63 protein-coding genes and 1 tRNA gene (2 of these 64 cut by a window edge) are annotated in these 55,901 nt (G+C 45.8%); 43 read left to right on the top strand and 21 right to left on the bottom strand.

Annotation, left to right across the window (positions count from 1 at the left end):
• The 14 genes from ACTNE6_RS10660 to thrC all read left to right on the top strand — a co-directional run.
• A protein-coding gene (locus ACTNE6_RS10660) for a class I SAM-dependent methyltransferase (protein ID WP_442496671.1) crosses the window boundary here: on the top strand, positions 1-646 show its 3' portion. It extends 101 nt beyond the left edge of the window; 646 of the gene's 747 nt are visible here — the last part of the coding sequence; its start codon lies beyond the left edge, outside the window; its stop codon occupies positions 644-646.
• A gap of 615 nt (positions 647-1,261) precedes the next feature.
• Complete coding sequence (locus ACTNE6_RS10655; RefSeq protein ID WP_442499690.1) at positions 1,262-2,623, top strand: MFS transporter; 1,362 nt, start codon at positions 1,262-1,264, stop codon at positions 2,621-2,623.
• A gap of 511 nt (positions 2,624-3,134) precedes the next feature.
• Positions 3,135-3,581 (top strand): tetratricopeptide repeat protein, encoded by a 447-nt coding sequence (locus tag ACTNE6_RS10650; RefSeq protein ID WP_442496670.1) that lies wholly within the window; start codon positions 3,135-3,137, stop codon positions 3,579-3,581.
• Positions 3,582-3,728: 147 nt separating this feature from the next.
• Positions 3,729-4,661: a 50S ribosomal protein L3 N(5)-glutamine methyltransferase gene (prmB, locus tag ACTNE6_RS10645; protein ID WP_442496669.1), complete on the top strand. Its 933-nt coding sequence runs from the start codon at positions 3,729-3,731 to the stop codon at positions 4,659-4,661.
• Positions 4,661-5,749 (top strand): chorismate synthase, encoded by a 1,089-nt coding sequence (aroC, locus tag ACTNE6_RS10640; RefSeq protein ID WP_442496668.1) that lies wholly within the window; start codon positions 4,661-4,663, stop codon positions 5,747-5,749. The genes prmB and aroC overlap by 1 nt, the downstream gene beginning before the upstream one ends.
• Before the next feature lie 73 nt (positions 5,750-5,822).
• Positions 5,823-6,980, top strand: a complete 1,158-nt coding sequence (locus ACTNE6_RS10635; protein ID WP_442496667.1) for an MFS transporter — start codon at positions 5,823-5,825, stop codon at positions 6,978-6,980.
• 81 nt (positions 6,981-7,061) lie between these two features.
• On the top strand, positions 7,062-7,682 hold the full coding sequence (locus ACTNE6_RS10630) for a MotA/TolQ/ExbB proton channel family protein (RefSeq protein ID WP_442496666.1): 621 nt from the start codon (positions 7,062-7,064) through the stop codon (positions 7,680-7,682).
• Positions 7,679-8,116, top strand: a complete 438-nt coding sequence (locus ACTNE6_RS10625) for an ExbD/TolR family protein (protein WP_442496665.1) — start codon at positions 7,679-7,681, stop codon at positions 8,114-8,116. Before ACTNE6_RS10630 ends, ACTNE6_RS10625 begins: the two co-directional genes overlap by 4 nt.
• Positions 8,113-9,111 (top strand): tetraacyldisaccharide 4'-kinase, encoded by a 999-nt coding sequence (gene lpxK / locus ACTNE6_RS10620; protein ID WP_442496664.1) that lies wholly within the window; start codon positions 8,113-8,115, stop codon positions 9,109-9,111. Before ACTNE6_RS10625 ends, lpxK begins: the two co-directional genes overlap by 4 nt.
• Positions 9,104-9,295, top strand: coding sequence for a Trm112 family protein (locus ACTNE6_RS10615; protein ID WP_442496663.1), 192 nt, complete (start codon positions 9,104-9,106; stop codon positions 9,293-9,295). The genes lpxK and ACTNE6_RS10615 overlap by 8 nt, the downstream gene beginning before the upstream one ends.
• Entirely contained in the window at positions 9,292-10,062 is a 771-nt protein-coding gene (kdsB, locus tag ACTNE6_RS10610) for a 3-deoxy-manno-octulosonate cytidylyltransferase (RefSeq protein WP_194968778.1), read from the top strand. The genes ACTNE6_RS10615 and kdsB overlap by 4 nt, the downstream gene beginning before the upstream one ends.
• A 125-nt stretch (positions 10,063-10,187) precedes the next feature.
• Positions 10,188-11,372, top strand: coding sequence for an alanine transaminase (alaC, locus tag ACTNE6_RS10605; protein ID WP_194968777.1), 1,185 nt, complete (start codon positions 10,188-10,190; stop codon positions 11,370-11,372).
• A gap of 40 nt (positions 11,373-11,412) precedes the next feature.
• Positions 11,413-12,723, top strand: coding sequence for a homoserine dehydrogenase (locus tag ACTNE6_RS10600; RefSeq protein WP_442496662.1), 1,311 nt, complete (start codon positions 11,413-11,415; stop codon positions 12,721-12,723).
• A gap of 10 nt (positions 12,724-12,733) precedes the next feature.
• Entirely contained in the window at positions 12,734-13,828 is a 1,095-nt protein-coding gene (gene thrC / locus ACTNE6_RS10595) for a threonine synthase (RefSeq protein ID WP_442496661.1), read from the top strand.
• A 136-nt stretch (positions 13,829-13,964) separates the two neighbouring features.
• Here the strand turns inward: thrC and ACTNE6_RS10590 are convergent, their stop codons facing one another.
• Genes ACTNE6_RS10590 through ACTNE6_RS10575 form a run of 4 tightly spaced genes read right to left on the bottom strand, consistent with a single transcriptional unit; the run spans position 13,965 to position 17,359 of the window.
• Positions 13,965-14,099: a chromate resistance protein ChrB domain-containing protein gene (locus ACTNE6_RS10590; RefSeq protein WP_442496660.1), complete on the bottom strand. Its 135-nt coding sequence runs from the start codon at positions 14,097-14,099 to the stop codon at positions 13,965-13,967.
• Position 14,100: 1 nt separating this feature from the next.
• A complete protein-coding gene (locus ACTNE6_RS10585; RefSeq protein ID WP_442496659.1) occupies positions 14,101-15,039 on the bottom strand; it encodes a DUF1259 domain-containing protein in 939 nt (312 codons plus the stop codon).
• Positions 15,036-16,409: a chromate efflux transporter gene (gene chrA, locus ACTNE6_RS10580; protein ID WP_442496658.1), complete on the bottom strand. Its 1,374-nt coding sequence runs from the start codon at positions 16,407-16,409 to the stop codon at positions 15,036-15,038. The genes ACTNE6_RS10585 and chrA overlap by 4 nt, the downstream gene beginning before the upstream one ends.
• Positions 16,406-17,359: a chromate resistance protein ChrB domain-containing protein gene (locus ACTNE6_RS10575; protein ID WP_442496657.1), complete on the bottom strand. Its 954-nt coding sequence runs from the start codon at positions 17,357-17,359 to the stop codon at positions 16,406-16,408. The genes chrA and ACTNE6_RS10575 overlap by 4 nt, the downstream gene beginning before the upstream one ends.
• Before the next feature lie 361 nt (positions 17,360-17,720).
• On the opposite strand from ACTNE6_RS10575, the gene ACTNE6_RS10570 reads away from it, so the two are divergent.
• Positions 17,721-17,969, top strand: a complete 249-nt coding sequence (locus tag ACTNE6_RS10570; protein WP_442496656.1) for a PepSY-like domain-containing protein — start codon at positions 17,721-17,723, stop codon at positions 17,967-17,969.
• 240 nt (positions 17,970-18,209) lie between these two features.
• Positions 18,210-18,283, top strand: a tRNA-Gln gene (locus tag ACTNE6_RS10565).
• A gap of 17 nt (positions 18,284-18,300) precedes the next feature.
• On the opposite strand, the gene ACTNE6_RS10560 is transcribed toward ACTNE6_RS10565, so the two are convergent.
• Positions 18,301-18,525, bottom strand: a complete 225-nt coding sequence (locus ACTNE6_RS10560; RefSeq protein ID WP_442496655.1) for a hypothetical protein — start codon at positions 18,523-18,525, stop codon at positions 18,301-18,303.
• A gap of 45 nt (positions 18,526-18,570) precedes the next feature.
• Here ACTNE6_RS10560 and dusA point away from each other — a divergent pair, with 45 nt between their 5' ends.
• The 5 genes from dusA to ACTNE6_RS10535 all read left to right on the top strand — a co-directional run bounded on the left by dusA (position 18,571) and on the right by ACTNE6_RS10535 (position 23,673).
• On the top strand, positions 18,571-19,572 hold the full coding sequence (gene dusA / locus ACTNE6_RS10555; RefSeq protein ID WP_442496654.1) for a tRNA dihydrouridine(20/20a) synthase DusA: 1,002 nt from the start codon (positions 18,571-18,573) through the stop codon (positions 19,570-19,572).
• Positions 19,572-20,153: a GTP cyclohydrolase I FolE gene (folE, locus tag ACTNE6_RS10550; protein WP_194968827.1), complete on the top strand. Its 582-nt coding sequence runs from the start codon at positions 19,572-19,574 to the stop codon at positions 20,151-20,153. The genes dusA and folE overlap by 1 nt, the downstream gene beginning before the upstream one ends.
• Before the next feature lie 9 nt (positions 20,154-20,162).
• Complete coding sequence (hemH, locus tag ACTNE6_RS10545; protein WP_442496653.1) at positions 20,163-21,146, top strand: ferrochelatase; 984 nt, start codon at positions 20,163-20,165, stop codon at positions 21,144-21,146.
• A gap of 185 nt (positions 21,147-21,331) precedes the next feature.
• Complete coding sequence (locus ACTNE6_RS10540; protein WP_442496652.1) at positions 21,332-22,930, top strand: MutS-related protein; 1,599 nt, start codon at positions 21,332-21,334, stop codon at positions 22,928-22,930.
• 170 nt (positions 22,931-23,100) lie between these two features.
• Entirely contained in the window at positions 23,101-23,673 is a 573-nt protein-coding gene (locus ACTNE6_RS10535) for a lytic transglycosylase domain-containing protein (RefSeq protein ID WP_194968767.1), read from the top strand.
• 68 nt (positions 23,674-23,741) lie between these two features.
• Here the strand turns inward: ACTNE6_RS10535 and ACTNE6_RS10530 are convergent, their stop codons facing one another.
• Positions 23,742-24,326, bottom strand: coding sequence for a Maf family protein (locus ACTNE6_RS10530; RefSeq protein ID WP_442496651.1), 585 nt, complete (start codon positions 24,324-24,326; stop codon positions 23,742-23,744).
• Positions 24,327-24,377: 51 nt separating this feature from the next.
• On the opposite strand from ACTNE6_RS10530, the gene ACTNE6_RS10525 reads away from it, so the two are divergent.
• The 14 genes from ACTNE6_RS10525 (at position 24,378) to ACTNE6_RS10460 (ending at position 35,201) form a co-directional block, all read left to right on the top strand.
• On the top strand, positions 24,378-24,911 hold the full coding sequence (locus tag ACTNE6_RS10525) for a YceD family protein (protein ID WP_228778889.1): 534 nt from the start codon (positions 24,378-24,380) through the stop codon (positions 24,909-24,911).
• Positions 24,911-25,093, top strand: coding sequence for a 50S ribosomal protein L32 (rpmF, locus tag ACTNE6_RS10520; protein WP_081679042.1), 183 nt, complete (start codon positions 24,911-24,913; stop codon positions 25,091-25,093). Before ACTNE6_RS10525 ends, rpmF begins: the two co-directional genes overlap by 1 nt.
• 85 nt (positions 25,094-25,178) lie before the next feature.
• Complete coding sequence (gene plsX / locus ACTNE6_RS10515; RefSeq protein ID WP_194968765.1) at positions 25,179-26,207, top strand: phosphate acyltransferase PlsX; 1,029 nt, start codon at positions 25,179-25,181, stop codon at positions 26,205-26,207.
• Positions 26,204-27,172, top strand: coding sequence for a beta-ketoacyl-ACP synthase III (locus tag ACTNE6_RS10510; protein ID WP_442496650.1), 969 nt, complete (start codon positions 26,204-26,206; stop codon positions 27,170-27,172). Before plsX ends, ACTNE6_RS10510 begins: the two co-directional genes overlap by 4 nt.
• Before the next feature lie 21 nt (positions 27,173-27,193).
• Positions 27,194-28,144: an ACP S-malonyltransferase gene (gene fabD, locus ACTNE6_RS10505; protein WP_442496649.1), complete on the top strand. Its 951-nt coding sequence runs from the start codon at positions 27,194-27,196 to the stop codon at positions 28,142-28,144.
• Positions 28,137-28,865, top strand: a complete 729-nt coding sequence (fabG, locus tag ACTNE6_RS10500) for a 3-oxoacyl-ACP reductase FabG (RefSeq protein WP_194968762.1) — start codon at positions 28,137-28,139, stop codon at positions 28,863-28,865. Before fabD ends, fabG begins: the two co-directional genes overlap by 8 nt.
• Positions 28,866-29,010: 145 nt before the next feature.
• Complete coding sequence (gene acpP, locus ACTNE6_RS10495; protein ID WP_194968761.1) at positions 29,011-29,247, top strand: acyl carrier protein; 237 nt, start codon at positions 29,011-29,013, stop codon at positions 29,245-29,247.
• 91 nt (positions 29,248-29,338) lie between these two features.
• Positions 29,339-30,583: a beta-ketoacyl-ACP synthase II gene (fabF, locus tag ACTNE6_RS10490; RefSeq protein WP_442496648.1), complete on the top strand. Its 1,245-nt coding sequence runs from the start codon at positions 29,339-29,341 to the stop codon at positions 30,581-30,583.
• 39 nt (positions 30,584-30,622) lie between these two features.
• Positions 30,623-31,456, top strand: coding sequence for an aminodeoxychorismate lyase (pabC, locus tag ACTNE6_RS10485; RefSeq protein WP_442496647.1), 834 nt, complete (start codon positions 30,623-30,625; stop codon positions 31,454-31,456).
• Entirely contained in the window at positions 31,453-32,451 is a 999-nt protein-coding gene (mltG, locus tag ACTNE6_RS10480; RefSeq protein ID WP_442496646.1) for an endolytic transglycosylase MltG, read from the top strand. Before pabC ends, mltG begins: the two co-directional genes overlap by 4 nt.
• Positions 32,448-33,071 carry a dTMP kinase gene (gene tmk, locus ACTNE6_RS10475; RefSeq protein ID WP_442496645.1) on the top strand — a complete coding sequence of 208 codons (624 nt, stop codon included), beginning with the start codon at positions 32,448-32,450 and terminating at the stop codon, positions 33,069-33,071. The genes mltG and tmk overlap by 4 nt, the downstream gene beginning before the upstream one ends.
• A 2-nt stretch (positions 33,072-33,073) precedes the next feature.
• Positions 33,074-34,060, top strand: coding sequence for a DNA polymerase III subunit delta' (locus ACTNE6_RS10470; protein ID WP_442496644.1), 987 nt, complete (start codon positions 33,074-33,076; stop codon positions 34,058-34,060).
• A 4-nt stretch (positions 34,061-34,064) separates the two neighbouring features.
• Positions 34,065-34,415, top strand: coding sequence for a PilZ domain-containing protein (locus ACTNE6_RS10465; RefSeq protein ID WP_194968755.1), 351 nt, complete (start codon positions 34,065-34,067; stop codon positions 34,413-34,415).
• A 9-nt stretch (positions 34,416-34,424) separates the two neighbouring features.
• Positions 34,425-35,201, top strand: a complete 777-nt coding sequence (locus ACTNE6_RS10460; RefSeq protein ID WP_442496643.1) for a TatD family hydrolase — start codon at positions 34,425-34,427, stop codon at positions 35,199-35,201.
• An 8-nt stretch (positions 35,202-35,209) separates the two neighbouring features.
• Here ACTNE6_RS10460 and ACTNE6_RS10455 read toward each other — a convergent pair whose 3' ends face one another.
• Positions 35,210-35,998 (bottom strand): methyltransferase domain-containing protein, encoded by a 789-nt coding sequence (locus tag ACTNE6_RS10455; RefSeq protein WP_442496642.1) that lies wholly within the window; start codon positions 35,996-35,998, stop codon positions 35,210-35,212.
• 167 nt (positions 35,999-36,165) lie between these two features.
• On the opposite strand from ACTNE6_RS10455, the gene ACTNE6_RS10450 reads away from it, so the two are divergent.
• Both ACTNE6_RS10450 and ACTNE6_RS10445 read left to right on the top strand, forming a co-directional pair.
• A complete protein-coding gene (locus tag ACTNE6_RS10450) occupies positions 36,166-36,909 on the top strand; it encodes a PEP-CTERM/exosortase system-associated acyltransferase (RefSeq protein WP_442496641.1) in 744 nt (247 codons plus the stop codon).
• Positions 36,899-39,778: an EAL domain-containing protein gene (locus ACTNE6_RS10445; RefSeq protein WP_442496640.1), complete on the top strand. Its 2,880-nt coding sequence runs from the start codon at positions 36,899-36,901 to the stop codon at positions 39,776-39,778. Before ACTNE6_RS10450 ends, ACTNE6_RS10445 begins: the two co-directional genes overlap by 11 nt.
• A 6-nt stretch (positions 39,779-39,784) precedes the next feature.
• On the opposite strand, the gene ACTNE6_RS10440 is transcribed toward ACTNE6_RS10445, so the two are convergent.
• The 3 genes from ACTNE6_RS10440 to ACTNE6_RS10430 all read right to left on the bottom strand — a co-directional run bounded on the left by ACTNE6_RS10440 (position 39,785) and on the right by ACTNE6_RS10430 (position 42,684).
• Positions 39,785-41,008 carry a hypothetical protein gene (locus ACTNE6_RS10440; protein ID WP_442496639.1) on the bottom strand — a complete coding sequence of 408 codons (1,224 nt, stop codon included), beginning with the start codon at positions 41,006-41,008 and terminating at the stop codon, positions 39,785-39,787.
• A 10-nt stretch (positions 41,009-41,018) separates the two neighbouring features.
• Positions 41,019-41,459 (bottom strand): hypothetical protein, encoded by a 441-nt coding sequence (locus tag ACTNE6_RS10435; protein WP_442499658.1) that lies wholly within the window; start codon positions 41,457-41,459, stop codon positions 41,019-41,021.
• A gap of 97 nt (positions 41,460-41,556) precedes the next feature.
• A complete protein-coding gene (locus ACTNE6_RS10430; protein ID WP_442499657.1) occupies positions 41,557-42,684 on the bottom strand; it encodes an aminotransferase class V-fold PLP-dependent enzyme in 1,128 nt (375 codons plus the stop codon).
• A gap of 142 nt (positions 42,685-42,826) precedes the next feature.
• Between ACTNE6_RS10430 and ACTNE6_RS10425 the strand changes: the two genes are divergently transcribed.
• Positions 42,827-43,225, top strand: coding sequence for a hypothetical protein (locus ACTNE6_RS10425; protein WP_442499656.1), 399 nt, complete (start codon positions 42,827-42,829; stop codon positions 43,223-43,225).
• A gap of 233 nt (positions 43,226-43,458) precedes the next feature.
• Here the strand turns inward: ACTNE6_RS10425 and ACTNE6_RS10420 are convergent, their stop codons facing one another.
• The 11 genes from ACTNE6_RS10420 to ACTNE6_RS10370 form a co-directional block, all read right to left on the bottom strand.
• Positions 43,459-43,677 carry a hypothetical protein gene (locus tag ACTNE6_RS10420; protein WP_442499655.1) on the bottom strand — a complete coding sequence of 73 codons (219 nt, stop codon included), beginning with the start codon at positions 43,675-43,677 and terminating at the stop codon, positions 43,459-43,461.
• 81 nt (positions 43,678-43,758) lie between these two features.
• On the bottom strand, positions 43,759-44,187 hold the full coding sequence (locus ACTNE6_RS10415) for a DUF29 domain-containing protein (protein WP_442499654.1): 429 nt from the start codon (positions 44,185-44,187) through the stop codon (positions 43,759-43,761).
• Positions 44,188-44,297: 110 nt separating this feature from the next.
• Positions 44,298-44,621 carry a hypothetical protein gene (locus tag ACTNE6_RS10410; RefSeq protein WP_442499653.1) on the bottom strand — a complete coding sequence of 108 codons (324 nt, stop codon included), beginning with the start codon at positions 44,619-44,621 and terminating at the stop codon, positions 44,298-44,300.
• A 215-nt stretch (positions 44,622-44,836) separates the two neighbouring features.
• Positions 44,837-46,018 (bottom strand): zonular occludens toxin domain-containing protein, encoded by a 1,182-nt coding sequence (locus ACTNE6_RS10405; protein ID WP_442499652.1) that lies wholly within the window; start codon positions 46,016-46,018, stop codon positions 44,837-44,839.
• Positions 46,019-46,091: 73 nt separating this feature from the next.
• The gene (locus ACTNE6_RS10400; protein ID WP_442499651.1) at positions 46,092-46,445 is read right to left on the bottom strand and encodes a DUF2523 family protein; all 354 of its coding nucleotides are present in this window, start codon (positions 46,443-46,445) and stop codon (positions 46,092-46,094) included.
• A gap of 3 nt (positions 46,446-46,448) precedes the next feature.
• Positions 46,449-47,774, bottom strand: coding sequence for a hypothetical protein (locus ACTNE6_RS10395; RefSeq protein ID WP_442499650.1), 1,326 nt, complete (start codon positions 47,772-47,774; stop codon positions 46,449-46,451).
• A 75-nt stretch (positions 47,775-47,849) separates the two neighbouring features.
• Positions 47,850-48,056, bottom strand: coding sequence for a major capsid protein (locus ACTNE6_RS10390; protein ID WP_442499649.1), 207 nt, complete (start codon positions 48,054-48,056; stop codon positions 47,850-47,852).
• A gap of 6 nt (positions 48,057-48,062) precedes the next feature.
• Positions 48,063-48,311 carry a hypothetical protein gene (locus ACTNE6_RS10385; protein ID WP_442499648.1) on the bottom strand — a complete coding sequence of 83 codons (249 nt, stop codon included), beginning with the start codon at positions 48,309-48,311 and terminating at the stop codon, positions 48,063-48,065.
• Complete coding sequence (locus ACTNE6_RS10380; protein ID WP_442499647.1) at positions 48,311-48,616, bottom strand: hypothetical protein; 306 nt, start codon at positions 48,614-48,616, stop codon at positions 48,311-48,313. Before ACTNE6_RS10380 ends, ACTNE6_RS10385 begins: the two co-directional genes overlap by 1 nt.
• The gene (locus ACTNE6_RS10375; RefSeq protein ID WP_442499646.1) at positions 48,613-49,953 is read right to left on the bottom strand and encodes a replication initiation factor domain-containing protein; all 1,341 of its coding nucleotides are present in this window, start codon (positions 49,951-49,953) and stop codon (positions 48,613-48,615) included. Before ACTNE6_RS10375 ends, ACTNE6_RS10380 begins: the two co-directional genes overlap by 4 nt.
• Positions 49,954-50,143: 190 nt before the next feature.
• Complete coding sequence (locus ACTNE6_RS10370) at positions 50,144-50,551, bottom strand: hypothetical protein (RefSeq protein ID WP_442499645.1); 408 nt, start codon at positions 50,549-50,551, stop codon at positions 50,144-50,146.
• 122 nt (positions 50,552-50,673) lie between these two features.
• On the opposite strand from ACTNE6_RS10370, the gene ACTNE6_RS10365 reads away from it, so the two are divergent.
• The 5 genes from ACTNE6_RS10365 to ACTNE6_RS10345 all read left to right on the top strand — a co-directional run.
• Positions 50,674-51,045, top strand: a complete 372-nt coding sequence (locus ACTNE6_RS10365; protein WP_442499644.1) for a hypothetical protein — start codon at positions 50,674-50,676, stop codon at positions 51,043-51,045.
• Positions 51,046-51,184: 139 nt separating this feature from the next.
• A complete protein-coding gene (gene uvrA / locus ACTNE6_RS10360; RefSeq protein ID WP_442499643.1) occupies positions 51,185-54,001 on the top strand; it encodes an excinuclease ABC subunit UvrA in 2,817 nt (938 codons plus the stop codon).
• 119 nt (positions 54,002-54,120) lie between these two features.
• Complete coding sequence (locus ACTNE6_RS10355) at positions 54,121-54,525, top strand: hypothetical protein (RefSeq protein WP_194968746.1); 405 nt, start codon at positions 54,121-54,123, stop codon at positions 54,523-54,525.
• An 11-nt stretch (positions 54,526-54,536) separates the two neighbouring features.
• Positions 54,537-55,361 (top strand): DODA-type extradiol aromatic ring-opening family dioxygenase, encoded by an 825-nt coding sequence (locus ACTNE6_RS10350; RefSeq protein ID WP_442499642.1) that lies wholly within the window; start codon positions 54,537-54,539, stop codon positions 55,359-55,361.
• A gap of 134 nt (positions 55,362-55,495) precedes the next feature.
• Positions 55,496-55,901, top strand: partial view of a phospholipase D family protein gene (locus ACTNE6_RS10345; RefSeq protein WP_442499641.1) — the 5' end (the start) only. The gene runs 1,157 nt beyond the window's last position; only the first 406 of its 1,563 coding nucleotides appear in the window; its start codon is at positions 55,496-55,498; its stop codon lies beyond the right edge, outside the window.

Below are 55,901 nucleotides of genomic sequence, written 5' to 3'. Positions count from 1 at the left end.
GAGCTGTCTTGTAGGCGCTGCAGTTACAGAATATCCTGCTCGAAGTGCAGATAAATTGAAGATTGTCGAATTGGGCGGAGGAACTGGCATTACCACGTTATCAATATTAACTGCCAGGGAGGCGGCAATTGTAATAAGCATTGATAACGAACCCACTATGCAGAACCAAGCCAAAAACCATCTAAAAAAATGGGCTGATGAGGAAAGGCTATTTTTTTGTAGCGATGACGCATTGACCGCACTAGAAAATATGGCAACTGATAGCGTTGACATCGTGGCATCCGCCTATACTTTGCACAATTTTCAAAATACTTATCGTCAGAGAGTTATAGAGGAAATTTTCCGCGTTTTAAAGCCCGGCGGGCAACTTATTAATGGAGATCGTTATGCCCTGGACGATGTTTCCATACATACGCGGGTTGTTCAGAGAGAGGTGGAGGGGTATTTCAAGATATTGACGGAAGCCAATAAGCTTGATTTATTGGAGAGTTGGGTAATTCACATATTAAATGATGAATCCGAAGACCATATCATGCGTGAATCGCTGTCGCTAAATCAACTAAAAGAAGTCGGTTTTTCACAAGTTAGCCTGAGTCACAGAATGGAAGCCAATGCCTTGGTCACGGCTATTAAACCTGCTCAATAAGGGAGCGACTTAACAAGTATTTACAGGCACTTCAATGCCTGTCTTTGCTTTAATCCAGGCAATAAGGCTTCAATCGGTTGCCGAGGTAAAGCTTAAATCCGCGTAATGGCTCAGGCTTTGGCTGTAACCACAGCTTGTCCTAATAAGGCTGCATACACAGGAATCATCACGTTATTAATGGTTTTTGCCAGATCATGCGTGACTTTGATCTATTAAAGTCTTTTCAACGCCGAAAGACCCCCGAGTAGAACGGCATCCCTTCGCATGACTGCAGAGCGCGAGTCATTGCGCGTCTTGAGCCGGCGAAACTGAGCGAGAGCTTTATCGCCTGGGGCAGGAAACTGACGACGGGTGAAGTCGTGGCGATTGATGGCAAGACGGCCCGGCGCGCTTACAACCGTCAGGGCAAGCGGAGAGCTATCCACATGGTCAGCGCAAGCCGGGCTTTCTTTCGATCAAGTTTTTTCTTTTTGATATTTATATGCGCTTGTCCTGAGAGCCATAGCACAAATACATGAATGCGCCAGAATGATTGCTATAATGGCAGAATTTTTAAGCGTAACGATTACAAAGGAGAAATTGGTTTTGACACAAGTGCAGGACATTACGAGTCCGATGAGCCCATCGGAAAAACGCGCCACCTGGTCTTTGGCCAGCATTTATGCTTTCCGCATGCTCGGCTTGTTCCTGATTATGCCGGTATTGTCGTTATTTTCCGAGCAGCTTGAGGGAGCAACACACTCATTAGTCGGTCTGGCTATCGGCATTTACGGCATTACCCAATCGCTTCTGCAAATTCCTTTTGGTTTGATGTCGGATCGGTTTGGCCGTAAAAAGATCATAATCATCGGTTTGTTGCTGTTTTTTGCCGGCAGCGTGATTGCCGCCATGTCCACGACTATTTACGGCGTTCTGCTGGGGCGCGCCATACAGGGATCCGGCGCAGTAGCCGCCGCCGTTATGGCGTTGGTGGCCGATTTAACGCAGGAAGTGCACCGCACGAAAGCCATGGCGTTGATCGGTGCCAGTATCGGCGTATCCTTCGGCATTGCCATTACTGCAGGTCCCGTGATTGCGAGCTTTGTTGGCGTGCACGGCATATTCTGGCTGATTGCGGGACTGGCGTTGCTGGCTATATTAATTCTTCTATTTATAGTGCCCAATCCCCAGGAATCCAAGACACATCGCGATGCGGAACTCGTACCGACGCAATTTTCGCATGTGCTGAAAAATGTTGAATTACTGCGGCTGGATTACGGTATTTTTATCCTGCACGCCATTTTAACGGCCAGTTTTGTCATCGTGCCTTTGTTAATGCGCGATGCCGGCCTGCTTCCGGCACAGCACTGGCAGGTTTATCTGCCGGTATTCATTGTCTCCATGGCCGCTATTATCCCGTTTGTCATATTGGCGGAAAAAAAGCGCAAGATGAAAACCGTCTTTATAGGCGCCATTGCCGCACTAGTGCTGGCTGACATCGGTTTGATGCAGTTCAATAGTAATCTGTTTGCCATAATCGGTTTTCTCTGGCTGTTTTTCTGCGGTTTTAACCTGCTGGAAGCGACCTTGCCGTCGTTAATATCCAAGAATGCGCCGGCTGACCTGCGAGGCACAGCGATGGGGGTCTATTCAACCTGTCAGTTTCTGGGCGCAGGCATCGGCGGCGCAGCAGGCGGCTGGTGTTATGGAGAATTTGGCGCCGGCGCCGTATTTTTGTTTTGCGCGGCCGCTGCCGGCAGTTGGCTGCTTTTATCCTTCAGCATGAAGCCGCCGCGTTATTGGGCGAATCTGCTCATTTCTCTGGAAAAACTGACGGAGCAGGAAGCCAACGAATTTATGGCAGAAATGGTGAAGATTGTCGGTGTGGAAGAAGTGACCTTGCATTATGAAGAAGCAGTCGCTTACCTCAAAGTTGACAATCAGAAGCTGGACAGGGATGGCTTGCAATATCTGATTTCAAGCTATACCAGTGCCTGATCTTGTAAGGCAATGCTGTTTGCAACATTGAATTCAAAGGTCTGTCTTGATTAGTAGAAAACCCGGAATACCTTTATAATCTCAAAAAATAGAGGATTTTTCTGAGAAATATCCGGTAATACACAATGAAAGCCGGAAAGCAGAAGTTCGATGCCTTCTTATCAAGATAAACCCGTAGATGAAGAAATTCGCCGGCAAAACTAATCAAATTACAAAGAGCTGTTTTTATAAATAAATGTCAATGCCAATTAAACGACTTGTTTTAGTTTGTTCACTGCCTATCCTGGTTACAGGCTGCGCCGAGTTTTATGGCTCTCAGCCTCCAGCACCGGTATATGGAGGACAACCTCGTGTCCAACCAAACATCTATGCTAAACCTGCGCCCAAGCCGAAGCCTCCCAAAAAAGCCAAACAGGCTAAACGTTCGGCCGCTCCGACGGTTGAGACCCAACCACTTAAGGACTCCGGCCCGATAACGACAACGCCTATGGAGCCCATAGAAACAACACCTATGGAAACAGCCCCAGGGACGGACGCTATTCCGGGTTCTGCCGTACCTTCTATCCAGGCACCTGCGGCGCCTTTGCCGGAGCCCACGGAAATGATGCAGCCATTGGAACCGGTTGCGTTTGTATCATCGTCGCCGGCGGTAGGCGCTCTGGTTTCCGCGGCGGACCAAAACAGCCAGTCCGGCAACCTTGACTCGGCAGTGGCCGCTATAGAACGTGCCATCAGAATAGAACCTCGCAATGCAGCCTTGTTTTATAAGCTTGCGGAGTTAAGGCTCAAACAGTCCAAACCGCGATTAGCGGAAGACCTGGCAAAAAAATCGGCGCTGCTGGCATCCGGAAACGCGCGTTTGAAAAGGCAAAGCTGGCTATTGATCGGAAACGCCAAAGTGATGCAGCAGGATTTCGCAGGCGCCAGAGCGGCAAGAGCCAAGGCTGCAAGTTTTTAAGACGATCATTTTCAAAATCGGCGGTCATGTGCCCGCCGATATCTTTGAACTGTTCAAGGCGGGCTTTAGGCCGGAAACGGTTTGATTATTCGCTATGGGCCAAAATAGGCCGATGCTTATCTAACGAGATTGACTATTTATTGATCAATGAACACAACTCCATCTGATGTTTTAACCACACTCTCCACGATTCGCGATTACATTCGCTGGGGTGCCAGCCGATTTACCGAAGCCAGAATCGTTTTTGGCCATGGCACGGCGACAGCGCTGGACGAAGCTGCGGCGCTGGTTCTGCATACTATTTATCAGCCCTATAATCTGCCTGAGGCTTATCTGGAAACTGTTTTGACGCTGAAAGAGCGTCAGGACGTCATTGATATTATCGATAGACGCATCATCGAAAGGAAACCGGCCGCCTATTTGACTCATGAGGCCATTTTTGCAGGCCTGCCTTTTTATGTCGACGAAAGGGTTCTCGTGCCGAGATCGCCAATCGCCGAATTGATCGAGCAGCGGTTCGATCCTTGGGTAGATGAAGATCAGGTCGAACGCATCCTGGATTTGTGTACCGGTAGTGCCTGTATTGCTATTGCCTGCGCTTATGCCTTTCCCGAAGCCTATGTCGACGCGGTCGATTTGTCTGCCGACGCACTGGCCGTTGCTGAAATGAATGTGGCAAAACACCGGCTCGATGATACGGTGACGCTGTATCAGTCGGATCTGTTCAATGAATTGCCCGATCAGCGCTATGACATCATCGTCAGCAATCCGCCTTATGTCAGTCATGCCGAATGGGAACAGTTGCCTGCCGAGTTTCGCGCCGAACCCGATATGGGCTTTAAAGGCGGCGAATCAGGGCTGGATATCGTGCTGCGCATTCTGGTTGAAGCCGACCACTATTTGACGGAGCAGGGCATTTTGATCGTGGAAGTCGGCAGCAGCGCGGAAACACTGCAATATACATTTTCCGATGTGCCGTTTTACTGGCTGGATTTTGAGCGGGGAGGCGACGGCGTATTCTTGCTGACGGCCGAACAGGTTAACCAATATCACGAACTATTCTTAGCGGCTTTAGCATAATGTCTGGAAACACTATAGGAAAATTATTTACCGTCACCACGTTCGGTGAAAGTCACGGCCCTGCTTTGGGTTGCATCGTTGACGGCTGCCCGCCGGGATTATCACTGACTGAGGCCGATCTGCAACAGGATCTGGATCGCAGAAAACCCGGCACCTCCAGGCATACGACCCAACGCCGCGAAGCCGACGAAGTCAGGATTCTGTCCGGCGTGTTCGAAGGCAAAACCACAGGTACGCCTATCGGCCTGCTGATTGAAAACACCGATCAGCGCTCCAAGGATTATTCAAAAATTGCCGATAGTTTCAGGCCGGGGCATGCCGATTATACCTACCAGCATAAATACGGCATCAGGGATTATCGCGGCGGCGGGCGTTCATCAGCCCGCGAAACGGCCATGCGCGTGGCGGCCGGCGGCATTGCCAAAAAATACCTTAAAGAGCAGGCCGGCATTGAAATAAGAGGCTATTTGTCGCAGCTGGGCCCCATAGAAATAGAAAAGATCGATTGGAATATTATCGACAGCAATCCCTTTTTCTGCCCGGACGCTGACAAAATCGAGGAAATGGCGGCTTATATGGATGCTCTGCGCAAGGAAGGCGAATCGATAGGTGCCAGAGTCAATGTCGTGGCAACCCATGTCCCGCCCGGCTTGGGAGAGCCTGTTTTCGACCGCCTCGACGCTGATCTGGCGCATGCGTTGATGAGCATCAATGCCGTAAAAGGCGTGGAAATCGGTGATGGCTTTGCCTGCATCGACAGCAAAGGCACGCAGTTTCGGGATGAAATCACACCGGACGGATTCTTGAGCAATCACGCCGGCGGCATTTTGGGCGGCATTTCAAGCGGTCAGGCCATCGTCGCCAGCATCGCGTTAAAACCGACATCGAGCCTCCGTCTGCCCGGCAGAAGTATCAATCGTCAAGGCGAAGCCGTCGAAGTGGTTACGGAAGGCCGTCATGATCCGTGCGTCGGCATTCGGGCGACGCCAATCGCCGAAGCGATGGTGGCAATCGTGCTGATGGATCATTTTTTACGGCATCGGGCACAAAATGCCGATGTCCAATCCGGATTGCCGGTTTTAAGATAAGCGGTCATCAATGACCAGCACAAACACCACAAGACATGAAAGCCTGTCTTGTGGTGCCTGAATAAAGACCTTTATGTCCATTCCTTACTGGCGTCTGTCAGGGTTCTACTTTTTTTATTTTGCGACGCTGGGCGGCTTTTTGCCTTATTGGAACCTCTATCTGAAAGACAGCGGCTTCAATGCCGATCAGATCGGCGAACTGTCTGCCTTGTTGGTGGGCACCAAAATCATTGCGCCTAATCTGTGGGGATGGATTGCCGATCATACCGGCAAGAGTCTGCGCATCATCCGCATTGCCTCATTTTTCGCTGCCTTGCTCTTTGCCGGCTTTTTAATCGAGCGCAGTTACATCGGGTTTGCCTGGATCACCATCGGGTTCAGCTTTTTCTGGAATGCCGCGTTGCCACAGTTTGAGGCGGTAACGTTGTTTCATTTAAAAAGCGAGCCTCATCGTTATAGCCAGATCAGACTGTGGGGCTCAGTCGGGTTTATTGTCGCTGTGTTAGGTATTGGCTGGCTTCTGGATAAACAGCCCATATCGATGCTTCCGGCCGTCATTATCATCTTGCTGGCTTTAATCTGGGTTGTTGCCTTAGCGACGCCGGATGCTCATGCCTTAAGTTATGAAACCGAGCCAGTCGGCCTTATGCAAATCCTAAAAAGGCCGGAAGTGTTAGCTTTTTTAGTCGTTTATCTGCTGCTGCAAATGGCTCATGGACCTTATTATGTTTTTTATTCCATTTATCTTAATCAATATCATTATTCGACAACGATAACAGGAATGCTTTGGGCTTTAGGCGTCTGCGCGGAGATCGTGTTATTTGTTTACATGAGACGCTTATTAAAGCGTTATTCATTACGGCATATTCTGCTGCTCAGCATCGTGCTGGCCGCCGGCAGATGGCTGATGATCGCCTGGTATGCAGATCAGTTATGGTTGCTGATTCTTGCTCAGTTGCTGCATGCCGCTACCTTCGGCGCACCCCATGCTGCAGCTATTCATTTGGTTTATATTTATTTTGGCCAACAACATCAGGGTAAAGGCCAGGCTTTATACAGCAGCCTGAGTTATGGGGTAGGCGGCATGCTGGGCAGCCTCTACAGCGGTTATTACTGGGAGTCCATGGGCCCGGCGTTTGTTTATTCATTAGCCGCCGTCGCATGCGGATTGGCCTTTGTGGTCGCTTATCTGTGGATTGGCTTTGAAAATACTCAACACCAGGTACTTTAGGTTAAAATAGCACTTGTACAGTGTGTGACCTATACTTACGCATGTGGTTTTTAGTTAACAATACTGATTTTAGGAAATAACGTGTTTGAAGTAATTAAAAGCGGCGGCTGGATGATGCTGCCAATCATTTTATGCTCAATTGGGGCAATGGGTATCATTGCTGAACGTTTATGGTCTTTGCAAAGGAAGAAAATCGTACCTTCGGAGCTCGTTCCTCAGGTATGGAACTTATTTCGCGAAGGAAAGCTGGATAAAGCGGCTCTGCATCGTTTAAAGACCAGTTCGCCTTTAGGATATATTTTGGCGGCAGGCCTAGCTAATAGCGAGCATGGACGCGAAGTCATGAAGGAATGTATTGAAGAAGCTGGCCGGCAGGTTGTTCATAATCTGGAGCGCTTTCTTAATACCTTGGGCACTATCGCTGCCGTTAGCCCTTTATTGGGATTGCTGGGAACAGTGTTCGGTATGATTGAAATCTTTTCAGCGCTTATGCAACGCGGTACCGGAGGAGACCCGTCTGTTTTAGCGGGGGGTATTTCCGTTGCGTTAATTACAACAGCGGCCGGATTGACAGTGGCTATTCCCAGTTTAATTTTTCATCGCCATTTTGAAAGACTGGTCGATGAATACATCGTAAACATGGAAGCCGAAGCATTAAAAATGATAGAAATTCTGCACGGAGACCGTGAAGAAGCCTTATGAACTTTCACCGTAAAAAAAGAGAAAAAGTCGATATCACTCTGATATCGATGATCGATGTGCTTTTTGTATTGTTGCTGTTCTTTGTGGTATCCACTACTTTCAACCGACAAACAGAAGTCAATGTAAAGCTGCCTGAAGCCAATGGAGCTGAAGCCGAAGCGCAGGAAAAGTCGGTTACCTTAATCATCGATGCGGATGGCGTTTATTACCTGGAAGGTGAAGACGGTCTGCCGCACGAACTGGTCAATCAGAGTAAGGATACGCTAAGACAGGAATTGCAGAAAATCGCCGCGCATTCCTCACAATTGCCTTTTATTATCAATGCTGACGGCAAGACACCTCATCAGGCTGTTATTGCGGCGCTGGATAGTGCCGGTCAAGCGGGTTTTACGCATATCTCGTTTGCGACGGAAGAATCGAAGACAGAAAAATGAAAAAAACACTGGCTCGATGGGCGCAGGATATCTGGTATAAAGATCATTTTATCGGCGTATGGCTTTGCCCATTGGGCTTTCTGTTCTGCGATGCGGTCAGGTTTCGCAAATTATTGTATCGCCTGGGCGTATTGAAAAAACAAACCGTGCCCGTTCCTGTTATCGTGGTAGGCAATATTACGGTAGGCGGCACCGGTAAGACGCCGTTCGTAATAGGATTGGCTTCATTGCTTAAAGAAGCCGGCTATAAGCCCGGCATCATTAGCCGAGGCTATGGTGGACTGGCTGAATCATGGCCTCAGAGAGTTGATGAGAACAGTAATGCCGAGCTGGTCGGCGATGAAGCCCTGTTATTGGTCAGGCAGACGGCTTGCCCTGTAGCGGTAGGCCCTGTCCGTGCCGACGCCGCCAATTTGTTGCTGGCGCAGACGGACTGTAATGTCATCGTATCGGATGATGGCCTTCAGCATTATGCGCTGGTTAGAGATATCGAAATTGCCGTTATTGATGGGGAAAGGCGATTTGGCAACGGCTACTGCCTGCCTGCCGGACCGCTAAGAGAACCGATAGATAGACTGCAAAGCGTCGATTTCAGGATTGTTAACGGCGCAGAAAAGGAAGACGAAGAATATTCCATGCAACTGATCGGAGATCGTGCGATCAATCTGGCCACGGGCCAGCAAAAATCATTGGAAGATTTCAGTACTGTTGAATGTCATGCGTTGGCGGGCATTGGCAATCCTGAGCGCTTTTTCAATCTGTTGGCCACTGCCGGCATCTCATGCGCAACGCGCAGCTTTCCTGATCATTATAAGTTTGAGCGGCATGATATCGCGTTCAATGATGATAAACCGGTATTAATGACCGAAAAGGATGCTGTAAAATGCACCGCTTTTGCCGGTTCGCAGCATTGGTATGTGCCGGTAAAAGCAGTTCTGGAACAAGGTTTTTCCGAACGATTATTAAATTTATTAAAAGCAAAGAACAATGGATAAAAAACTACTCGATATTCTGGCCTGTCCTTTATGCAAAAGCCCGCTGGTTTATGATAAAGCCAAACAGGAATTAATCTGTAAAGTCGATCGTCTCGCTTTTCCTATTCGCGATGACATTCCAGTCATGCTTGAGGATGAAGCGCGCGAATTAACCCTTGATGAAGTTGACGCTTTACATCAATGAGTTTACGTTTCAAAGTCGTTATCCCTGCACGATATGCTTCCACGAGGTTGCCTGGCAAACCGTTATTGAAGATTGCCGGCAAACCCATGATTGCGCATGTCTGTGACCGCGCGCAGGAAGCCGATGCCGAAGAAATTATCGTCGCAACCGATGACGAGAGAATCTTGCAGACGGTAAACGATCTGGGCATTAAAGCCATCATGACAAATCCGGATCATCAAAGCGGCACGGAGCGCATTGCGGAAGTCGCCAGACTGCGCGGATGGCGTCATGATGAGATCATCGTTAATCTCCAGGGCGATGAACCGTTGATTCCTCCGGCTTATATTCGCGATGTCGCCTCGGCATTAGCGGGCCAGCAACAAGCGGGCATAGCCACGCTGGCTGCTGAAATTATTGATAATGAAGAGATTTTTAATCCGAACGCCGTCAAGGTTGTAGTGAATAAAGCCGGTTTGGCGCTTTATTTCAGCCGCGCTCCCATTCCATGGGAAAGAGGGCATTTTACTCATGCCGGCGGCACGCCTTCCGGGAAAATGCCTTATCTTCGGCATATCGGCATGTATGCCTATACGGTCGATTTTTTGAATCGTTACTGTCAATGGGAAGCCTCATCGCTCGAGTCTGTGGAATCTCTGGAACAACTTAGAATCCTGTGGCATGGCGAACCTGTGCAGGTAAAAGTTGTAGCTCAAACGCCGGCCGCCGGTGTCGATACGCCCGAAGATTTAATGCGCGTGGAGCAGATATTGTCCGCATACCGTTAAACTTTCAGCTCGTGTTTCAATCAAGCCTGTGGCTTGTCAAATAGTTGACACGGCTCAGTAACAACAGTACTTTAGACTGTTTTTTTAACCTTTCACTTATATACTTGAATTCTCAAGGGCTGTTAATGGAACAATTTCATAGAATAAGTCGCTTACCTCCCTATGTCTTTAACATTGTTAATGAACTAAAAGCCAAAGCCCGCGCAGCCGGAGAGGATATTATCGATTTTGGCATGGGCAACCCGGATCAGCCTACGCCAGAGCACATCGTCAAAAAGCTGATTGAAGCAACGCAAAGAGGGGATACGCACCGTTATTCCGTTTCCAGAGGCATCCCCAGACTCAGAAGAGCTATTTGTAATTGGTATAAAAACCGTTTTGACGTTGATCTGGACCCTGAAAGCGAGGCTATTGTCACGATAGGTTCGAAGGAAGGTCTCGCGCATTTGGCCCTGGCGACTTTGGGGCCCGGCGATATCGTGCTGGTGCCCAGCCCAGCTTATCCGATTCATCCTTACGGCGTTGTGATTGCCGGAGCCGATCTTCGGCACATACCCTTGGTGCCAGGCGTTGATTTCTTTGAGGAACTACAGAAAGCCATCATCGATTCCTGGCCTAAGCCGAAAATGCTGATCCTGAATTTTCCCGGCAATCCGACCAGCCAGTGCGTGGAACTGGATTTCTTTGAAAAGATTATTGCTTTGGCCAAAGAGCACAAGATCTGGGTAGTCCATGATATTGCCTATGCCGACATCGTGTTCGACGGCTATAAGGCGCCATCCATTCTTCAGATTCCTGGCGCAAAAGATATAGCGGTCGAATTTTTCTCGCTGTCGAAAAGTTATAATATGCCAGGCTGGCGTGTCGGCTTTATGTGCGGCAACAAGCAACTCGTAGCCGCTCTGGCACGTATCAAATCCTATCTGGATTACGGCACTTTTACGCCTATTCAGATCGCAGCGATCGCTGCACTGGAGGGCCCGCAGGATTGCCTGACCGAAATTGCCGAAATGTACAGAAAGCGCCGGGATGTGCTGTGTGATGGCTTAAATGCAGCAGGCTGGCCAGTTAGCAAGCCCAAAGCGACCATGTTTGTCTGGGCGCCTATTCCGGAACCCTACAAGGAAATGGGGTCGTTGGAATTCTCGAAAAAGCTGCTGGCGGAGGCCAAAGTGGCTGTTTCTCCCGGCATTGGTTTTGGCCAGCATGGCGATGATCATGTTCGGTTCGGATTAATTGAGAACGAGCATAGAACCCGTCAGGCGGTGCGCGGTATTCGCAATATGCTGAAGAAAGACAACGTTATATGACATTAAATTTAGTAAAAAATGCTTTGTGCAGGAGTTTGATTTGAAACCGGTAAAAGTGGGGGTTTTAGGATTAGGTACTGTCGGGGGCGGTACTGTCAATGTTTTGAAACGCAATGCGGCTGAAATCGCACGCAGAGCGGGCCGTGAAATCGTCATCACCCGCGCGTCGGCAAGGGATTTGAACCGCGAACGCATTTGCGATACGCAAGGTATCGTTTTAACAACGGACCCTTATGAAATCATCAATGATCCGGAAATCGACATTGTCCTGGAACTGATTGGCGGCTGTGGTCCGGTCAAGGAAATGGTTTTGACGGCCATCGCCAACGGCAAGCATGTTGTCACAGCCAACAAAGCGCTGATTGCCTTGCACGGCAATGAGATTTTCGCCAGAGCCAGCGAAAAAGGCGTCATGGTGGCGTTTGAAGCTGCAGTTGCCGGCGGCATTCCGATTATCAAGGCCATTCGTGAAGGATTGAGCGGCAATCAAATCCAGTGGCTGGCCGGTATTATCAATGGCACCGGCAATTTTATTCTGACTGAAATGCGTGATAAAGGCCGTGATTTTTCCGACGTTTTGGCCGAAGCGCAAGCGCTAGGTTATGCAGAGGCCGACCCGACTTTTGACGTGGAAGGCATCGATGCCGGCCATAAGTTGACGATTTTGGCCTCTATCGCGTTCGGCATACCGCTGCAATTTGATAAGGTTTTTACCGAAGGTATTACTAAAATCACGCGTGAAGATGTTGAGTACGCTGAAGCATTGGGTTACCGCATCAAGCATTTGGGTATCGCCCGCAAGACGCCTGAAGGGATCGAATTAAGAGTTCATCCGACACTGATACCGGCACGCCGCCTGATCGCCAATGTCGACGGTGTCATGAATGCCGTGCTGGTTAAAGGTGATGCGGTAGGTCCCACTTTATATTATGGTGCCGGCGCCGGTGCTGAACCGACTGCATCTGCCGTCGTTGCTGATGTGGTTGATGTCGTGCGGGCATTAACCGGAGATCCTGAAAACCGGGTGCCGCATCTGGCTTTCCAGGCCGATTCGTTGGCAGATATACCGGTGTTGCCGTCAGAAGAATTTAAAACCGCTTATTATCTGTGCCTGCATGCTGAGGACAAACCCGGCGTTCTCGCTGACGTAACAAGAATTCTTGCCAACCACCAGATCAGCATTGAAGCCATTATCCAGAAAGAAGCACTGGATGACAAAGGGTTCATGCCGATTATTATGCTGACTCAGATCACGCTGGAAAAAGAAATGAATGCGGCCATTGCTGAAATTGAAGCTTTACCGATGGTCAACGGCAAGGTCAATCGAATCCGCCTAGAAACTTTGGGATAAATAAAAAAACATGTCTATTCATAAACGTTATACCGGTCTCATCGAACATTACAGAGACCGTCTGCCCGTCAGTGAAACTACTCGTCTGATCAGTCTGGGCGAAGGCAATACGCCGCTCATTCAACTGCAAAACATTCCCCGTTTGATCGGCAAAGATGTTGACATTTACGTCAAGTACGAAGGCCTGAATCCTACCGGTTCGTTCAAGGACCGCGGCATGACGATGGCTGTGACTAAAGCCGTGGAAGAGGGCAGCAAGGCCATCATCTGTGCATCAACCGGAAACACATCAGCTGCTGCGGCAGCTTATGCCGTCCGCGCAGGCATTAAAGCATTCGTATTGATACCCGAAGGCAAAATTGCCTTGGGCAAACTGGCCCAGACGCTGATGTATGGCGCTGAAATCATTCAGATCAACGGCAATTTTGACAGGGGTATGGCGCTGGTTAAAGAAGTGGCCGATCACGCCCCCGTTACTATCGTGAACTCGATCAATCCGTTCAGGCTGGAAGGCCAAAAAACAGCGGCGTTTGAAATCGTTGACGAACTCGGCCGCGCTCCGGATTATCACTGTCTGCCCGTCGGAAACGCCGGCAATATCAGTGCATATTGGAAAGGCTATAAGGAATATTCAACCGATACAGCGACGCATCAAGCTGTCACCAATACGCGCCCGATCATGTGCGGTTATCAGGCGGCCGGAGCGGCTCCGTTTGTGCTCGGCAAAATGGTTGATGAACCGGAAACACTTGCTACGGCCATCCGTATCGGTCATCCTCAATCCTGGGATTTGGCCTGGGCGGCGCAAAAAGAGTCCGGCGGTTGGTTCGACAAGTTCTCAGATGAGGAGATTCTGGCAGCTCAAAAAATGCTGTCTCAATATGAAGGCGTATTCTGTGAGCCGGCATCGGCTACCTCGTTAGCGGGCGCTTTGCATGATATTAAAACCGGCAAAATACCTGAAGGCAGCAAAGTCGTGTGTACGTTAACCGGTAATGGCTTGAAAGATCCCGACAGCGCGATTAAACAATGCGCAGCAGCCCATCCAGTTACGATTGAAGCCAATCTGGATGCCGTCAAAAAGGCGATTTTGGATAATATGTAATTCGAGTAGTCTTTTGACCGATAAAAAGCCGACAATAGTCGGCTTTTTTATTTTCAAGGTTATGCATCAACTTCTCTATTGAGCCCGGATATTTCATAAAAAAGAGCAAATTCCGTAGAGTTCGGCTCCTGGGATTTCATAGGAAGGCTCCCGTCTCATAGGCAAGCCTGAGCACATCGCCCGGCGGCACGTAAACAAACTCCGCGTCTGGATCGATAAACTGGGCAATCAGCCAAGGACAGGCAATGCGGTCGATTTTAGGGCGTTCCACCTCATGTTTTCTTTCTGGCTTTGAGCTTGGCTGTTTTTTGCGTGTCCAACGCCGATTTAATAGCTTTGGCTAAATCATTGGCAGGTCCGATACCCCAATAATGCAGAAACATGATTCGGGGCGACTCCTCAACCATATGATTGTGAATGGCCGTAATGTTAATGCCGCCCGTGCGTAAGGCTTTTAATACGCCTTGCAGCTCGGGTTCCCGCATGGCAAAGTCGCCATCCACACTGGCTTGTTCATTGCTGCCGACGAATACCGCCCAGGTATTGACGCCCATGACTTTGCCAGCCTCATGCCCTGCCATTTTAGTGGTTCGGCCTATCGTGACTTTATAAACGTCACCGGCTTTCTCAACCGGGGCCTCGATAATGGCTTCAATCGCCTTGGAGTCCAATGAGGTCTTGGTGACATCCATCGAAGCAGACGGCGCGGCGGATTTGCTGCCGGCGGTGGACTGAATGGCCTGGAACACTCTGCCGATCGCGGTCGCCATCGTGTCCGAATCACCCGTGCCGCCAATGTGCATGAACATCACCTTAGGCGTATCCCAGAGGAAGTGATTATGCAGAGCGGTTACTTCGATGCCATTGTCCAACGCCGTACTCATGACCGAATTCACCTGATCTTCCTGGAGAACCAAGTCGCCCATCACCATGACCTGACGGCCCGCCGGCTTGAAAGCCGCCCAGGACGTCAGCCCCATGGCCGGAATGATCTTGGCGCCGGCCACGGTCACGCTGAGATCGGAGCGTGGCTGGCTAACCTTGAAGACATGCTCGGCTTTATCAAGCGTACCTTTCATGCCGGCCAATTGCTCGATTTTGGCGGTATCCAAGTCAACTGGATGGGCTTGTCTGGGCTTAGCGGCTACGGGGCCTATGAGGGCTGTGCACAGCACCAGTACGACAGCTTGAGAATAACGGACAGTATTCATAATAAAACTCCTACCTGGAGCAACCAGGGCTTGAAGAAAGTGAACAACAGTCCAGCCATGCCACAGGCGGCGATGGCCAGGATGACGCCAACCTTGTAGCGAAACAAGGCCAGCAATGCGCAGAAGCCGATCAGGGCGGCAGCGCCGTCAAACCGGCCGGTAAAACCTTGCGGCCAAAAGACGTGATAGGCAAAAAACACGGCCAGATTTAAAATCACGCCGACCACGGCGGCGGTAATGCCGGTTAATGGCGCCGTGAACTTCAGATTCCCGTGCGTGGATTCGACCAGAGGGCCGCCCGCCAGAATGAACAGGAAACTGGGCAAAAAGGTGAAATAGGTCACCAACGTGGCCGCTACCGCACCGGTCCAGCCTAACTGCTCAGGCCCGAATAGCGCCTGCGACCAGCCGGCCACGAAGCCGACAAACGTGACTACCATGATCAGGGGGCCGGGCGTGGTTTCTCCCAACGCCAGCCCGTCGATCATCTGCTGAGGCTGCAGCCAGTGATAATGCTCGACAGCCCCTTGATAGACATAAGGCAGCACTGCATAGGCGCCGCCAAAGGTCAGCAGCGCCGCTTTGCTGAAAAACCAACCCATCTGCGTCAAGGCATGGCTCCAGCCATGATAGACCGTGAGTATTGCCATCGGAACGGCCCAGAGCAGGCTGCCGACAGTGACAATAGCCGTCAGCCTGGACCAGCAAAACCAAGTATGTGCCGGCCGGGGGGTATCATCATCGATCAATGCCGCGCCGTAAGACTTGTTGGTTTCATTATGACCGCCTCCGATTCGGAATGTCTCCGGGGCAATGCGGCTGCCCAGGAAGCCGATCAGCGCTGCCATGACAACGATTGCTGGAAATGGCACCTGCAGCAGGAAAATGGCCAGAAAAGACAAGCCGGCGATAAACCACAAGATTTTATTTTTCAGTGCACGCGAGCCGATGCGGTGCGCCGCTTGCAGCACAATCGCCGTCACCGCCGGTTTAATGCCGTAAAACAAGCCGGCCACCCACGCCACATCGCCAAACGCGACATAGATCCAGGACAGCGCAATCAAAAGACACAGTGACGGCAGGATGAATAAAGTGCCTGCGACAATGCCGCCCCAGGTCCGATGCATCAGCCAGCCGATGTAAATGGCCAGTTGCTGGGCCTCCGGGCCCGGCAGCAACATGCAGTAGTTCAAGGCATGCAAAAAACGGCGCTCGGAAATCCAGCGTTTCTTCTCGACCAACTCCTGATGCATGATGGCGATCTGCCCGGCGGGGCCGCCAAAGCTGATGAAACCAAGCTTCAGCCAGTACCGAAAAGCTTGCCCAAACGTGACGGGTGGTGGTGTTTGCGATAAGTCGGGTTTATTCATGACTCGGTTCCTGAAAAAGCCTGATAAAAGGCGTCAAAAATCTTTTCTGCTTCGGCCAGCAGTTCATCGTCATCGGTCCAGCGCTGGCGCATCCCGCTCATGAGCATCTCCAGACCGGCTGCTTCAAGAACGGGAATTCCTCCCGCATCGAGGTAATGCACTAAAGCGCCGATGCGGTTTAAAGCCGTATCCTTTGTCAATCCAAAACTGGCCAGTAAAACTTCAAAAGTGACTTTCGTCTCTACATGCGTAAATACAGCCCCGTCGAAATCAAACCCCAGCGCTTCGGCAGGGCAATCGGCCGGTGGCTTAAGCCAGATGAAGCGCGCTTCAGGATCGATGAAGCGCCGGATAAGCCAGGCGCTGGCAAGCCGGTCTATCCACGGCCGGTGACGTGTCGCCCAGATTCTGTGACGATAATCCTGAGGATGGAGCCGCTTGATCCGATGCTGGACGGCATGGGGTTCATCCGGCACAAGGCGCTCTTGGACGGCATGTTCCAAATCTTCCAGAGCCGTTGCGGTCTGTTCCTGTGCTGCACCAGAGAAAAAATCATGGAGAGCAATGGCTTCAAATGTCTTGCGCAACCGGTGCATCTGTTTTTGCAGCTGCCCCATGTCTTCGATCTGAAGACTCAAGTCGGCGGTTTGCCGGATCTCCTCAATCAGTCTTGCGTAATCGGCCGAGCGGTCGAAGAAGCGTTCGAAGAGTGCTTGCTGTTCATCGTTTTCACTGTTCAACGCCAGGATATGGGCGCTGCCTCCGCCCGAGATGACGTCTTCGGCCTGAAGCTGAAGCGTTTGCCGGAACTCCGGGCGATAGGGCAGTAAATAGACGCCATCGCGCAACACGCCGCAGCCCAGCGCTTTTAGTGTCCGCCACACACGCATGCGGCCGGCGGAATTGCGGGTCGGCAAACTGACAACCAAAATGAGCCAGGAACAGTTCATATTTATGAGTTCTTATATAACAATATTGTTGAATATTCTACTTGATAAGCGTGTAAGAACGTCAATGAAAATTCTGATCGTGGAGGTTTTATCTTCACGATTCTCTGCAGGAACGCCGCTAATGTGTGTGAGTTAAAACATTCGTCTCTACCTAAGGAGTGTTTATGAAAAACCAATTACTGGCGGTGGCAGCCGCCCCCGCGAACGCTGGCAAAACAAATTGAGCAAAAACCAGGTACCCAAAGAGGTCATCACGGCTTTTGAAAAAGCCCATCCCATGCCAAGGGCATGAAGTACGAGGAGAAAACGTTTGAAGGCAAAGCGGCCCATGAGGTGGAATACAAGGAAAATGGCAAGGAATATGAAGCGACCTATGGTGCTGATGACCTTGTTACAGAAAGAAGAGGAAATCGATCGCGAATCGCTACCAGGGCCCGTCGCTGATGCTGTCAAAAAAGCTTATCCAGAAGCCAAGATTGAGGAAGTAGAGAAATTAATGAAGCTGGATAATACGGTGACTGGCTATGAAGTCGAGATCAAATCCGCTGGCAAGGAAATCGAACTTGAACTGGATGTTAACGGTAATATTCTAAAAACCGAAAACGAATAAACGCACGCTATTTGCCCCATAAGGTGCTGCCGTGAACAGCACCTTATGGGGCATCTCTATAATGCAACTTGACCAGATCGACAGCATTGACCAGCAACTGCGATTTTTGATTGCCGAATTAGAACGTAATGGAAGGATTAATTTCAAGAATTAAAAAATAATTACTTTGTACTAACACTTCATTCTTTAATAGTAGTAGAATATAAATAAGACAATAAATGTTGCTCCATCATTAATTACTGGCTCTTCGTCTAGCGGTAGGACTCTGGATTCTGATTCCAGCTGCCGGGGTTCGAATCCCTGAGAGCCAGCCATTTAATTCTTAAGCACCTTAGCTAATTTCAACTGTTTCCCGATTTCTTCCTTGGCTTGCAATCAATAGCAAGCTTAACAAGCGGACAATTGAGCAGCCATTTTCAATTTTGCATCCTTTTCTAGTTGCATAGAGAACTGCGCCTAAGATAATGCTCAATGATCGACACCAAGATGTAAATTCTCCAGCATCGCCATTTCGATTTCTTTTTCTTGACTTCCGTCCAACTAATACGTCAAGCATTATTTATTCCAGCGAATCTTTTTGCCATCAATCATTTTGTTGACAATGCACAATACAGATAAATACACAGAAACCAAGACAACAACGGATCATGCCTTTTGCGTCGCCCCGATGCTGGACTGGACAGATAAACACTGCCGTTTTTTCCACCGTCTGATTTCACAACATGCCTTCTTGTATACTGAAATGGTCACAACTGGCGCTCTATTACATGGTGATCATCATCGGTTTTTACAGTTTGATGTAACCGAGCATCCTGTCTCATTTCAATTGGGCGGCAGCCATCCTAAGGATCTGGCAACTTGTGCAAGGATGGTTGAAGATTATGCATATGACGAAGTTAATCTAAACGTCGGCTGCCCCAGTGATCGGGTTCAGAACGGCCGTTTCGGGGCCTGCCTGATGGCAGAGCCGGAACTTGTCGCCGAGTGTGTGGCGGCAATGCGGCAGGCGGTTTCAATTCCGGTAACGGTCAAATCGAGAATAGGCATTGACGAGCGCGATTCATACGAAGGACTGGTGCATTTTATAGCGACTGTGGCCGATGCCGGCTGCCGCACTTTTATCGTTCACGCCAGAAAAGCTTGGCTAAGCGGTCTGTCGCCCAAGCAAAACCGCGAAGTTCCACCGTTACGCTACGACATGGTCTATCAGTTAAAAAATGATTTTCCGGCACTAGAAATTATATTGAACGGCGGCATTACAACATTGGATCAGGCTGAAGAGATTCTGAAGCATGTCGATGGGGTCATGATGGGGCGGGAAGCCTATCACAATCCGTATCTTCTGGCCGACGTGGATAAGCGTTTTTTTACCGAGTCCCGTGAGCCCAAGTCACGGCAGGAAATAGTGATGCGACTAATTCCTTACATTCAACAGCAGCTTAAAACCGGTGCTCGCTTAAATAATATCTCTCGGCATATTCTGGGCCTGTTTCATGGTGAAGCCGGCGCACGAGGCTGGCGCCGGCATATCAGTGAAAATGTCACTACACCCGATGCGGATGAAAATGTCATTTTGGATGCATTAAAATTCACTGCTCAATGATGTATAATAGCAAGCCTTTTACAATTGAGACTGAAACAATGGAAGAGCATTTTTCCAAAATTATCGAAGCAGTCGGTGAAGACTTAAATCGAGAAGGCCTGATCGATACACCCAAACGCGCAGCCAAGGCCTTTAAATTTCTGAACAACGGCTACGGTAAGACGCTGGATGAAGTGCTTAACGGCGCTATTTTTACAGCAGACACCGAAGACATGGTTATCGTTAAGGATATTGAATTGTATTCCTTATGTGAGCACCATTTACTGCCGTTCATTGGTAAATGCCATGTCGGCTATTTGCCAAAAGGCAAAGTGCTCGGCTTGTCCAAAATCGCTCGTGTTGTCGATATGTATGCGCGACGCCTGCAAATTCAGGAAAAATTGACCAAGCAAATTGCTGATGCCATTGAGATTGCAACCGGTGCCAGAGGCGTTGCTGTGGTTATCGAAGCCAAGCATTTATGCATGATGATGCGCGGCATCGAAAAACAAAATTCAGTCATGACGACATCGGTAATGACAGGTGTGTTTCGCAAAGAGATCAGCACCCGTTCTGAATTCTTAAACCTGATAAACCGCTAGGCTTTTTACATGCCGCCTCAAAGCGCCACCGCCAACAAAACGGGCGTTCTATTGGTGAACCTGGGGTCGCCAGCGGCACCTACCACTTCGGCAGTCAGGCGCTTTCTCAAAGAGTTTCTTGGCGATCCTCGCGTAGTCAATCTGCCGCGTCCTCTATGGTGGGTGATACTACGTTTTTTCATTCTGCCTTTCCGTCCGCACAGGTCGACGGCTGCTTATCGTAAAATATGGGATGAAAAGGGATCGCCTTTAGTTTTTTTTACCCGCCAACTGACCGATATGGTCGCTCAACGATTAAATGCCAAAGGCGTTATAACCGATTATGCAATGCGCTATGGCAAACCTTCCATAGCCGAGCAGTTAAACGTCCTTAAAAAACAAGGCATCGACAATCTGATCATCCTGCCGCTTTATCCTCAATACTCTTCAACAACGACGGCATCCGTATATGATGATCTGATCAAGGAACTGAACCGCTGGCGGCATCTGCCCAGCTTTCAGTTTATCAGTGATTATCATCAGGATGAGCATTATATTGCCGCGGTTGCTGAGTCTATTGAGAAAATCTGGCGCAAACAAGGGAGGAATGATCTACTTTTGATGTCTTTTCATGGTTTGCCTGAGCAGTTAATCAAATGGGGCGATCCTTATTTTCATCAGTGCCATAAAACTGCCGCTTTGATTGCAGAGAAACTCGATCTCGACAAAGAAAACTGGTGTGTTGTATTTCAGTCCAGATTTGGCAAGGCACAATGGCTTAAACCTTATTGCGCGGAAACACTGCAAAATCTTGCAAGACAGGGGGTTAAAAAAATTGATGTGGTTTGCCCGGGGTTCGCCGTGGACTGCCTGGAGACTCTGGAAGAGATCGCCATGGAAAATAAAGCCCTGTTCATTAAAGCCGGCGGTGAGACCTATCGCTATATTCCTGCTCTTAACGATTCAAAGCTTCATGCTGATGCTATAGTTAAGCTAATTGAACAAAAACTTTGAAAATTATCGGCATAAAAGGGTACGATTCAATCTGTGCAATATATCGCTTAACGCGCAGCCTTTCTTTTGCCTGCATTGGCGTGAGCAAGAGATTGATGTCTCGAATAAAAAAAACATCATGCTATCCGGCGTTTTCGCGGCGATTATAGTTTTTAGAGTCCCGGTAAAAATAAAGAGCTAAAGTGATGAAAGAAACCATATTACAAAGCTGGCAGGATGTTATTTGGCCTACTGTTCAGTCCAGCAAACCGCTGAAGACCGGCGAGGGTGTCATTGATGAGCGCTCCTTCAATACGATCGAGGTCAACGAAGTGTTTGATGCCATTAATCATGCATCAACTCTGGTTGGGCAAGCAGTCCTGTTTCGCTCTTTAACACAGCCGCTGGACGTTATGGAGGATATTCAGGCAAAGCAGGAAGCCATCGAGGAACTTCGCAATAACCCGTCATTAAAAGACAACATCGAGCGCATCGTGCAAAACGCAACGGCGCATGAGAAAAACTTTTATCTTCTTTTGTTCGGCGAATTCCTCGGGTCCTTTGGTACAGCCAGGGAAGAACATGAAATCGAAGGTTACGGTTATTTGCAGTATAAAAGAGGCATTCGCCTTATGCTTGAGCTGGTTGACCAGATTCAGACCAGTGAAGCACCCAGGAGCCGCTATCTCGCAGGCATTTTTGAAAAAATAAAAGCTTTTGCAGAAACCCGGTCTTATTCATTGATGGAAGGCCCTGCCTATATTACTGAAAACGGCATTCGATCCAAACGGGAGAGAGAAGGCTCATTTTCTCCGGCCATCATATTCAGACCTCGTATCTTCAAGCCGCTCTTGCTGGCGCTAGTTTTCGGCATTATCTGGGTGCTGGCACATCTGTTTCCGACGGATATGTTCCGGATTTCAGTGGAAGTCATTCCAACCCTTTCCATCTTTTTTATCCCTTTATTACTGGTTTATTTTCCGGTAGTAGGAGGGTTCGACCGAGACAGTTGTATTATCCCGTTAAGAAATGAGTTTAAAAACTCACAGACGGTTGGCGAAACGCTGGATGCGCTGGGGCAATTAGATGAATTGCTCTCATTTGTAAAATTTGCCGATGCGTTTGGCGGCGATATGGTTTTACCCAAGCTGATTGAGGCCGACCACCATCGCATCAATCTTGTCGATGCCAGAAATCCGGTTTTGGGCAAGCAAAATCCTCAATATGTCGGTAATGATTTTGTTTTGGAAGATGACAAATTGGTCCTGGTAACAGGCCCTAATAGCGGGGGTAAAACCGCATTTTGTAAAACCGTCACTCAAATCCAATTACTGGCGCAAATAGGATGTTATGTGCCTGCCAAATCCGCAACCCTTACCGTAGCGGATAGAATTTTTTATCAGGTGCCGGAAATTAGTCATTTGGATGACGGGGAAGGGCGCTTTGGTACTGAATTGAAAAGAACTAAAGATATTTTTTTAGCAACCACGGCTAAAAGTCTGGTTGTGCTAGATGAGTTGTCCGAAGGTACGACGTTTGAGGAAAAGATGGAATCTTCTGCCAATGTGCTTAACGGATTTTATCGAAAAGGCAACAACACCGTATTAATCACTCATAATCATCAGCTTGTCGATAGTTTTGTCAGTAAAGGCATAGGTTTGCCCAAACAAGTCGAGTTTTCTAATGATGCGCCGACTTATAAACTTATCCCCGGCATTTCCCGCATCAGTCATGCTGATCGTGTTGCTAAAAAGATAGGCTTTTCAAAAGAAGATATAGACAACTATCTGTCCGATTCCAAGTAAAAAATTGTTCTGCTTCTGGCAGTGTAATCAAGTTTTTACTATCCTTATAAGGACAGTAAATCAATATCCGCTGTTCTCGCATAGCCCTATACCGATGGGGCTATGTTGGTATTGGTTTGCCAGAGATGCTGCGCATGCAGTTTTGAATCTGACTAGGAAAAATAACAAAAATGATAAGAGTCGCTGTTGTTTTATTGTTTGCCTTGTTTGTGTCCAATCAAGTTCTGGCTGATGTTTATAAATATGTTGACCCTGAAGGGCATGTCTATTATACGGATGACCCTAAAAACAGCCTCTATAAGCGCATCATTCGAACAAGACCCAAGAGTTACGCAAAAGCACTGCCTTTTGTAAGCGTCAACAGAAAAAGATATGCAGACATGATAGCTCAGGCTGCCGCCAGGCATCAGGTTGACGAGAAGTTGCTGCATGCCGTGATTCAAGCGGAGTCGGCCTATGACGCCGCCGCCGTTTCATCGGCCGGAGCAGTGGGGCTAATGCAATTAATGCCGGACACAGCAAGGCGCTATGGTGTTACGGACCGCCGCGATCCTGACCAGAATATTGATGGCGGAACACGATACTTGAAAGATTTACTGCGAATGTTTGATTCGAACCTGGACTTGGCTGTTGCAGCCTATAATGCCGGCGAAAATGCAGTTATACGGTATAACAAATCAATTCCGCCATACCCTGAAACACGCAATTATGTAAAACAGGTCTTGGCTCTCTACAATAGATAAGTGTTTTATCCCAGAGAACTTGCTGTAGATTGCATGATTCGAGGTAATACAGTTAAAAAATTCTTCCGTTAAAGCACATGCACGCCAAATTTCTCCAATAAGGAAGTCAGCTTAATCAAAGGTAAGCCCGTCAAGGAGTTCGGGTCATCGCCTTGAATTTTTTCAAACAACGCGATCCCCAGGCTTTCAGACTTAAAGCTGCCGGCACAGTCGTAAGGTTTCTCAAGGTCGACATAATGTTCAATCTGTCGGCATGACAGTGTTTTAAAATAGGCGGTACAGACATCCAAGTCAGTCAAGCAACACATTGTATTGCTGTTTATAATGCAGATGCTGGTAAAAAAAATAACGGCATTTCCTGATGCCGCCTGGAGTTGCTCTATTGCTCTGGCTCGACCGCCAGGCTTGTGCAATTGTTGGCCATTGAGCACGGCGACTTGATCTGAACCGATAATAAGATGGTCGGGGTACTTTTCACATAGCGCTTGCGCTTTTAATTTCCCTAACCGCAATGCGAGCGCTTCCGGGGCTTCGTGCTCAAGCGGTCTTTCATCGACTTCAGGGCTGATAGCTTTAAATTCCAAATGAAGTTTTTTCAATAATGCTTGTCTATAAGGTGAACTTGACGCCAGAATTAAGTTATTGATTTTCATATTGCCAATTGTTGTAAGTTTGACGCAGTTATTGATTCCAGATATTATTGTATGGTTATGTTAGATCGATTGCCTGAATATGTCGACCCTTTGCAGCTCGCAGATAAGCGAGCTGAATTGAAGGGCAAAATACCTTTAAACAGCATGGATCGTTTAGCGGAATCACTGCTGAGCGACGCCGGGACTGTTGCTGTTGATCTTTTTTTTGGACGGGAGGGAAGACTGGCCAAAATTGAGGGACACATAGAGGCGATTCTGGAACTTGAATGCCAAAACTGTTTGCAGGCTATGGAATGGCCCGTTAGTGCTGACATCAAACTGGGTATTGTTACCTCAATAGATCAAGCAGATAGATTGCCCGAAGATTATGAACCTTTATTGATTGAAGAAGAGAAAATACCTCTTAAGGATATTGTTGAAGACGAGTTGTTACTGGCTCTGCCAACTTTTCCAAAGCATCAGCACGCATGTTCAGTGCCGGATGCAGACTTTAACAAGAAAGATCAATTATCTGATGAGGAGCAGTCAGCCCCTGAAAATCCTTTTTCCATCTTAGCCAAACTTAAAAAAACTGGAGATTTATAATGGCAGTACAAAAAAGTAAAGTATCACGTTCAAGACGTGGTCAACGTCGTTCACATGATGCTTTAACCAGCAGAGCATTATCTCAAGACCCGATGACAGGTGAAACTCATTTGCGTCACCACGTCACTCCAGACGGTTTCTTCAAAGGTCGCCAAATCGTAACGACTGGCGACGAAGATTAATCAATCTTTCTCCCTTTTAGAATGATGATATGCCGAACCCGATTGGGTTCGGCTTTTTATAATAATTCCGGAGTCATTCATAAGCGTGAGTTTAACAATTTCGATTGATGCGATGGGCGGGGATCATGGTCCTGAAGTTACCATTCCAGCATCATTGGATTGTTTGAAAAGCAATCCAGACTTAAAACTGATCTTAGTGGGCGATGAAGCTGTTTTAAAACCACAGTTAACAGAAGCATTAATTGAATTCAAGGATAGACTCACTATTCATCATGCGTCGCAGTGCGTCGGCATGGATGAGTCACCATCCAAGGCGCTAAAGAACAAGAAAGATTCATCAATGCGGGTGGCTATTAACCTGGTTCGTGACGGCCAGGCCGATGCCTGCGTTAGCGCCGGCAATACCGGTGCGTTAATGGCGACCGCTCGTTTTGTTCTGAAAATGATTCCAGGCGTTGACCGCCCTGCCATTATTTCTACTTTACCGTCAATTTATGGGCATACCCACGCGCTTGACCTCGGGGGAAACGTAGACTGCAGTGCTGAACATCTTTTTCAGTTTGCTGTCATGGGCGCCGAATTGGTTAAAGCCGTAGAAAATATTGAGAACCCGAAAGTCGGCCTGCTAAATATTGGCGAGGAAGATGTAAAAGGTAATGAGCAGGTTAAAGCTGCAGCAAAATTACTGGAAAATTCATCGTTAAATTATATCGGTTATGTAGAAGGTGATTCTTTAAATGCAGGAAGTATTAAAGTTGATCTGATTGTCGCCGACGGTTTTGTAGGCAATGTTGCGCTGAAATCGATTGAAGGCGCGGCTAAAATGATCGGAACAGCGCTCAAAGAAGCCTTTAACAGAAACATTTTGACCAAGCTTGCGGGATTGCTTGTTTACCCGGTCCTCAAGTCATTCAAAAAGCGCATTGATCCGCGACTCTATAACGGCGCCAGCTTTCTGGGATTGCGCGGGCTTGTTATCAAAAGCCATGGAGGAGCCGATGTGTTGGCTTTTAAAACAGCCATACATCTTGCCGAAGTTGAAGTCAAAAAAGATATTATCAGAAAAATAAGCGAGCAAGTTGAACAAACTTTGGCAAGGAGAGAGAGCGCATGATCCGCTATTCAAGAGTAATCGGTACCGGCGGATATCTGCCAGAAGAAGTTCGCACGAATGATCATATATCGCAAACTGTAGATACATCCGATAGTTGGATTCATGAACGCACCGGCATTAAAAGCCGACGCATTGCCGGGCCGAATGAAACGGCTTCAAGCATGGCTGAAATTGCGGCGAGGCAAGCCATAGATGCGGCACAAATTGATCCTGAGGAAATTGATTTAATAATTGTCGCAACAGGGACGCCCGATCGCGTTTATCCGAGCACAGGCTGTCTGTTGCAACAGCGTTTAGGCATTAAAAACTGCGTAGCTTTCGATGTACAAGCAGCTTGCTCAGGTTCAATATTCGCCTTGAGTATTGCTGATCAATACATTAAAACAGGCGCTGCCAAAAAAGTGCTTGTCGTCGGCTCTGAAATCTGTTCACGCATTATTGACTGGACTGATCGCGGCACTTGCGTTTTATTCGGTGATGGCGCTGGCGCCCTATTGCTAGGCTCTTCAAATGAAGCCGGCATTTTGTCAACGCATATCCACTCCGACGGCGAATATGAAGATCTGCTTTACTGTCCGAATCCACAGGCGGCCGCCGAGCTTAATAAAGACGAGGCCGGTTACGTAAAAATGCGTGGCAACGAAGTGTTTAAGATCGCCGTAAACACACTAGGCCGTATTGTTGATGAAACGCTGGAAGCCAACAATATGCAGAAATCCGATGTGCATTGGCTGGTTCCTCATCAGGCTAACATACGCATCATTGCAGCAACAGCTAAAAAATTAAAAATGCCTATGGATCATGTTGTTTTAACGCTTGAAAATCAGGGCAACACATCTTCTGCTTCAGTGCTTCTCGCATTTAATGAAGCTGTGCGTGACGGCCGCATCCAGCGCGGACAAGTGGTGTTGCTTGAAGCGTTTGGCGCAGGGTTTACATGGGGTTCTGCATTAATTAAATACTAATAACTATAAACAAGCGTATTAATGAGCAAGCAAAATTATAATTTGGCTTTTGTTTTTCCGGGACAAGGTTCTCAATCCGTCGGCATGATGTCGGAGTTGGCCGAAAGCTATCCAGAAGTAAAACAGATTTTTGAACAGGCATCCGATGCATTAGGAAAAAATTTATGGTCTATTGTATCTTCAGGGCCTGAAGAAGAACTTAACCAAACACACAATACACAGCCAGCCATGTTGGCTGCTGGCGTTGCTATCTGGAAAGTTTGGTGCAAGCAGAGCAATATCCGTCCAGCCTGGATGGCGGGTCATAGCCTTGGCGAGTACACTGCGCTGGTTTGTTCGGACGCAATATCCTTTGAAGACGGAATAAAACTGGTGACAGCAAGAGGCCGGTTAATGCAGGAAGCTGTGCCTGCGGGCGTTGGCGCCATGGCGGCAATTTTGGGGCTTGAAGACCATCAGGTTGTCAAAGTGTGTGCGGAGGTGGCGGAAAATGAGGTTGTCTCAGCCGTTAATTTTAATGCCCCGGGGCAGGTCGTTATTGCCGGGAATACGGCGGCTGTCGAAAGAGCTATAGCCGCTGCAAAGGAAGCTGGCGCTAAACGCGCGGTACAGTTACCGGTCAGCGTCCCATCTCACTGTGCATTGATGCAGCCAGCGGCCGAAAAACTGGATGAACAATTGCAGAATATAGTCATCAGCGCTCCTAAAATGACATTGATTCATAATGTAGATGTTGCCGCACACAGTGCATCGGAAGTCATTCGAAGCGTACTGAAAGAGCAACTCTATAAACCCGTGCGTTGGGTTGACAGCATTAAGTTTATGCATGACCAAGGCGTTACCCATTTTGTTGAGTGCGGCCCCGGCAAGGTATTGATTGGCTTAAACAAGCGCATCGCGAAAGATGCCGAGCATATGGCTATATATAACCCGGAGACTTTAAATAAAGTATTGGAGCAGTTAAATGACTAAGCAAGTAGCATTAGTGACAGGCGCCAGTCGCGGTATCGGCAGAGCAATCGCCGAAAGATTGGCCGAGGATGGTTTTTTTGTTGTCGGCACAGCAACTTCCGATAATGGCGCCGATTTAATTTCTGCTTATCTCGGTGAAAACGGCAAAGGCTTAAAACTTGATGTGGCCGATCCTGAATCGATTGCTGAAGTTGTTAAAACAGTTACCGATGAGTATGGAACCCCCACAGTATTGGTCAACAATGCCGGCATTACGCGCGATAACCTACTCATGCGCATGAAGGACGAAGACTGGGACGATATTATCAATACGAATTTGACTTCGGTTTTTCGCATGAGCAAAGCCGTGTTGCGCGGCATGATGAAGGCAAAAACAGGGCGTATCATCAATATATCGTCCGTGGTTGGCGCTACAGGCAATGCAGGCCAGGCAAATTACGCCGCGGCAAAGGCCGGCATGATCGGTTTTGCCAAATCGATGGCTAAAGAAGTGGGTTCACGCAATATTACTATCAATACGGTAGCGCCCGGGTTTATCGATACCGACATGACCAAGGAATTGGGTGAGGACGTTAAAAATTCCTTATTAGCTTCCATTCCTTTGGCTCGACTGGGCGAAGCCAAAGAAATCGCCCATGCCGTTTCATTTTTGGCTTCAGAAGGTGCCGCTTATATCACCGGTGAAACCATTCATGTAAACGGTGGCATGTTTATGCCTTAATATTGTGAGATTTTTGCAATATAAAGTATAATCCCCCCGCCGTCTGGAATTGCCGGAGACGGGATTTCTAGTAAAGTTAATAACAATACTATTGTAAGTTTCTAACCAAATACAAACAAACTTACATTGTTTGAGGATAATAATTATGAGTAACATTGAAGAACGAGTAAAAAAAATTGTAGCTGAGCAATTGGGCGTTAAAGAAGATATCGCTACTGATGCTTCATTTGTAGATGATCTTGGTGCTGATTCTCTGGATACAGTTGAACTCGTTATGGCTCTTGAGGAAGAATTCGAATGTGAAATTCCAGACGATGAAGCTGAAAAAATTACAACTGTTCAACAAGCTATCGATTACGTAGAAAAAAACGCAGCGCAATAGCCTGTCTTTTAGTGGATGGACCTTCTCGTTCATCCACTAATCAGAATAAAATCTTTCTTACCTCCCTATACATTTCTTACGGTACATTACATTGAGCAAACGTCGAGTCGTAATAACTGGATTAGGCGCTGTCACGCCTTTAGCTAACACTGTCGCTGAAACTTGGGACGGTATTATCAACGGTAGAAGCGGCATCACTCCAATTGATTCTTTTGACATTTCTCCATTTGCCACTACGTTTGGCGGCGTCATAAGAAATTTCGACATTACTCAATATATTCCTGACAAAGATGCTAAACGAATGGATGCTTTTATTCATTATGGCATCGCTGCCGGCTGTCAGGCTATTGAAGACTCAGGCATTGAAGTCACCGAGGCTAACGCTGAGCGTATTGGCGTGGCAATTGGTGCAGGTATAGGTGGGATTACCGGAATTGAAGAATGCTACGCCACTTATGAAAAAGGTGGCCCACGTCGTATTTCGCCATTCTTTGTGCCGGGCAATATTATTAATATGATCTCAGGCAACCTTTCAATCAAATATGGATTAAAAGGCCCTAACTTTTCCATTGTTACGGCCTGCTCAACAGGTACGCACAATATTGGCGATGCTGCACGTTTAATTAAATACGGCGATGCCGATGTTATGGTCGCTGGTGGTGCTGAGCGCTGCACTACCTCGCCAACGGCCATGGGCGGCTTTGCCTCTGCAAAAGCCTTGTCACGCCGCAATGATAATCCCCAGGCAGCTAGCCGCCCTTGGGATAGAGATCGAGATGGTTTCGTATTGAGCGATGGCTCCGGGGTCGTTGTCCTGGAAGAACTGGAACATGCAAAAGCGCGCGGCGCAAAAATTTATGCTGAAGTAGTCGGCTATGGCATGAGTGGCGATGCCTATCATATTACAACCCCTTCCGTAGGGGGAGAAGGTGCGGCCCGTTGCATGCGCAATGCCTTGCGTGATGCGGGCATAAATGCGGATCAGGTTGATTATATCAATGCGCATGGTACTTCAACGCCTGCCGGCGATATCGGAGAAACCCAGGCAATGAAAGCAGCTTTAGGCGAACACGCCTATAAAGTTGCTGTCAGCTCAACTAAATCCATGATAGGACATTTGTTAGGCGCTGCCGGCGGCATTGAAGCTGTACTCACAGCCTTAAGCATCAAAAATCAGATTGCTCCGCCAACGATTAACCTGGAAAATCAAGACCCAGAATGTGATCTTGATTATGTGCCCAATACCGCCAGAGATATGAAAATTGATATAGCCATATCCAACTCATTCGGTTTTGGCGGCACTAACGGATCTATAATTTTTAAACGTTACGAGTAACGCTGCAACGTATTGCCCAATACGTAATGCTTCTTGCTGATGATTCTGGTAAATGGCGAATGCAAGCAGCATATTGAGATATCTGATCGCGGCTTTCAGTATGGCGATGGATTATTCGAAACAATAGAAGTTAGAAATGGACAACTTGTATTTCTCGATCGGCATTTAAAGCGCTTAAATACAGGTTGCCGTCGACTCCATATCCCGTGTCCGGATCCTGAACTGATTACCGCCGAAGCTCTCGATCTTTGCAAAGATTCGAGTTTAGCTGTACTCAAATTGATAGTCACTCGAGGGTCTGGCGGACGGGGCTACCGTCAGCCAGACTTAATTCAACCTACCCGCGTATTAAGCCTTCATCCTTATCCCGATTATCCTTCCTCATTCGTAGAGCATGGCATTATTGCCCGTTTCTGTACTACTCGTTTAGGGTTGAACCCATCATTGGCGGGAATTAAACACATGAATCGGCTCGAACAGATATTGGCACGGGCCGAATGGAATGATCCGGCTATTCAGGAAGGAATTATGATGGATGTCAATGATCATATTATCGAAGGGACTATGACCAATCTTTTTTATGTTAAAAATGGTTCAGTTTACACCGCATCACTGTCTCAATCGGGTATTGCCGGCATTATGCGCAGTATTATTATAGAAATATTGTCAAGTAATCATATTAAAACAGTTGAGAAGCCGTTTAAGAAAAATGAATTTTTATCGGCTGATGAAATATTTGTCAGCAATTCAATCATTGGTTTATGGCCAATCAATCAAATTGAAAACAAACATTTCTCGATAGGCCCGATAACCAGACAAATACAATTTTGCCTCGACAGACTGAAAAGCGGGGCGGAGGCGTCTTTGCCATGACCCTTAAAATTATCGGATTTACATTGGTGATCTTCATTTTTACGGGCGGATGGGCATGGACTGACTATCGAAGCGCAGTAAAAAATCCTGTAGTGCTCGATAAACAGGTTTATATAGATATTGAAAAAGGCGACTCATTAAACCGGATCACTGATAAATTGATCGATCAGAACGTGGCCATTAACCCAATCTGGTTTAAAGTTTTCGCCTACACAAGCGAATCAGCCAAAAAAATTAAAACAGGAGAGTACGAATTAGCGCCTGGTTTAAATATACCGGAAATATTAGCCTTATTCGTTCAAGGCAAAACCAAGCAATATGCGATTACCTTTCCAGAAGGGTGGAGTTTTAAGGATATATTGCAGGAAATCCAGAAAAACCCTTATCTGGAGCATACTTTAAACAGCACTGATATTGAAGCTCTAATGCTGCAAATTGGAACGGATGCGAAGCATCCTGAAGGCATGTTTTTTCCCGATACCTATTTCTTTGAAAAACATATGTCCGATGTTTCTTTGTTAAAGAGAGCTTATGACAAGATGAAACAGGTATTGCAACAGGCATGGCATAATAAAGCCGAAAATCTGCCTTTTAAAAATCCTTATGAGGCGTTGATTCTCGCTTCAATTGTAGAGAAGGAAACCGCAGTAACTGAAGAAAGGCCTTTAATTGCTGGCGTATTTATTCGCCGGCTTGAAAAAGGGATGTTGCTGCAAACCGATCCTACAGTAATTTATGGCATGGGTGAGTTCTATAAAGGCGATATTACTTACGAAGATTTAAAAAATACCACTCCTTATAATACTTATGTTGTAAAAGGCTTACCGCCTACCCCGATAGCCATGCCCGGGCAAGATGCCATTTATGCGGCCCTGCATCCTGATAACGGCGATAGCCTTTATTTTGTTTCGCGTGGTGATGGAACGCACGCCTTTTCGTCAACATTAAAAGATCACAACCGAGCGGTTGATACCTTCCAAAGGAAAAAACAGTGACTAGAGGAAAATTCATTACCTTGGAAGGCGGAGAAGGTGTAGGCAAAACCACGAACCTGTCTTTTATAAGCAGCTATTTGCAAAATCACGGTATTGATGTCATCGTTACTCGCGAACCCGGCGGTACCCGATTGGCGGAAAAGATACGCGAGTTACTACTGGATTCGAATAATGAGAGTATTTCAGAATCGGCAGAATTGCTACTTATGTTTGCAGCAAGGGCTCAACATATCAAACATGTGATAGAGCCTGCGCTGTCGCAAGGGAAATGGGTGCTTTGCGATCGTTTCACTGATGCGACCTATGCCTATCAAGGGGGCGGCCGCAACATGAATATAAATACTATAGAATGGTTGGAAAATCTTGTACAAGACACTCTGCGTCCTGACTTGACATTGTTGCTCGATGCGCCCGTCGAGGTTGGTATTGAGCGGGCAAAAGATCGGGGACAACTGGACAGATTTGAATCTGAAAAAATCGACTTTTTTGAACGCGTCAGGCAGGCTTATTTAAGACAAGCCGAGCTTTACCCTGAACGAATCAAACTTATTAAGGCGGATCAACCATTAAGCGATGTGCAAAATAAACTAATTGACATGCTCAGGCCATTAATAAGATGAGAATGTCTAATACATTATTGCCCTGGCTAAAGCCCAACTGGGAGCACCTTCACAGTTATATTACTCAGAAGCGCATTCCACAGGCTTTGCTTATTACTGGTAACAGAGGGCTTGGCAAGCAATATTTAGCTAGCCAGTTCGCTTTTTCTCTGCTTTGCGTAAATCCCCAGTCCGATGGTTTATATTGCGGTTCCTGTGACAGCTGCAAACTGCTCAATGCCGAAACGCATCCTGACCTTATTAATATTCAGCCTGAAGAAGTCGGCAAAAGCATTACCATTGCCCAAATCCGCAACTTAATCATTCAACTGACCTTAAAACCTCAATTCGAAGCTTATCGCGTCGTTATTGTCAGTCCGGCCGACCAGATGAATCATGCAGCAGCCAATGCCTTTCTAAAATGCCTGGAAGAGCCGACAGAGCGCACTCTCATTATCCTAATTACAGATAAACCGGCAAAATTACCCGCAACGATAGTCAGTCGATGCCAGAAGTTGGTAATTAATACTCCAGCTAGAGAGACAACGCTTGCATGGCTTAAGCAGCAAAATGTTCAGGAAAACGCAGAATTGCTATTCGGGCTGGCTAGAGGAGCGCCATTGTTAGCCCAGCAATATGCGGATGAAGGGTATACTGGCATGCGTCATGAGTGCTTCAAGTCGTGGATGGGCATCGCAAGACGACAGCGCAATCCTGTCATGATTGCGGAAGACTGGTATAAGCTGCCTGAATCTCCGTTATTGTTCTGGATTACATCCTGGATTATCGATTTAATTAAATGTTCTTATTCGACAAATATTGAAAATTTATATAATCCGGACTTGGCAGATTCCTTGAAAGAAATGTCACAACAGCTAGAATTAAAAAGAGTTTACAAATTGTATGACTTATTACTGGCAACTCGCCAGCGACTGGATTCTCCAATCAATAAACAATTGATGTTTGAAGAGATCTTAATAAAATGGTCTGAAATTAACTTGAGCAAATAATACCATGGCAGAATCATCCCCCAGACAAGGTATATTGTCGCTGTCAATTAAAGATAAAAACGCTTTATATGCAGCTTACATGCCTTTTGTAATCAATGGCGGCCTGTTTATTCCCACTAATCGGGAATATCAAATGGGCCAGGAAGTTTTCATGCTGTTAAATTTAATGGAAGAAACCGAACGGCTTCCTATTGCCGGGAAAATAATCTGGAAAACGCCGCCGGGTTCGGAAGGCTATCGAGCAACCGGCATTGGTGTACAGTTCAGTGACCAGGATGGCGGCATGGCTCGCAATAAAATAGAAATGTATTTAGCAGGCAGTTTAGGTTCTGACCGATCAACCCACACCATGTAATTTTATCGAATGCTTATCGACTCTCATTGCCACCTGGATCGCATCGATCTGGAACCCTACCAACACGATTTTTCCTGTTTCATGAAGGAAGCGGAGAATAATCAAATTGAACATATGCTATGCATAGCCATTGATTTAGAATCCTATCCGGCCATGCATGATCTGGTCTCAGGTTATTCTCAAATTTCCCTTACCGTTGGAGTTCATCCGAATGTTCAGGACGGCAAGGATCCTAGTGTTGATGAGCTTGTCGCTTTAGGCCAAGAGAAAAAGGTTATTGCAATAGGGGAGACAGGCCTTGACTATTTCCGCAGTAAAGGCGATCTTGATTGGCAACACCAACGTTTCAAAAAGCATATTGCCGCCGCGAAGATTCTAAAAAAACCGCTGATCATTCATACCCGCGAATCAAGGCAAGATACATTACGAATTTTAGAAGAAGAGAACGCTCGTGACATAGGCGGGGTTATTCATTGTTTTACCGAGGACTGGGATTTTGCCGAAAGAGCGCTAGATCTGGGATTTTATATTTCTTTTTCCGGTATTGTGACGTTTAACAGTGCCAAAGAAATCAAGGAGGTAGCAAAAAAAGTACCTGCTGACCGCTTTCTTATTGAAACTGATTCGCCTTACTTAGCGCCAGTTCCATTCCGTGGAAAGCCAAATTATCCTACCTACGTACGTTATGTAGCTGAACATATAGCTGAATTAAGAAACACAAGTTTTCAACAGATCGCGCAACAGAGTACAGAAAATTTTAAAAGACTTTTTAAATTTGGAGATTAGCTAGATTCTTAGCTAAAAGGTTTGATGCCACTCACCATGATCATATTGACGCTGCAATAGAAAGAGTTCTCTAATGCGGCCTGCTTCAATTCCATGCGCCATTGCTCCAATTCCTTTTGAGTAATAATATTATCTGATAAAGCTTTGTTTTCAACGCTTTCCTGTAACGACAAGGTATAAAACAATTCCAGATCATTGGTATATAGAGGAAAAACATCAATTTGAATGTCACTAAAATATGCCTTGCTGAACAATCGGTATAAACTTCGCCCTGAATAACTATTTGGAATAAGATTTTCCAAGCGATAATTTGATAACAATCGCTCTATTTTGACTGATTGACAATCGATAGACAGACTTGCCCAATCTGTATCGATGATTACCACACTTCCTCCTGGTTTTGTGACTCTACGGACTTCGCCTATTACCTGTTCTGGATTGTTTAGGTGCATAAAAAGTCGCTCACTTCGGCAGCTGTCAAAGTAATTATCTGCAAAAGCCAGAGAGCTGGCATCTCCTTGTTGAAAGCTGACAATACGACTCATCTTTGAAATTTCCACCTGTTCTAATGCCTTTGCTAACATAGCTTCATCGTAATCAACACCAATAACAAGACCAGCCGGCGATACTAATCGACCCAGTTCAATAGCATCAACACCAGGGCCACATCCCAAATCAAGAACTGTATCACCTTGCTTAATTTGCATTTTTTTATAGCTAATTTGCTTAATAGATGCAAAAATTTCGCCTGCTTTCTTGAGGTAATCAACGTCAACAGGTCCTTTGAATTTAGGCATATAATTTTTCCTGTTAGGATAAATAGCGTTTTTATTCTATGTTTATCTATAAAATAGACTATGATCTCATTAGAATCATATAAAATTATAGTGAACTAATATTAATCAAAAATCTACCATTAGCGTGTAGATTTTAAAGTGCTTATAAAAAAGAGAAATGGATAGCTATGAAGAACAAAGAAGATATAGGAAGTCATTATTCAAAATATTTTCAGATAGTCAATGCCAATACTGAAGAATTAAAAAAAATCGCTTATAAGTTACGCCATGAAGTGTATATTGAAGAATTCGGGTATCACGAATTTGATGAATATGATGAATATTCTCTGCATTGTTTGCTATTTCATAAACCAAGCAATCAAGCTATTGGTTATATCCGATTGATTCCTCAGATAGAAAAACTCAACAATCAGCTTCCCATAGAAAAGTTTTATGGAAAACCCTTTGATTTTAATACTGCCCGCGTAAACATGGCGGAGAAAACAAACATAGGTGAAGTTTCAAGAATGGCTATTATGCCATCTTTCAGGCGGAGGCTTTCTGACAATAATGATCGAGAGTCTTTTAAACAATCTGAAAAAATAGCCCATCCAGATAATCGTTACCCAATTAATTACTTACCTATGTGCCTTGTATCAGCTGCTATGCATTTTGCATTTGCGAGGAATATAGAATACTGTCTTGCCATGGTAGAGCCTAAACTTGCAATTTTATTACGTCGTCTCGGTGTTCAATTTGATCAAATAGGCCAACCTTTTGAGTTTTTTGGAACTCGAGTTCCTCATGTGTTTTATCCAGAAATTACTTATAAAAATTTAACTCCAGAGTTTCGTAGTCTGTCTGATAAAATTAGTAGTGAATTAAGCGAACAAAATGTAATAAAAAATATTGCTTATATTAATGCAAGATAAAACTAAGAAAAAAGGCAGGTTCCTGAGCCTTACATGGAAAGCAATTTTAGCCGTAAGCATAGCCATTCTGACATCTTCAGGCAGTGTTTTTATATTCGGTAATCTGACATTAGAAAAAAATTATTCACAGGAGCGAGATAGGGTTCATCGCTTTTATCAACAAGCATTCGATAGTATTCTGCAACAGTCAAAGCTTGATCAAATTGATATTACCTGGATCATTCCCGCTGTCATTAGTCTTGACCTATCATCTCAGCAGGCATTGGATCAGATAGAAAAAATTATTAACGCCAATTGGTTCAAAATAGAGCTTGAGTCTGATATCAAATCCGCTTATTTATTTTCAAAAAAAGGAGATTTGCTGAACAGTTGGGGCGATACAGTATTAAATAAGGAAGTTTTTTCACCGTGGCTCAATTATGTATTTGAAAATGAAGAGCCTTTTGAAAAAATTCTTTGTAGCATCAATTGCGTGCAATATAAGGCTTATCCTTTTTTGCATAATGGAGAGTTTATTGGGGTATTTATATTTGGAAGAGACCTAGCCGATATGGTGCTAAGGATGAAAGCCATTACCGGTAAGGAAATTGGAATTCTAGTACAGAATAATGAAAATGAAATAGTCTCGACAAAACCGACTCTTGATAAATGGTCAAAAGCGATCATTGCATTAACGGAGTATGAAAAAAGTTTTCCGCTCTTGCTGGCTGTTATGAATAAACTGCCAGATAGTTTACCCCAAAAAAAAGCACGCTTTGAATACAATAATAATGATTATGAAATAATTATTTTCCCATTCAGCAAGGACAATAATATTGCTGATCTTGTTATTATTGATAATTTAAGTGAAGAATTAATCGATATTCATAGATCATCGATGTTATATGCTCTAAGCGGCACAATAAGCCTAATCTTAGCAGGTGTGATTCTATTACTTTTACTGATTAAACCAATGAGGCGTTTAAATGCATTCATTGCTTTGCTGCCCTGGATAGCCAAGAAAAATTATTTAAAAGTAAATGAAATTATGCCCGTTTCTTCTGGGCATAAATTATTTAATGATGAAATTGATATATTAAATAATGCCACGCAAGATTTGATCCTTACGTTAAAAAACCTAGATAGAGATGTTGATCTGCGTACGCAACGACTGGCCGAACGGAGTGTTGAACTGCAACAAGAAAAAAATCTAGTATCTAATATTCTTAATACAGCTCAGGTTATTATTATAATAATTGATAATAACGGAAGAATTGTAATGAGCAATAAATATGCCGAGAAACAGATCGGTTATAGCGAAAATGAATTAAAACGGCAACTATTCGTTAACCTGGTTTTCGGTCATGAGGATATAAGAATTATTTCTAATGCAATTGAAGAAATATCCAACCAGCAGAGAAGAACATTTCGTTATGAATGCATACTATTTTCATCAAAAGGAAATGAATTATATATTTCATGGTTTTTTACTCTTATAAAAAATAATAAAAAAACTGAAATATTATCCGTTGGTCTGGATTTGACTGAGCGTAGAATAACAGAAAAAAAATTATCATGGCTAGCAGATCATGATCCATTAACCAATTTATATAACCGGCGCAGATTTGATCAGGAATTGGAGCACGCACTAACCATTGCCAATCGGTATAATCAAAAAGGAGCCCTTATTCTTTTTGATATAGACCAATTCAAAAATATTAATGATAGCAGCGGTCATAATGTGGGCGATGAATTATTGATTAAAGTCGCTGATAAACTGCTTTCAATAATTCGTGATACGGATATTGTTGCCAGATTAGGCGGAGATGAATTCGTAGTAATTTCATATTGTATTGATCAGGACCATGCCGAGAAAGTAGTACAGAAAATATGCGCCGAGATTGCCACAGTTAAAGTTACAGTTAACAATATTGATTTAGGTGTGACTATCAGTGCGGGCATGCTAATTTTTCCAGCTCCCGGTTTCTCTTCCCAAGAGTTGATGGCAACCGTAGATATCGCCATGTATAAAGCAAAACAAATGGGCAGAGGAGGGTGGTGTCTCGCTTCTATGGAGGATCTAGCTAGGGATGAAATACGGCATAGAGTAAATTGGAAGGCAAAAATTGAAAAGGCGTTAGAAGAAGACCGCTTTATTCTTTATTATCAGCCTATTATGAGAATAGCTGATAAAAGTATTTCCCACTATGAATGTCTTTTACGGATGATTGATGAAAATGGAGAAATTATCCCGCCAGGTATGTTCACCGGTATTGCCGAACACTTTGGGCTCATCACCAAAATTGATCAAAGAGTCATTGATCTCGCTTTTAAAAAACAGTCTTTATTTATTAAGCAGGGACTGGACATTCATTTATCCATTAACTTGTCCGGTGAAATGCTCTCAAATCCTAATGCATTTTCCATAATAGCTGAGCATCTTGATAGGTGGAATGTTCCTGCTCACAAATTCATTTTCGAAGTTCTGGAAACGCAGGCTGTCACGAATATACAAGCAGCTCGTGATTTCATGACTTATGTCACAAATATTGGCGGTAAATTTGCTTTGGATGATTTTGGGGTCGGTTTTTCATCTATGAGCCATCTAAAACAATTACCTGTCCAATATTTAAAAATCGATGGCGGCTTTATTAAGAATCTTGCCAATAATAGAGAAGATCAGCTTTTCGTAAAAGCAATTAATGATGTCGGGCAGGGAATGGGGATAAAAACAATTGCTGAGTTTGTTGAGAATGAAATGATATTGAAAGAATTATCAGAAATGGGGGTAAACTACGCTCAAGGTTATGGTATAGGCAAACCTATGCCTGAACCACAATTCGACTTACATAGTAAATTTCAGCTTCAGTCTGAAATGGAAATAATCTGATTTAAATCAAAAATCATATGACAACATTATTGCATACAGATCCCAATGTTGCTTTGTAGCTCCAGGAGGATTTTCTAATCTGGATATTGTTCCTGTCCCGTTTATACGATGATATTCGGTACTGAGAAGCAAACCAGGAATTAATTTAAATCGCAAACCAACAGTCCAATCTTTAGCAAATCGTGAATAGGCTGGTGCACCAAATTTAGCAGAAAACTTATCTCCGTGTTTATCATCTTTATCCCAGATAAGCTGATCATATCGAACCATACCTTCCAGATAAGATGTAAATTTGTAAATTCCTTGCAGATAATAACCTTCACCTGTCGTATCAGAATCAGGAAATAGGCCAAAGTTATTCAATCGTTGGCCACGGAATTCATATTCTCCAGTTAGTGACCATTTTTCTGCATTATATTGAGCAGAGAAAATCAGCGGTTTAAATTGGAACTGCCCTTCATTAAATTTAATTGGAGCAGGTATAGGCGAAAAGTGAGCATTGAACTCAGCATATGTAATAGCAAGTCGAACTTCACCGCCACGCCACTCATAATTTAAGCGGCTAATCCAAGAGGTATCTCCATATGCTTGAATATTCTTTGCGAGTTGAGCTGTTAGGTCAGGGTCGTCACTTCGAGGAACAACAATGCCGACATTAAATGAAAAATCCCCCCAATCGGTATTTTGCTCACCATAGAAATAGCCACCATCAGCAGACAGCGCACTGTTTCGATTGATGTCAAAATAAATTGATTGTGGCAAAAATATACTTGGTCTGGTAGATGCGACATCTCGAGTGTCATTATATAAACCTAATGGCGTTGGAACTCTTCCGGCTTTAATGCCTAACAAACTGTCCTCAGATGAGTATAGGCGATAATCAGCCAGTCCATAATCAATACGCAAACCTTGTTCATCAGTTTTTCCTGCATCCCGCCATACTACCTGCATCGCTATTTGCAAATCAGGGATGATACGCCATGAGCCATTAATTCCTAATTCTCTGAAATCATCAGAAATATTGTCATCAGTTGTACCAAAGAAATTATTATCTGATGTGTGAATTAATGCTTGAGAAAGAAAACCATGTATTTGTACTGTATCCGGCAACTCCGGCAGCCAGTTTTTTTCAGCTGCGATTGCATTGCTGGAAATAAAAGGGGTTATTACCACAACATTGCAAATGAGCAGTCTTGTAAGGTTATTTAAATTAAATTTGCCAGCATACATGCACATTTCCTTATTTAATATCCAACCGCTTGATACCATTTGTTAAATCACTTAAATTTAAATAACCTACAGACCCCGGTGTTTTTTCTATTTTTTCGATCATTTCCTCCTTGCTTTCTACAAGAATTGGAGCCTGACCTGATCCGCTGAATACTAACTTATCCCAATTTCGGCGCATTTGATGAGGAAAAACATTTAATATCTGTTTGCAAAATTGTTTATGTAATGGATCATCATCATTGAGTACAAAAACTGTCACCGCGGAACCATCGTTCCAACGCAGTAAGCGCATCTTGAAAATAGCACTTAACCCATTTCGGCTGATAGTATCCTGCTGATTAGCGCTATTGATGACAGGAATGACTATGTTTTGTTGTTTTTCAATTACAGGAGGCGCGGCTGAAGCGAATTGGCTCAGCAAAAAGATAAATAGAATGAACACCAAGCTCATTCTCAATCGTAATCGAAAGAATAGGGCGATTTGTTGCAAACTGGATAACCGGTTATTAATAGAGTCGTTTTTATATAGAGAAATCTAACGGGAACTGTTAATCGCAATACAGTTCCATTATAGATATCGCTTTCTTTAATTCTTCATTATTATTATAAAAATGTGGGGATAACCGTATTCCGCCACCGCGTAAAGCACAGACAATGCCATTTTTCTGTAAGTATCTATAAAAAGCATTATTCGGGGCTGTTCCGTGCTTGAATATTATAATACCGGAATTTAATTGATTTCGCTTCTGAGATAATAAAATTAACTTCTCGTTTCTATGAATCTGTTCCATTAAATAGTTTGTTTTTTCCATAATCGAAGATTCAACAGCTGTCATCCCGGTTTCCAGCAATAACGACAGGCTGGCAGAGAGTGCATGAATTCCCAGCATATTCGGGCTGCCACATTCAAAACGACGGGCAGTAGGATGAACTTCCCATGGCTTATTTTCATAATTATAGGTGTCTTTCATCATGTGCCAACCGTATTGAGTCAATTTTAGTCTATCTCTAGCTGTAGGCGTAGTATAGAAAACACCCAAGCCCTCAGGGCCTAACATCCATTTGTGACCATCAGCCATAACGAAATCAGCTTGATAAGCCTGCACATCAAACTGAACCGCACCTAGGCTTTGAATTGCATCAATACAGAAAAAGATATTGCGCTGTTTACAGAATGCGCCTATCTTTTCCAGATCCAGACGCAGACCCGAAGCGAATTGTATAGAGCTTATTGTTAGCAAACGGGTATTACCATCTACCAACTCAAACAAAGCGTCCTCAGGAGAAGTAGAATTTCTTAAGTCAGCTTGACGAAATTCAATACCTTGTTGGGCCAGAGATTGCCAAGGTAATCTATTAGAAGGAAATTCTTCATTACTGCTGACAATATTGTCGCCGGATTTCCAATCCAGGCCATAGGCGACAAAAGATAGAGCTTCAGAAGTATTTTTAACCAAAGCAATATCATCTGCAGAGGGAGCGTTTAATAAAACTTGGAGCTGGGACCGTAATTCAGATTCTTTAGCCAGCCATTCTGGATAAAAATATGATCCGTATAGCGTATTTTGTTCTGCGAACTTTGCGACTGCCTCGCTAGTTCTTTTAGGCCACGGTGATACAGCCGCATGATTTAAATAAATTAATTCATCGGATAAAGGAAATTCCGGATGTTTCATAGTAATAATCCCCAAAGTAAATGTAATTATAAATTTCGCATAATGTATATTATGTTAAATTCAATAGTCATCATCATACACGCCATTAAAAATGCCCGCACCCGTCATTTGTCGGGCAATATTTTTAATGGAAACTATAAAAGTGAAAAAATCCATTGTTATTGATAAATCCTTTTTTGAATTGCGAATGGAAGCAGGCTTGAGCATTGAAGATTGTACGTTAATTTTTGACGTACACAAGCGAACCGTCAAAAGCTGGAACGACGGAATAAGAGAACCGCCCAAGGCGGTTTTTTTATGCCTGATGCTTTATGCTGGCCGGCTCGATTTTTTGGGCAAAAACTGGCGTGGGTTCCGGATCAGGCCCGATTGCATCGAATCGCCTGAAGGAGATTTTATTTACAGCTACGAAGTTCGGGCGATCCGGTATCTATACCACGCTGCCGGCATGAACAGGACGGGCATATGCCGTAACCTAGAAGCAATCAGCAATGAAAACATAGCAGATGATAAGCCGCACACGCTTGTCCGTGTTAGCTAATCAATTCATGCTGGTCAAGGGTTAATTAGGGAAAGGGGCAGCTTGCTGGATTGATGACAGGCGCTATCTGATAAGGTTCAACTATGGCCCCTTTCCGTCCTTGATACTGTTGATTGGGTTTATTTTGCGGCGCGATACGGCAGAAGAAATAAGACTTTCCGTGGGCGCCTTATATGCCGCGCTATCATGCCTGTCTTTATCTGATAAAGCATAAGCGCGGCATAGCTGAGCCACTAAACATAAGGCCGAAGCAAAAAAGCCAAGGTTTGAATTGCCGAACCACCATCAAGAGCGGATGCAACAGAAGCCAAAGTATCAGCATCATTTTTAGCGTGAGCTTGCTTCAATTTTTCAATAATAGGTAAAAGATCAGCATCAACACGAACAACAACAGATTCTTTTTTTAATAAACTAGGCTTCCTTCCTGCATTTTCACGCCTACCACCACGCATAAATCACCTTTGAATTTATGTAACAACAAATCATATTATACCTATTTGATTTTATGTTACAACAATTCAAATTATGAAGACTTAATCCGGATAAAAGGAAACATCGCGTATTTGTGACCATGACCAGGGGCAAGACGACGGGAACGTTTCCTCATCCAAGCCGGTTTCGGTGGCCGCATCAATAACGGCCTTATCATAGGCCCTTGAAAGCAAGACATCTAATTGAGACTTGAGGCTTGGGTTATCATCTAAAATCTCTTCGAAGTTGATACGCTGGCCTTTGCATGTTAATTGCCAGCTTCTACCACGCCGAGCCGGTTGATATTTCCACTTAAGCAAATGAACCAATAAAACAACCAAACGACTTTCTAACGCCCTTCTCTCACTTCGCCCCATTGCTTCGACCTCATCAATCAAATGTTCTATATCCAAATCCGACAAACGGCCCGCACGCAATGCAGCAGCTTGATCCTGTACCCAACCATAAAAATCTTTATCATATGAAATCATAACGGGATAACCCTAGCTGTTGTTTTGAAGAAGTGTAGCAAGAAAAAATAGAATCGCTACGCACTACACGTAGTTAAGCAGACTAATCAAAGTAGATCAAATTACAAACATTATTGCTTTAAATCTTGATCACAGATTTTTTTAAATGTCTTGACATGAACCCAACAATTACCTTTTTTAGATTCAACTCGACCCCACATATCCCTATGCTCTTCAGGCGGCATATCATCATCTGGATTATATTTAACCAAACCGGTTTTTACATGATGACGTTTTTCCATGTTTTTTATAACCGGATCAGCAATTATTTCCTTAGATGTTTGACCTATAGCTTCACCAAGCCTTTGAAAGATATTTTGAGCAGGTTCGGCTAGAGAAACAAGACTAATACTAAAAAGAAATATAGAAAAAAATACTACCCTCTTAGCGATCATCCTTAAACTTCCTTTAATAAAAGAATAAACGCCAAGTATAGACAAAATTAATAATATAAATAACTTATACAAACAAAAATTATAAAGTTACATATAATATAATGGCATGGGTTTTGCCATGGAAAATAAAATATATTTGACTTTTACAAATCGCGTTTTAATAATTTTTATTTTTGGCACATGGTTTGCTTGTTGATGTATTTTACCTATTTAATCTAATTTGAAGCAATTAAACTTTCAATAGATTTATCCTTGGGCAATGCAGATCGACAACGTACATGGAACACGCGTTCTCCATAAGATACAGAGATGTGACATTGATCATAAAACGAGAACTTGTATCCATAAGCCGCAAGTTCCTTACCAGACAGCCGCAATACTTCTGAATCATTGGTCAATTCCAGATAGGGTGTTATTGAATGATTAATAATCGATACGCCAGCAATCCGCCAAGAGAAACCCGCCAACGGTTCTTCTACGACAACAGAAAGTGAAGTAGCTTTGACATCACCCACAGCACTAGGAACAGAACCGCCAGACGCAGCAGGAGCTTTCTTGCTATCCACAGGAGCGGATAAAGCAGGAGTTTTACCGGATATGACAGCAGGCGCAGGACGAGAGCCAAGAAAGACAAACAAGCCGGTAAGAATGACCACAAAAAATAAGACACGAGGATTGAGCCAAATCGGCGTACCGGCGATCGTGTCACTATGGGTTCCGGTTGCGGTCGATTTGTAGAGATCCCAGACGAATCCGGGAATCCGTCTGTTTCGAACTGATAAGAAGTCATTGTTATTTTTTCCTGAATCCTCGGCCAAATGGAAAGCCTCAAGGTAAAGCCCCTTGATGCCAATCAAAGCCTGATTTTTGTGTTTATAGGCACCTTCAGCACAGCCGCGAATATCTTTCCTGATCTTGTCAATGTTCGGCGTAGTAAGAACCAGGTCCCATCCGTAATGGCGATGCATCTCGAAGGCAATCAGAAAATTGGCAGGCCGGTTATCACGTGCAGCGGCATCAGCGCCGCCCTCATAGTCAAATTTATGCAGTTCCTTAGTTGACCACTCCTGGAGCCAAATAGCTTGGGCTTCATCGACCATGATAAAAGCGCCAGGCGGAGCCCACTGGAAGAAACGAGACAGCTTTTCCCTGCCCTCTTCCACCCTTGTATCAATCCAGATAATGTCAAAGGAATCCGGCACAGGCTTTTTGAACCGTTTGAAAAAGAAGAAACGCCTGGCATTGTTCAAAACCTCCACAACGCGCTGACGATCATTCAGCCCCCTGACATTGGTGATAATCGTCCGACCGGCAAAGGCCGCTGCTACAAAATCATCAGCAATAGAACCTGATGTTTTATAAGAACCTGGCGCACCATGATGAATCTTTATACTCATCGTTTAAAAATAAGATAAATAATAAGAATACAAACCAAAAATAACCAAGAAACAAAATGAAAAATAACCATATTCATATAAACGGTATGTATTTAAGAACAAAGCGCGTGAAATATGCCGAAATCAACAAATTGACCGACTCCGGGATTTTTAAAAGCGTAGCAACGCCTTGAAGATCAGAAGGCATAGCGCCCCATGCAGAATCAAGCAAAGTCGATAGATTCAAATCAACAATGATTTGCTTGGCAACATTCCAGGCAAAAGGAGTGGCCCACATTACAAAATCTATAAAAGCAATGGTTGAAGCTTCGATAAACTGAGCAAAAGCCCAAGTCAAAATATCATAAATGGCCGTATTAAGAAAATGGTCAATACCATTAAAAAAGGCAATGATAGAAGCAAAAATGGCATCCAATGTTTCAAGCATATATCACCCCAAAATAATCATAACCGCAAAGGCCGCAGCCGCCAGATAAACGCCGAAACCAATGCGAGAAAGTTGTTCAGTATAAGGCTCAAGGCAAATTTCAAAATGCGCACTAACAAAAGACAAATCAACGCCACCATCACAAGCAATAGAACCGCCACCGACCAGAATAGGCTTTAAAGTCGAAAACTCAGTTTTGATACCGTTAATCATGGCCTGTAACTCAGACTTTTTAAGCGCAAGAGCAACGCCATTGGAAGAAGGAGCGCTTCCCGATCCACCGCCCTGATAAGCATCACCAGAACGATCAGATGTACCAGTCAAAGTATCAAGAACAGCCTTGACAGTAGAATCTTGAGCTAGACCTGAGGTATCTATAGTCGTGTTAGATGTTCCCGTCGTCGTACTGACAGAAGTTCCTGTTTCATTACCATTGCTATCATAAATGGTCGTCGTAGTAATGCTTGTTGTGGTAGTAGTCGCTGTATTTTTAGTTGGCGTTTGAGAAGGCGTACCCGTTGTTGAAGCCACGCAAACATTCTCGCCATTTGTTTTCCCTGCCTTGTAGCCTTCCTGACAAACGATAGGCGGCGACGACTCGCAAGAAGCTAAAGCCACGTTATAGGTATAGTTGGGTGGGCACTGCACGGGTTCTTCCTCATCAGGAACACAGGAACCACCCGAGGCATGTTGTCCAGCATGGCACGTATTATCGCAACTGGGTATAGTGGTCGGCGTACTGGCTTCGCCCATACATTCATAAGACGGACTCGAACACATAGGAACAGGTAAAGGACAATCTGGCGGCTCAGCCGTACAGTCATAATAACCATCGGCCACTGTCAAATTGACATAATAATCCGTAGGACAAAGAGGCACTTCACAAGGATTAGGATCAGGTGCACCAAATTTCTGATATGTACCAGAAGAACACTCGCACCCTTGACCGTCTGGAGTTAAAACTTTGCCCAAATCGCATTCTGGAGGTGGTGGAGGTGGATCAATACACTGCCCCGTGATTTCATCAACGACTTTTGGAGAAACACAGGACTGAAGACGAATACAAGAAAGATAATTTTCGCCAGTATATTGATAACTACCATTAACAATATCGCGCTGCCTGTAAACACGAGCTTGATTCATATAACAAAAACTATAAGCAGAATCAATTTTAAACTCTGAAGTCTGACAATCCTTGCCACCAGAAATACACGCTTGATAAGATTGAGATTCAGTATTATACCAATGATCACCGGCAAACACTGAAAACGACAGAAAAAAAAGGGCGACCGCAGCCGCCCCTTTAATCATGCTCAAATAGCCACGCATCGAAACCCCACCACGAAGCATAGACACCAAGCAGAGCCTATCAGATACGAAACTAAAAGAGACATAATACAGTCCTTACGCTTTACGAATCAGACCAAGAACAATACCTACACCAGCCACCACAGCCACAGCAGCAACCACATAACCGCCTACTGTAGTAGCATCAGTTTGAGCAGCTGTAATAGCCGTTTGAGCATCAGCAGCAAGAGTTGCAGAAGCATTCTCAATGCCGGCCAAAAGAACCATAGAACCAGCAACAACAGAACCTAAGATTTTTTTCATTTTTAATTACCTTAATTTTTTAACTTGATTAACAATAAGCCCGAACCCTAAACCGAGCGCGAACATCAACAAGGACATGCCGAACGCATCGTAAACAGCAGTCCAATCAATACCCGATTGACTCAGCATAATTTCAGTTTGAGTTTGATAAGCCGGATCAATCAGGTAAGCCTGCACTACGGATTCATAACCCGCAGGGCATGGATTTGTAGCAACCGTGCAAACCTGAACAAAGGCAGGCGCACCGGTAGCCATTATTGTTTTGCCCCCATGGCAGCAACAGGCGAAACCACAGGCGAGACATTAACGACCATTTCAGCAAATTGGCCTTTGCCGGTTGCCCTGGTTTCGGTTTCCACGTCGCAGACAACTTCGGAACCAAAATCGATTTTTTTCAGCTTTTCTACAAGCTGGGATTCACCTCTCATCTCAATGCCGGCCGATCCACGCTGATTATCTTTTTGCTCAAGACGAGCTAACGTGTAAATCGTTACATAGTCGTAAGGATTGCCGTTAAATTCGCCTTTGCTATGCTTCCAACCAATCACTTTCATTTTCATAATGGGATTACTCCTGATTCATAAGTTTTTGTGGGTAAAGAATGAATGTAGTCACCTTCGGCATATTGCGCGAAGGTGTCAAAATTGAGCCGCTTTGGTAATTCCTGCTTGCCCTCAGTTAATACCTTGATGGCTTCTTCGGCCCCCAAGATTTCACAGATCGTGTAGATGTATTTGCCGAATTGGTGCCGCGTCACTTCAACAGCCCGTTCAAATGTGCTTTCAACGGTCTTTTTGAACGTATCAATTCGGGTTTGGATTTTGTGCATATTGGCTAAGGCCGGATAAGCCCCAGCCAAGTACTGGCCGGGCCTTAAAAGGCAGTCAAATGGGATCAACCGATCATCATTTTTAAGTTCGAGTTCAACTCTGATCCAGTTGGGATACTTTTCATGAAAACCGTTAGCCAGTTGAAGACCTTTTTCATAGATTCTTAACAATTTGCCACTTTTACGATTGCCGATATAAAGCGTGCGTCCCTTGCCAGTCGGCTTAATCCAATTACCAACCTGTTCAATATTCGGCGCCCTGCCCCGATTAACAAAAAGACCCGCATGGTACATAGCCAGATAATCATCCATTGAGGTTTTACTATGGAAGTTGTCTGATGCCAGATAGACGCGGGTAAGCTTGGCATCCTTTACAGAGAGAAGGAATTGATAGAGGCGGTATTCCCAGCCCGGTGAAGCCGACATAAGTCCCTGACCTTTCACAGTCACTAGAACGGTATCCTGTTGGCCGCCAATGCAGACCAGCCCCCAGCCGTGATAACCGAGATCAAAAGAGCTTTTATAGAAGTTCATGCCCGATTCACGCTGGCCGGTTACGCCATAGCCAAAGATATTGAATAGATGAACCGATAAAGCCTCCACATAGTCTTTATCCGTAATAGCGGGATGGCCGGAAGGCAATGACAAGGGGAAATTGCCCACCTTGAACGTAAAGTTCACCCAGTCGACAAAGGAATGACGGACATTTTTAGATTTATCCGGCAACGGAATTGCCACTTTCTGAAATTTGCCTTTAGCACCCAAAGAAACAATTTTTAAATATTCTTTGGCTTCCCAACTGGGTAGACTCATCGGCCCGTTAGCGCTCGACTTTCCCCCCCTGTTAGTAAAGGGGGGGATGGCCGCGGCGCTCGACTGCGCTCCTCGTACCTCGTCGCTGGTGCTCACTTCGCGGCCAACTGAAACAGAACGGTATTTCTTCGGTTCAATGGTTGCTTCCATGGCCGCCTTTTTTGCCTGGGCAGCAGGCGACAATTTAAACTTTTTGGCAGGCGGCAAGATGCGATCTTGCAGAGATTTAGGCAAGGTATAAAACAACGCATCCATGATTAATTTCCACCTTGAGTGTTAATGGCTAACGGCAAATCTATGTCGGCATTCCACCAAAGCAACTGGAGTACTTCGAAATAGCATTCATAGTAGTCTTCGAAATCCATCAGAGAGGCTGAGGCATCATGAACACGAATGCAGAATTCAGAGAAGTCGCTAGGCGACAGGTTTTTCATTTGGCGAGGCATTATTGAGGTACTCCAATTTCAAACCATGCACCACAATCGCGGCATGGAACATTGGTATATTCGTCGTTATCCCATACGTAACCTGTATCAAGACAGACAGAACATTCATAAGAAGCCCCCTGCCCTACAGCTTCGACAGGCTGAGCAGGGGACAGGGCAAGGCCTGTCGATTTCATAGAAGAATCAATTTGTTTCTGAAGGTAAGCCATATACGCCTCATGCAATTCCATAAGGCGATCAAAGCGACGATCCATACGTGCTTCGGCTTTACGATTCAAACGCTCTACACGCTCATAACGTTCGTCTTTCAGATGATATTCATAAGCCAAATAGCTCAACAGACGAGAAAGTTCAAGAGACTGATAATACAGAACCCGTTGCCTTTCTATTTGTTGTTCCATGTTCATAGCTTGCCCTCTATGGTAAATTTGAATTTAAATATTAGTTAGGTATCTAACTAATTAGTTGTCAGTCTAATAATTTAGTTAGATAGTTGTCAAACTAATTTTTAAATCACTGGAAAAAACAGATGAAAACACTTAGAGATTACCTAGAACAATGTAAATTAAATAAAGGATTTGAAACCGATGCAGAACTAGCCGAATACCTACAAATCAAGCCAGCATCATTATCAGTAATGAAAAAAGGAGGCGGAGCAGCACAAGAAACGGCCGAAAGAATAGCAAATGGTGCAGGCGTTGATTTAGAAACAATCTGGTTGGCAAGTCTTATTCAAAAAGAACAAAACCCAAAATTTAAAAGAGTATTGGAAAACATTTCAAAAAGAGCGGGAATGCCGGCAAGCATTTTTATTAGTGCAAGCCTTAGCGCTCAATGGCTGGAAGCGTTACTATGGATGGCAGAAAAGGCAGGGAATAATAGTATTTTGTATATTATGTAAAATTGTAAGTAATAACCCTAAATTTGTAAGTAGTAACCCAAAGCTTATCATCCATTTGAATGCCCATTGGTTTGCCGCGTTGAATCATGCCTATTTTGAACGTATATTATAAAGTTGTTTTGATTGACGGAATTATTTGATGGATATCATTAGCATACGTGGTGCCAGAACGCATAATCTTAAAAATATCGATCTTGATCTGCCCCGGAATTCACTCATTGTCATCACCGGGCTTTCCGGTTCCGGCAAGTCATCGCTGGCTTTTGATACGATTTACGCTGAAGGCCAAAGACGCTATGTTGAATCGCTTTCCGCCTATGCCCGTCAGTTTCTGTCGATGATGGAAAAGCCCGACGTCGACCATATCGAAGGTTTGTCGCCGGCAATCTCCATCGAGCAGAAATCAACCTCGCATAATCCACGCTCAACCGTCGGCACGATTACCGAAATCTACGATTATTTAAGGCTGTTATACGCGCGAGCCGGTACGCCACGCTGCCCTGAGCATCAGGTCTCGCTGGAAGCGCAAACGATCAGCCAGATGGTCGATCAGGTGCTTGCCCAGCCCCAGGACCAGCGCTGGATGCTGCTGGCCCCGGTCATTAGCCAGCGCAAAGGCGAACATACCCAGTTGCTTGAAGACCTGCGCGCACAAGGCTTTATTCGAGCCCGTATCGACGGTGTCGTGTACGACCTGGATGAAGCGCCGGCATTGGACCTGAGAAAGCAGCACACCATTGAAGTCATTGTCGACCGCTTTAAAATTCGCGACGATATCGGCCTACGGTTGGCCGAGTCTTTCGAGACTGCCCTGCGCATGGCCGACGGTATCGCTATCGCTGCCTGCATGGATAACGGCACGGAGCTATTGTTCTCCGAGCGCTACGCCTGCCCGCATTGCGGTTACAGCCTGAATGAACTGGAGCCGCGCATCTTTTCGTTCAACAACCCGAAAGGCGCCTGCAGCAGCTGTGATGGTCTGGGCGTGCGGCAGTACTTCGACCCCGAGCTGATCATTCACAATCCCGACATCAGTCTTGCCGGCGGTGCGATTCGCGGTTGGGATCGTCGCAATGCCTATTATTACCAGATCATTTGCTCGCTGGCCAAGCATTACAACTTCGACCCGGAAATTCCGTTTTCGCAGCTGCCCAATGATATCCAATCGATGATCCTGTATGGCAGCGGTAATGAAACCATCGAATTCAAGTTTATGGGCGGCTCCGGCTTCGCTAAAAAAAGACGTCACAGCTTTGAAGGCATTATTGCCAACATGGAGCGGCGCTATCATGAAACCGATTCACAAATGGTCCGGGAAGAGCTGTCGAAGTATTTGTCCAACAGGATCTGCAATGTCTGCGGCGGCGCGCGACTTAACATCTCGGCCAGAAATGTTTTCGTTGAAGATTTACCGATTCATCATCTGACACGCTTCCCTGTCCGCAAATCGCTGGATTTTTTCAAGTACCTTAAATTAACTGGCAAACGCGGCGAAGTTGCGGGAAAAATCGTTAAGGAAATTCAAGAGCGCCTGGAATTTCTGGTCAACGTGGGACTCGACTATTTGACGCTGGACCGCAGCGCCGAAACGTTGTCCGGCGGCGAAGCGCAGCGCATACGCTTGGCTAGCCAAATCGGCGCCGGACTGGTTGGCGTCATGTACGTGCTGGACGAGCCGTCGATAGGACTGCACCAGCGCGACAATCAGCGCCTGCTGAATACCTTGTTCCGCCTGCGCGATCTGGGCAATACCGTGATCGTGGTCGAGCACGACGAAGATGCCATACGCTCGGCGAACTACATCGTCGATATTGGCCCCGGCGCCGGCGTCCACGGCGGGCGCGTCATCGCCCAAGGCGCGCTGGAAGACATACTTGCCAATAAAGATTCTCTGACTGGCCAGTATTTATCGGGCAAAGTCGAAATTACTGCCCCCGATTCGCCGACGCCCGTTGATAAAGACAAACAAATCGTCATACGCAACGCGCGCGGCAATAACCTGAAAAATGTCGATATCGCCTTCCCTATCGGTTTACTGACCTGTGTCACGGGCGTGTCCGGGTCCGGCAAGTCCACATTGGTCAACGATACGCTGTATTGTCATGCGGCGCGTCTGATAAACCGCGCAGGCGCTGTTCCGGCGCCTTGCGATGCCATTGAAGGCCTGGATTATTTCGACAAGGTCGTCGATATCGACCAGAGCCCAATCGGCCGCACGCCGCGCTCGAATCCGGCCACCTATACCGGCCTGTTCACGCCGATACGGGAACTGTTTGCGGCTACGCCCGAAGCGCGCTCGCGCGGCTACACGCCGGGCCGGTTCAGCTTCAACGTCAAAGGCGGCCGTTGCGAAGCCTGTAAAGGCGACGGCGTCATCAAAGTGGAGATGCATTTTTTGCCCGACATCTTCGTCAACTGCGACATCTGCCATGGCAAGCGTTACAACCGCGAGACATTGGAAATACGCTACAAAGGCAAAACAGTCAATGAAGTGCTGGATATGACCGTCGAGGACGCGGCCGCCTTCTTCAGCGCCGTTCCGACCATTGCTCGCAAACTGGACACGCTGACCGAAGTCGGCCTGAGCTACATCACTTTGGGGCAAAATGCGACGACCCTGTCCGGCGGCGAGGCGCAACGCGTCAAACTCGCCAAGGAACTCTCCAAGCGCGATACCGGCAAAACTTTATATATTCTCGACGAGCCGACCACAGGCCTGCACTTCCACGATATCAAGCAGTTGCTGTCGGTCTTGCATACGCTACGCGACCACGGCAATACAGTCATCGTCATCGAGCACAACCTGGACGTCATAAAGACAGCAGACTGGATCATCGATATGGGTCCTGAAGGCGGCGACGGCGGCGGTACGCTGGTGGCCGAAGGCACGCCGAAACAGGTTTCGGAAAATCCGGCCTCGCATACCGGCGTTTATCTGAAGCGTTTTTTCGAATGACCGACATGGCTTGGCGTCAGCCCGGATTCAACGGAAACTTAGCGACCATGCTACTGTCAGATTAGCTGATGCTTTCCAAAGCGAACTTTCAATGTAAAGCTATCGAGAGAGGATGAGTCATGCGCAATCAGACAACAGAGAATAGACCAGGCACCGACTTCGGTATATTTTATCCGCTCGGCTATCTCGTCGTCGCGTTTCCGAACCAGGAAGATGCGCGGCAGGTACAGCGGGATCTCATGGCCGGCGGGTATGATCAAGCCGATTGCGAGTTTTATACATGCAAAGAAGTGGCTGATGCGGCCCAACGTAATCTTGCTGATAACAAGGGCTTTCTGGCGCGGTTGGGCTGGAGTGATGAAGCGGTAAAAGCCCATCTGGAAGCCGCCAAGCAAGGCTCCGCGTTCTTGCTGATCTATGCGCCCGGCGATACGGAGGCAGCTCGTGCGATGAACGTCATCCGGCGTGTACCGTTTGACTTTGCTCACCGTTACCAGCGCTTCACGATCGAAGAAATTAAGTAATCCCGGCTATCATGAGCGACAAATCAAACAGTGTTCCAGGGGGCTCGGTTTTATACCTTTCCCATGGTGGAGGCCCTCTGCCTTTGCTTGGCGATGATGCGCACAAGGAAATAATAACACTGCTTAAAAAAGTGACGCCTGATCTTGGCAATCCCTCGGCCATTCTAGTAATCAGCGCCCATTGGGAAGAAAACAAGCCAACCATTACAAGCGGATCGTCGCCTCCTTTGATCTATGATTATTACGGATTTCCGGAAGAATCCTATGCCATCGAATATCCGGCGCCAGGTGCGCCCATGCTTGCGAATAAGATATTCGGTCTTCTGCAAAGCCATGGCATAGACGCAAGCCTTACGGACCAGAGGGGCTTTGATCATGGTTTATTCGTGCCGTTAAAAATTATGTATCCGGATGCGAACATTCCTTGCGTTCAATTATCGCTGGTCAAGGGCTTGAGGCCTGATGAACACATCCGGATTGGCAAGGCCTTGGCCGGACTTTTAGAGGAAAAAGAGGAAAACGTGCTTGTTATCGGTTCCGGATTTTCGTTTCATAATCTCAGAGCATTTTTTGGACCGTCTACAATGGAAACGCAATCGATGAATGAAGCTTTCGAGCAATGGCTGATCGATACCTGCTCAAACCGACAGTTAAGCGAGCCCGAGAGAGAACACAGGCTGGTCAATTGGGAGAGCGCCCCGGCCGCAAGATATTGCCATCCGAGAGAAGATCACTTGCTGCCTTTGCACGTTTGCTACGGCATTGCCGGCGCCCCCGCCAGGCAGGTATTCCGGTTCGAAATAATGGGAAAAAAGGCGAGCGCTTATCTCTGGTGAAGCCGAGTGATTGCCGCCCTCCCCTTTGTGTGAATGTTGTGAGGACAATACGATAATCACGAACTCTCGGCGACCGTCGCCGCCGACCTAAAGGTACTTCCTATGTATAAACCGGCTGGCAGACGGACGATGCCATGAACTCACACGGAGGCATCACCCCGTATGTTTTGATGTTTTGCCTGGCCGCAGATCTGACCGAAGGCTGCACCCCGTTGCCATCACTCGAAGGCCGAAACATTTCCACGGCGCTGTCCGCTACCGAGTCCAAAGCCACCCGACTTGGCAGGTCGATTTCCTCATCTGCTGAGGCGCATCCCGGCAAATCCGGCATTTACCCGCTTCCGAACGCGCACGATGCGTTTGCCGTGCGGGCTCTATTGGCCGGGACCGCCGACCGTACCCTTGATGTCCAGTATTACATCTGGCATTGGGACATGACCGGCATCCTGCTGCTTGAAGCCCTGCATGCCTCGGCCGACCGCGGCGTGCACGTGCGATTATTGCTCGACGACAACAATATCTCTTCCGAACTCGATGCCA

The organism is Methylobacter sp. sgz302048 (assembly GCF_052162025.1).
Lineage (GTDB): Bacteria > Pseudomonadota > Gammaproteobacteria > Methylococcales > Methylomonadaceae > Methylobacter.
Note: the sequence above shows the minus strand (reverse complement) of the source record. Positions and strands in the feature narration are given on the sequence as shown.

Coding starts and splice junctions, on each gene's coding strand:
- pabC (WP_442496647.1), top strand. CDS start 30,623: ATGATTCTGGTAAATGGCGAATGCAAGCAGCATATTGAGATATCTGAT.
- mltG (WP_442496646.1), top strand. CDS start 31,453: ATGACCCTTAAAATTATCGGATTTACATTGGTGATCTTCATTTTTACG.
- ACTNE6_RS10585 (WP_442496659.1), bottom strand. CDS start 15,039: ATGAATACTGTCCGTTATTCTCAAGCTGTCGTACTGGTGCTGTGCACA.
- ACTNE6_RS10405 (WP_442499652.1), bottom strand. CDS start 46,018: ATGAGTATAAAGATTCATCATGGTGCGCCAGGTTCTTATAAAACATCA.
- ACTNE6_RS10435 (WP_442499658.1), bottom strand. CDS start 41,459: ATGAGCTTGGTGTTCATTCTATTTATCTTTTTGCTGAGCCAATTCGCT.
- ACTNE6_RS10575 (WP_442496657.1), bottom strand. CDS start 17,359: ATGAACTGTTCCTGGCTCATTTTGGTTGTCAGTTTGCCGACCCGCAAT.
- rpmF (WP_081679042.1), top strand. CDS start 24,911: ATGGCAGTACAAAAAAGTAAAGTATCACGTTCAAGACGTGGTCAACGT.
- ACTNE6_RS10370 (WP_442499645.1), bottom strand. CDS start 50,551: ATGAACATGGAACAACAAATAGAAAGGCAACGGGTTCTGTATTATCAG.
- ACTNE6_RS10530 (WP_442496651.1), bottom strand. CDS start 24,326: ATGAAAATCAATAACTTAATTCTGGCGTCAAGTTCACCTTATAGACAA.
- ACTNE6_RS10445 (WP_442496640.1), top strand. CDS start 36,899: ATGCAAGATAAAACTAAGAAAAAAGGCAGGTTCCTGAGCCTTACATGG.
- ACTNE6_RS10465 (WP_194968755.1), top strand. CDS start 34,065: ATGGCAGAATCATCCCCCAGACAAGGTATATTGTCGCTGTCAATTAAA.
- chrA (WP_442496658.1), bottom strand. CDS start 16,409: ATGAATAAACCCGACTTATCGCAAACACCACCACCCGTCACGTTTGGG.
- ACTNE6_RS10470 (WP_442496644.1), top strand. CDS start 33,074: ATGTCTAATACATTATTGCCCTGGCTAAAGCCCAACTGGGAGCACCTT.
- ACTNE6_RS10615 (WP_442496663.1), top strand. CDS start 9,104: ATGGATAAAAAACTACTCGATATTCTGGCCTGTCCTTTATGCAAAAGC.
- ACTNE6_RS10350 (WP_442499642.1), top strand. CDS start 54,537: ATGAGCGACAAATCAAACAGTGTTCCAGGGGGCTCGGTTTTATACCTT.
- hemH (WP_442496653.1), top strand. CDS start 20,163: ATGCCGCCTCAAAGCGCCACCGCCAACAAAACGGGCGTTCTATTGGTG.
- ACTNE6_RS10625 (WP_442496665.1), top strand. CDS start 7,679: ATGAACTTTCACCGTAAAAAAAGAGAAAAAGTCGATATCACTCTGATA.
- ACTNE6_RS10430 (WP_442499657.1), bottom strand. CDS start 42,684: ATGAAACATCCGGAATTTCCTTTATCCGATGAATTAATTTATTTAAAT.
- ACTNE6_RS10510 (WP_442496650.1), top strand. CDS start 26,204: ATGATCCGCTATTCAAGAGTAATCGGTACCGGCGGATATCTGCCAGAA.
- ACTNE6_RS10415 (WP_442499654.1), bottom strand. CDS start 44,187: ATGATTTCATATGATAAAGATTTTTATGGTTGGGTACAGGATCAAGCT.
- prmB (WP_442496669.1), top strand. CDS start 3,729: ATGAACACAACTCCATCTGATGTTTTAACCACACTCTCCACGATTCGC.
- ACTNE6_RS10395 (WP_442499650.1), bottom strand. CDS start 47,774: ATGCGTGGCTATTTGAGCATGATTAAAGGGGCGGCTGCGGTCGCCCTT.
- ACTNE6_RS10535 (WP_194968767.1), top strand. CDS start 23,101: ATGATAAGAGTCGCTGTTGTTTTATTGTTTGCCTTGTTTGTGTCCAAT.
- ACTNE6_RS10460 (WP_442496643.1), top strand. CDS start 34,425: ATGCTTATCGACTCTCATTGCCACCTGGATCGCATCGATCTGGAACCC.
- ACTNE6_RS10540 (WP_442496652.1), top strand. CDS start 21,332: ATGAAAGAAACCATATTACAAAGCTGGCAGGATGTTATTTGGCCTACT.
- ACTNE6_RS10365 (WP_442499644.1), top strand. CDS start 50,674: ATGAAAACACTTAGAGATTACCTAGAACAATGTAAATTAAATAAAGGA.
- ACTNE6_RS10655 (WP_442499690.1), top strand. CDS start 1,262: ATGAGCCCATCGGAAAAACGCGCCACCTGGTCTTTGGCCAGCATTTAT.
- uvrA (WP_442499643.1), top strand. CDS start 51,185: ATGGATATCATTAGCATACGTGGTGCCAGAACGCATAATCTTAAAAAT.
- ACTNE6_RS10375 (WP_442499646.1), bottom strand. CDS start 49,953: ATGGATGCGTTGTTTTATACCTTGCCTAAATCTCTGCAAGATCGCATC.
- alaC (WP_194968777.1), top strand. CDS start 10,188: ATGGAACAATTTCATAGAATAAGTCGCTTACCTCCCTATGTCTTTAAC.
- acpP (WP_194968761.1), top strand. CDS start 29,011: ATGAGTAACATTGAAGAACGAGTAAAAAAAATTGTAGCTGAGCAATTG.
- ACTNE6_RS10380 (WP_442499647.1), bottom strand. CDS start 48,616: ATGAAAATGAAAGTGATTGGTTGGAAGCATAGCAAAGGCGAATTTAAC.
- ACTNE6_RS10560 (WP_442496655.1), bottom strand. CDS start 18,525: ATGCTTGACGTATTAGTTGGACGGAAGTCAAGAAAAAGAAATCGAAAT.
- fabD (WP_442496649.1), top strand. CDS start 27,194: ATGAGCAAGCAAAATTATAATTTGGCTTTTGTTTTTCCGGGACAAGGT.
- ACTNE6_RS10355 (WP_194968746.1), top strand. CDS start 54,121: ATGCGCAATCAGACAACAGAGAATAGACCAGGCACCGACTTCGGTATA.
- dusA (WP_442496654.1), top strand. CDS start 18,571: ATGCACAATACAGATAAATACACAGAAACCAAGACAACAACGGATCAT.
- ACTNE6_RS10385 (WP_442499648.1), bottom strand. CDS start 48,311: ATGGCTACCGGTGCGCCTGCCTTTGTTCAGGTTTGCACGGTTGCTACA.
- aroC (WP_442496668.1), top strand. CDS start 4,661: ATGTCTGGAAACACTATAGGAAAATTATTTACCGTCACCACGTTCGGT.
- fabG (WP_194968762.1), top strand. CDS start 28,137: ATGACTAAGCAAGTAGCATTAGTGACAGGCGCCAGTCGCGGTATCGGC.
- thrC (WP_442496661.1), top strand. CDS start 12,734: ATGTCTATTCATAAACGTTATACCGGTCTCATCGAACATTACAGAGAC.
- ACTNE6_RS10410 (WP_442499653.1), bottom strand. CDS start 44,621: ATGATCGCTAAGAGGGTAGTATTTTTTTCTATATTTCTTTTTAGTATT.
- kdsB (WP_194968778.1), top strand. CDS start 9,292: ATGAGTTTACGTTTCAAAGTCGTTATCCCTGCACGATATGCTTCCACG.
- ACTNE6_RS10450 (WP_442496641.1), top strand. CDS start 36,166: ATGAAGAACAAAGAAGATATAGGAAGTCATTATTCAAAATATTTTCAG.
- ACTNE6_RS10635 (WP_442496667.1), top strand. CDS start 5,823: ATGTCCATTCCTTACTGGCGTCTGTCAGGGTTCTACTTTTTTTATTTT.
- ACTNE6_RS10455 (WP_442496642.1), bottom strand. CDS start 35,998: ATGCCTAAATTCAAAGGACCTGTTGACGTTGATTACCTCAAGAAAGCA.
- ACTNE6_RS10525 (WP_228778889.1), top strand. CDS start 24,378: ATGGTTATGTTAGATCGATTGCCTGAATATGTCGACCCTTTGCAGCTC.
- lpxK (WP_442496664.1), top strand. CDS start 8,113: ATGAAAAAAACACTGGCTCGATGGGCGCAGGATATCTGGTATAAAGAT.
- folE (WP_194968827.1), top strand. CDS start 19,572: ATGTATAATAGCAAGCCTTTTACAATTGAGACTGAAACAATGGAAGAG.
- ACTNE6_RS10400 (WP_442499651.1), bottom strand. CDS start 46,445: ATGCTTGAAACATTGGATGCCATTTTTGCTTCTATCATTGCCTTTTTT.
- ACTNE6_RS10570 (WP_442496656.1), top strand. CDS start 17,721: ATGAAGCGACCTATGGTGCTGATGACCTTGTTACAGAAAGAAGAGGAA.
- ACTNE6_RS10420 (WP_442499655.1), bottom strand. CDS start 43,677: ATGCGTGGTGGTAGGCGTGAAAATGCAGGAAGGAAGCCTAGTTTATTA.
- ACTNE6_RS10440 (WP_442496639.1), bottom strand. CDS start 41,008: ATGTATGCTGGCAAATTTAATTTAAATAACCTTACAAGACTGCTCATT.
- ACTNE6_RS10650 (WP_442496670.1), top strand. CDS start 3,135: ATGGAAACAGCCCCAGGGACGGACGCTATTCCGGGTTCTGCCGTACCT.
- ACTNE6_RS10390 (WP_442499649.1), bottom strand. CDS start 48,056: ATGAAAAAAATCTTAGGTTCTGTTGTTGCTGGTTCTATGGTTCTTTTG.